The organism is Achromobacter ruhlandii, assembly GCF_002082135.1.
Lineage (GTDB): Bacteria > Pseudomonadota > Gammaproteobacteria > Burkholderiales > Burkholderiaceae_B > Achromobacter > Achromobacter ruhlandii.
This window is the reverse complement of sequence record NZ_CP017433.1, coordinates 289132-340616: the sequence shown is the minus strand read 5'-3', so window position 1 is coordinate 340616 and position 51485 is coordinate 289132. Positions and strand designations below refer to the sequence as shown.

General features: G+C 66.9%; 52 protein-coding genes and 1 riboswitch. Of the genes, 21 read left to right on the top strand and 31 right to left on the bottom strand.

Annotated elements, in window-relative coordinates; genetic code table 11:
- The 4 genes from AruCF_RS01530 to serA form a co-directional block, all read left to right on the top strand.
- Positions 1 to 1722 (top strand): copper resistance system multicopper oxidase (locus tag AruCF_RS01530; protein WP_254431164.1); only part of this gene is annotated, 1722 nt, incomplete at its 5' end.
- Between the two features lie 18 nt (positions 1723 to 1740).
- On the top strand, positions 1741 to 2823 hold the full coding sequence (locus tag AruCF_RS01525; RefSeq protein WP_144419070.1) for a copper resistance protein B: 1083 nt from the start codon (positions 1741 to 1743) through the stop codon (positions 2821 to 2823).
- A gap of 18 nt (positions 2824 to 2841) precedes the next feature.
- A complete protein-coding gene (locus AruCF_RS01520; RefSeq protein ID WP_049070932.1) occupies positions 2842 to 3312 on the top strand; it encodes a DUF411 domain-containing protein in 471 nt (156 codons plus the stop codon).
- 134 nt (positions 3313 to 3446) lie between these two features.
- Positions 3447 to 4646 (top strand): phosphoglycerate dehydrogenase, encoded by a 1200-nt coding sequence (gene serA, locus AruCF_RS01515; RefSeq protein ID WP_049070930.1) that lies wholly within the window; start codon positions 3447 to 3449, stop codon positions 4644 to 4646.
- Positions 4647 to 4810: 164 nt separating this feature from the next.
- Here serA and AruCF_RS01510 read toward each other — a convergent pair whose 3' ends face one another.
- The gene (locus AruCF_RS01510; RefSeq protein ID WP_049077409.1) at positions 4811 to 5686 is read right to left on the bottom strand and encodes a LysR family transcriptional regulator; all 876 of its coding nucleotides are present in this window, start codon (positions 5684 to 5686) and stop codon (positions 4811 to 4813) included.
- A gap of 141 nt (positions 5687 to 5827) precedes the next feature.
- Between AruCF_RS01510 and AruCF_RS01505 the strand changes: the two genes are divergently transcribed.
- The 4 genes from AruCF_RS01505 to AruCF_RS01490 are packed head-to-tail and all read left to right on the top strand — an operon-like array spanning position 5828 to position 8843.
- Positions 5828 to 6259, top strand: a complete 432-nt coding sequence (locus AruCF_RS01505; RefSeq protein ID WP_049070928.1) for a VOC family protein — start codon at positions 5828 to 5830, stop codon at positions 6257 to 6259.
- A gap of 24 nt (positions 6260 to 6283) precedes the next feature.
- On the top strand, positions 6284 to 7018 hold the full coding sequence (pxpB, locus tag AruCF_RS01500) for a 5-oxoprolinase subunit PxpB (RefSeq protein WP_049070926.1): 735 nt from the start codon (positions 6284 to 6286) through the stop codon (positions 7016 to 7018).
- The gene (locus AruCF_RS01495; protein WP_049070925.1) at positions 7015 to 8016 is read left to right on the top strand and encodes a 5-oxoprolinase subunit C family protein; all 1002 of its coding nucleotides are present in this window, start codon (positions 7015 to 7017) and stop codon (positions 8014 to 8016) included. Before pxpB ends, AruCF_RS01495 begins: the two co-directional genes overlap by 4 nt.
- 56 nt (positions 8017 to 8072) lie before the next feature.
- Positions 8073 to 8843: a LamB/YcsF family protein gene (locus AruCF_RS01490; protein WP_049070923.1), complete on the top strand. Its 771-nt coding sequence runs from the start codon at positions 8073 to 8075 to the stop codon at positions 8841 to 8843.
- Positions 8844 to 8949: 106 nt separating this feature from the next.
- Here AruCF_RS01490 and AruCF_RS01485 read toward each other — a convergent pair whose 3' ends face one another.
- Together AruCF_RS01485 and AruCF_RS01480 are read right to left on the bottom strand one after the other, a co-directional pair.
- Positions 8950 to 9675 (bottom strand): GntR family transcriptional regulator, encoded by a 726-nt coding sequence (locus AruCF_RS01485; protein ID WP_049077407.1) that lies wholly within the window; start codon positions 9673 to 9675, stop codon positions 8950 to 8952.
- Between the two features lie 85 nt (positions 9676 to 9760).
- Positions 9761 to 10399, bottom strand: coding sequence for a trimeric intracellular cation channel family protein (locus AruCF_RS01480; protein ID WP_049070921.1), 639 nt, complete (start codon positions 10397 to 10399; stop codon positions 9761 to 9763).
- Positions 10400 to 10631: 232 nt separating this feature from the next.
- Between AruCF_RS01480 and AruCF_RS01475 the strand changes: the two genes are divergently transcribed.
- Positions 10632 to 11501, top strand: a complete 870-nt coding sequence (locus tag AruCF_RS01475) for a universal stress protein (protein ID WP_049070920.1) — start codon at positions 10632 to 10634, stop codon at positions 11499 to 11501.
- A gap of 37 nt (positions 11502 to 11538) precedes the next feature.
- On the opposite strand, the gene AruCF_RS01470 is transcribed toward AruCF_RS01475, so the two are convergent.
- From AruCF_RS01470 to AruCF_RS01455, 4 genes are all read right to left on the bottom strand, one after another.
- The gene (locus AruCF_RS01470) at positions 11539 to 12786 is read right to left on the bottom strand and encodes a muropeptide transporter (RefSeq protein WP_063569501.1); all 1248 of its coding nucleotides are present in this window, start codon (positions 12784 to 12786) and stop codon (positions 11539 to 11541) included.
- Positions 12787 to 12888: 102 nt separating this feature from the next.
- Positions 12889 to 13503 (bottom strand): methionine biosynthesis protein MetW, encoded by a 615-nt coding sequence (gene metW / locus AruCF_RS01465; protein WP_049070919.1) that lies wholly within the window; start codon positions 13501 to 13503, stop codon positions 12889 to 12891.
- Positions 13500 to 14771, bottom strand: coding sequence for a homoserine O-succinyltransferase MetX (gene metX / locus AruCF_RS01460; protein WP_049070916.1), 1272 nt, complete (start codon positions 14769 to 14771; stop codon positions 13500 to 13502). Before metX ends, metW begins: the two co-directional genes overlap by 4 nt.
- Positions 14761 to 14842, bottom strand: a riboswitch (SAM riboswitch). Its footprint overlaps the gene before it by 11 nt.
- Before the next feature lie 157 nt (positions 14843 to 14999).
- Complete coding sequence (locus AruCF_RS01455) at positions 15000 to 15755, bottom strand: GntR family transcriptional regulator (RefSeq protein ID WP_049070914.1); 756 nt, start codon at positions 15753 to 15755, stop codon at positions 15000 to 15002.
- 182 nt (positions 15756 to 15937) lie between these two features.
- On the opposite strand from AruCF_RS01455, the gene AruCF_RS01450 reads away from it, so the two are divergent.
- The 6 genes from AruCF_RS01450 to AruCF_RS01425 all read left to right on the top strand — a co-directional run bounded on the left by AruCF_RS01450 (position 15938) and on the right by AruCF_RS01425 (position 21392).
- Positions 15938 to 16219 (top strand): UxaA family hydrolase, encoded by a 282-nt coding sequence (locus tag AruCF_RS01450; protein WP_049070913.1) that lies wholly within the window; start codon positions 15938 to 15940, stop codon positions 16217 to 16219.
- Between the two features lie 30 nt (positions 16220 to 16249).
- A complete protein-coding gene (locus AruCF_RS01445) occupies positions 16250 to 17425 on the top strand; it encodes a UxaA family hydrolase (RefSeq protein ID WP_006386837.1) in 1176 nt (391 codons plus the stop codon).
- A gap of 298 nt (positions 17426 to 17723) precedes the next feature.
- Complete coding sequence (locus AruCF_RS01440; RefSeq protein ID WP_049070912.1) at positions 17724 to 18737, top strand: Bug family tripartite tricarboxylate transporter substrate binding protein; 1014 nt, start codon at positions 17724 to 17726, stop codon at positions 18735 to 18737.
- A gap of 13 nt (positions 18738 to 18750) precedes the next feature.
- Positions 18751 to 19686 (top strand): hydroxyacid dehydrogenase, encoded by a 936-nt coding sequence (locus AruCF_RS01435; protein ID WP_049070910.1) that lies wholly within the window; start codon positions 18751 to 18753, stop codon positions 19684 to 19686.
- A gap of 30 nt (positions 19687 to 19716) precedes the next feature.
- Positions 19717 to 20724 (top strand): Ldh family oxidoreductase, encoded by a 1008-nt coding sequence (locus AruCF_RS01430; RefSeq protein ID WP_049070908.1) that lies wholly within the window; start codon positions 19717 to 19719, stop codon positions 20722 to 20724.
- 59 nt (positions 20725 to 20783) lie between these two features.
- On the top strand, positions 20784 to 21392 hold the full coding sequence (locus AruCF_RS01425) for an SUKH-4 family immunity protein (protein ID WP_049070907.1): 609 nt from the start codon (positions 20784 to 20786) through the stop codon (positions 21390 to 21392).
- Positions 21393 to 21448: 56 nt separating this feature from the next.
- Here the strand turns inward: AruCF_RS01425 and AruCF_RS01420 are convergent, their stop codons facing one another.
- Positions 21449 to 22348 carry an AEC family transporter gene (locus AruCF_RS01420; RefSeq protein ID WP_049070905.1) on the bottom strand — a complete coding sequence of 300 codons (900 nt, stop codon included), beginning with the start codon at positions 22346 to 22348 and terminating at the stop codon, positions 21449 to 21451.
- A gap of 118 nt (positions 22349 to 22466) precedes the next feature.
- Here AruCF_RS01420 and AruCF_RS01415 point away from each other — a divergent pair, with 118 nt between their 5' ends.
- Positions 22467 to 22718, top strand: coding sequence for a helix-turn-helix domain-containing protein (locus tag AruCF_RS01415; RefSeq protein WP_049070904.1), 252 nt, complete (start codon positions 22467 to 22469; stop codon positions 22716 to 22718).
- Here the strand turns inward: AruCF_RS01415 and AruCF_RS01410 are convergent.
- On the bottom strand, positions 22708 to 23247 hold the full coding sequence (locus tag AruCF_RS01410; RefSeq protein ID WP_049070903.1) for a hypothetical protein: 540 nt from the start codon (positions 23245 to 23247) through the stop codon (positions 22708 to 22710). The two genes, AruCF_RS01415 and AruCF_RS01410, sit on opposite strands and share 11 nt — an antisense overlap.
- Before the next feature lie 46 nt (positions 23248 to 23293).
- Between AruCF_RS01410 and AruCF_RS01405 the strand changes: the two genes are divergently transcribed.
- Genes AruCF_RS01405 through AruCF_RS01395 form a run of 3 tightly spaced genes read left to right on the top strand, consistent with a single transcriptional unit; the run spans position 23294 to position 26366 of the window.
- Entirely contained in the window at positions 23294 to 24202 is a 909-nt protein-coding gene (locus AruCF_RS01405) for an alpha/beta hydrolase (RefSeq protein ID WP_049070901.1), read from the top strand.
- 32 nt (positions 24203 to 24234) lie between these two features.
- Entirely contained in the window at positions 24235 to 25806 is a 1572-nt protein-coding gene (gene gshA / locus AruCF_RS01400) for a glutamate--cysteine ligase (protein ID WP_049070899.1), read from the top strand.
- Between the two features lie 38 nt (positions 25807 to 25844).
- Complete coding sequence (locus tag AruCF_RS01395) at positions 25845 to 26366, top strand: lipocalin family protein (protein ID WP_049070897.1); 522 nt, start codon at positions 25845 to 25847, stop codon at positions 26364 to 26366.
- Positions 26367 to 26468: 102 nt separating this feature from the next.
- Here AruCF_RS01395 and AruCF_RS01390 read toward each other — a convergent pair whose 3' ends face one another.
- The 13 genes from AruCF_RS01390 to AruCF_RS01330 all read right to left on the bottom strand — a co-directional run bounded on the left by AruCF_RS01390 (position 26469) and on the right by AruCF_RS01330 (position 39150).
- A complete protein-coding gene (locus AruCF_RS01390) occupies positions 26469 to 27410 on the bottom strand; it encodes a M14 family metallopeptidase (protein WP_049070895.1) in 942 nt (313 codons plus the stop codon).
- A gap of 89 nt (positions 27411 to 27499) precedes the next feature.
- On the bottom strand, positions 27500 to 28489 hold the full coding sequence (locus tag AruCF_RS01385) for a Bug family tripartite tricarboxylate transporter substrate binding protein (RefSeq protein WP_049070893.1): 990 nt from the start codon (positions 28487 to 28489) through the stop codon (positions 27500 to 27502).
- A gap of 161 nt (positions 28490 to 28650) precedes the next feature.
- Entirely contained in the window at positions 28651 to 29565 is a 915-nt protein-coding gene (locus tag AruCF_RS01380) for a LysR family transcriptional regulator (RefSeq protein ID WP_049070892.1), read from the bottom strand.
- A gap of 25 nt (positions 29566 to 29590) precedes the next feature.
- Positions 29591 to 30475 (bottom strand): alpha/beta hydrolase, encoded by an 885-nt coding sequence (locus tag AruCF_RS01375; protein ID WP_049070889.1) that lies wholly within the window; start codon positions 30473 to 30475, stop codon positions 29591 to 29593.
- Entirely contained in the window at positions 30468 to 31229 is a 762-nt protein-coding gene (locus tag AruCF_RS01370; protein WP_049070888.1) for a GntR family transcriptional regulator, read from the bottom strand. Before AruCF_RS01370 ends, AruCF_RS01375 begins: the two co-directional genes overlap by 8 nt.
- An 82-nt stretch (positions 31230 to 31311) precedes the next feature.
- Positions 31312 to 32337 carry a carbon-nitrogen hydrolase family protein gene (locus AruCF_RS01365; protein ID WP_049070887.1) on the bottom strand — a complete coding sequence of 342 codons (1026 nt, stop codon included), beginning with the start codon at positions 32335 to 32337 and terminating at the stop codon, positions 31312 to 31314.
- A gap of 19 nt (positions 32338 to 32356) precedes the next feature.
- Entirely contained in the window at positions 32357 to 33049 is a 693-nt protein-coding gene (locus tag AruCF_RS01360) for an ABC transporter ATP-binding protein (RefSeq protein WP_049077403.1), read from the bottom strand.
- Entirely contained in the window at positions 33036 to 33791 is a 756-nt protein-coding gene (locus tag AruCF_RS01355; protein ID WP_049070886.1) for an ABC transporter ATP-binding protein, read from the bottom strand. Before AruCF_RS01355 ends, AruCF_RS01360 begins: the two co-directional genes overlap by 14 nt.
- 109 nt (positions 33792 to 33900) lie before the next feature.
- Positions 33901 to 34887: a branched-chain amino acid ABC transporter permease gene (locus AruCF_RS01350; RefSeq protein WP_049070885.1), complete on the bottom strand. Its 987-nt coding sequence runs from the start codon at positions 34885 to 34887 to the stop codon at positions 33901 to 33903.
- On the bottom strand, positions 34884 to 35798 hold the full coding sequence (locus AruCF_RS01345; protein ID WP_006392582.1) for a branched-chain amino acid ABC transporter permease: 915 nt from the start codon (positions 35796 to 35798) through the stop codon (positions 34884 to 34886). The genes AruCF_RS01350 and AruCF_RS01345 overlap by 4 nt, the downstream gene beginning before the upstream one ends.
- Positions 35795 to 36964: an ABC transporter substrate-binding protein gene (locus tag AruCF_RS01340; protein ID WP_083036500.1), complete on the bottom strand. Its 1170-nt coding sequence runs from the start codon at positions 36962 to 36964 to the stop codon at positions 35795 to 35797. The genes AruCF_RS01345 and AruCF_RS01340 overlap by 4 nt, the downstream gene beginning before the upstream one ends.
- 58 nt (positions 36965 to 37022) lie before the next feature.
- Complete coding sequence (locus AruCF_RS01335) at positions 37023 to 37934, bottom strand: fumarylacetoacetate hydrolase family protein (RefSeq protein WP_020925409.1); 912 nt, start codon at positions 37932 to 37934, stop codon at positions 37023 to 37025.
- 91 nt (positions 37935 to 38025) lie between these two features.
- Positions 38026 to 39150 (bottom strand): cupin domain-containing protein, encoded by a 1125-nt coding sequence (locus AruCF_RS01330; RefSeq protein WP_049070881.1) that lies wholly within the window; start codon positions 39148 to 39150, stop codon positions 38026 to 38028.
- Between the two features lie 207 nt (positions 39151 to 39357).
- Between AruCF_RS01330 and AruCF_RS01325 the strand changes: the two genes are divergently transcribed.
- Entirely contained in the window at positions 39358 to 39618 is a 261-nt protein-coding gene (locus AruCF_RS01325) for a hypothetical protein (RefSeq protein WP_049070880.1), read from the top strand.
- A 242-nt stretch (positions 39619 to 39860) separates the two neighbouring features.
- On the opposite strand, the gene AruCF_RS01320 is transcribed toward AruCF_RS01325, so the two are convergent.
- From AruCF_RS01320 to AruCF_RS01285, 9 genes are all read right to left on the bottom strand, one after another.
- Positions 39861 to 40973: a porin gene (locus AruCF_RS01320; RefSeq protein ID WP_049070879.1), complete on the bottom strand. Its 1113-nt coding sequence runs from the start codon at positions 40971 to 40973 to the stop codon at positions 39861 to 39863.
- 502 nt (positions 40974 to 41475) lie between these two features.
- On the bottom strand, positions 41476 to 42591 hold the full coding sequence (locus tag AruCF_RS01315) for a porin (RefSeq protein ID WP_083036499.1): 1116 nt from the start codon (positions 42589 to 42591) through the stop codon (positions 41476 to 41478).
- A gap of 234 nt (positions 42592 to 42825) precedes the next feature.
- Positions 42826 to 43983: a hypothetical protein gene (locus tag AruCF_RS01310; RefSeq protein ID WP_049070876.1), complete on the bottom strand. Its 1158-nt coding sequence runs from the start codon at positions 43981 to 43983 to the stop codon at positions 42826 to 42828.
- Between the two features lie 95 nt (positions 43984 to 44078).
- On the bottom strand, positions 44079 to 44522 hold the full coding sequence (locus AruCF_RS01305) for a helix-turn-helix transcriptional regulator (protein WP_174655152.1): 444 nt from the start codon (positions 44520 to 44522) through the stop codon (positions 44079 to 44081).
- Positions 44491 to 44787 carry a hypothetical protein gene (locus tag AruCF_RS29675; RefSeq protein ID WP_157130026.1) on the bottom strand — a complete coding sequence of 99 codons (297 nt, stop codon included), beginning with the start codon at positions 44785 to 44787 and terminating at the stop codon, positions 44491 to 44493. Before AruCF_RS29675 ends, AruCF_RS01305 begins: the two co-directional genes overlap by 32 nt.
- Before the next feature lie 640 nt (positions 44788 to 45427).
- Complete coding sequence (locus tag AruCF_RS01295; RefSeq protein WP_070760804.1) at positions 45428 to 48280, bottom strand: AAA family ATPase; 2853 nt, start codon at positions 48278 to 48280, stop codon at positions 45428 to 45430.
- A 373-nt stretch (positions 48281 to 48653) separates the two neighbouring features.
- The gene (locus AruCF_RS01290) at positions 48654 to 49499 is read right to left on the bottom strand and encodes a hypothetical protein (RefSeq protein ID WP_054438611.1); all 846 of its coding nucleotides are present in this window, start codon (positions 49497 to 49499) and stop codon (positions 48654 to 48656) included.
- Positions 49500 to 49645: 146 nt separating this feature from the next.
- Positions 49646 to 49819: a hypothetical protein gene (locus AruCF_RS28985; RefSeq protein ID WP_156517876.1), complete on the bottom strand. Its 174-nt coding sequence runs from the start codon at positions 49817 to 49819 to the stop codon at positions 49646 to 49648.
- A 412-nt stretch (positions 49820 to 50231) separates the two neighbouring features.
- Positions 50232 to 51014, bottom strand: a complete 783-nt coding sequence (locus tag AruCF_RS01285) for a DeoR/GlpR family DNA-binding transcription regulator (protein ID WP_026382209.1) — start codon at positions 51012 to 51014, stop codon at positions 50232 to 50234.
- 140 nt (positions 51015 to 51154) lie between these two features.
- On the opposite strand from AruCF_RS01285, the gene AruCF_RS28980 reads away from it, so the two are divergent.
- A partial coding sequence (locus AruCF_RS28980; protein WP_157130066.1) for an HAD family hydrolase occupies positions 51155 to 51485 on the top strand: 331 nt, incomplete at its 3' end.

Below are 51485 nucleotides of genomic sequence, written 5' to 3'. Positions count from 1 at the left end.
GAATTCCACCTGGAGATCGGCGAGACCCCGGTGAACTTCACCGGCGCGGCCCGCATCGCCACCACCGTCAATGGCCAGGTGCCGGCCCCGCTGCTGCGCTGGCGCGAGGGCGACACGGTCACGCTGCACGTCACCAACCGCCTGCGCGAACAGACCTCGATCCACTGGCACGGCATCCTGCTGCCCACGGAAATGGACGGCGTGCCGGGCTTGAGCTTCCCGGGCATCGATCCCGGCCAGACCTTCACCTACCGCTTCGACGTGCGCCAGAGCGGCACCTACTGGTATCACAGCCATTCGGGTTTCCAGGAGCAGACCGGCCTGTATGGCGCCATCGTCATCGACCCGAAGCGGCGCGACCCCATCGCCGCGGACCGCGACTACACCGTGCTGCTGTCGGACTGGACGGACGAAGATCCGATGCGGGTGTTCGACAAGCTCAAGGCCATGCCCGACTACTACAACCGCAACCAGCCCAGCGTCCAGGGCCTGATGCGCGAGGCGGATGAGAAGGGCTGGCGCGCGGCGCTGTCCGAGCGCCTGATGTGGGAACGGATGCGCATGAACCCGTCCGACCTGGCGGACGTATCGGGCGCCACCTACACCTTCCTGACCAACGGCGCGACGCCCGCCGGCAACTGGACCGGCCTGTTCAAACCGGGCGAGCGCGTGCGCCTGCGCTTCATCAACGGCTCGGCCATGACCTACTTCGACGTGCGCATCCCCGGCCTGAAGATGACGGTGGTGGCGGCCGACGGCCAGGACGTGCGGCCGGTCGACGTGGAGGAATTCCGCATCGCCGTGGCCGAGACCTACGACGTGATCGTCGAGCCCGCCGAGGACCGCGCCTACACCATCTTCTCGCAGGCCATGGACCGTTCCGGCTACGCCCGCGCCACCCTGGCGCCGCGTCCCGGCATGCAGGCCGAGGTGCCGGCCGTCGATCGCGTGCAACTGCTCGGCATGATGGACATGGGCATGAAGCACGACATGGGCGCAGGCGGCCACGACATGGCGGGCATGAGCGGCAGGGATCATGGCGGCGCGGCGGCGGCGGCTCCCGGCGACGCAATGACTGGCATGGACCACGGCGCCGCGGCCGCCGCCCCCGCCGCGATGGCCGGCATGAACCACGGCGCCATGCCCGGCATGGACCATGGCAGCTCCCACGACAGCGGCGCCGGCCAGGGCGGCATCGTCGAGGTCAGGCACCCCTATCCCGAGGAGCGCGGCCCCGGCAACTCGATGCTGCCCGACGTGGTGTCCACCCGCCTGGACGACCCCGGCATCGGCCTGCGCGACAACGGCCGCCGCGTGCTGACCTACGCCGACCTGCGCTCGATCCGCGAACCCGACGACAACCGCGCGCCGACCCGCGAGATCGAACTGCACCTGACCGGCAACATGGAGCGCTACATGTGGTCGTTCAACGGCGTGACGTTCTCCGACGCCAAGCCCATCGTGCTGCGCCATGGAGAGCGCGTGCGCTTCGTGCTGGTCAACGACACCATGATGACCCACCCCATCCACCTGCACGGCCTGTGGAGCGACCTGGAATCGCCCGACGGCGCCTTCCAGGTGCGCAAGCACACCCTGTCGCTCAACCCCGCGCAGCGCCTGAGCTACCGCGTCAGCGCCGATGCGCGCGGCAACTGGGCCTACCACTGCCACCTGCTGTACCACATGGAGGCCGGCATGTTCAGGGCGGTCGTGGTGGAGTAGGCGATGAGAAACCGGACTATGCGCATCCCTTTTCCCCCGGTCCGCCACGCCGCGCTGGCCAGCGCCCTGCTGGCGGCCCTGGCCGGCCAGCCGGCCCTCGGCCAGGCCGCGGGCGACCACGCCGGCATGGATCATGGCTCGATGCCGGACATGAACCCCGGCGGCGCCCCGCCCCAGCCCGCGATGCCACCCGGCATGGACCATTCCGCCATGCCCGGCACGAATCCCGGCGGCGCCAAGCCACAGCCGGCAATGCCGCCCGCCATGGACCATTCCGCCGTGCCAGGCATGAATCACGACGGCGCCAAGCCACAGCCCGCGATGCCGCCCGCCATGGATCATTCCGCCATGCCCGGCATGGACCACGGCGCGCCCGCCGCCGCCCCGCCGGTCGGCAGCCTGCCGTCCAGCGACGGCGCGGGCCCGCGCGGCTACGACAGCTACGGCATCCACCCGCACATGATGGACAAGGATGCTTCATCGCGGCTGCTGTTCGACAAGTTCGGCTGGTCGCGCAACCGCGACGGCCAGAACGCGCTGGAATGGGACGGCCGCTTCTGGTGGGGCACCGCCACCGACCGGCTGGTGCTCAAGAGCGAAGGCGAGCGCGAAAGCGGCGGCGGCTCCGAAGCCAAGATCGAGGCCTTCTGGAGCCACGCCATCTCGCCGTTCTGGGACCTGCAACTGGGCGCGCGCCGCGACGTCGGCACCGGCCCCAAGCGCAACTGGGCCGCGCTCGGCATCGAGGGCGTGCTGCCCTACAACATCGAGTTCGAGACCACCGCCTACGCCGGGCCGTCCGGCCGCACCGCGCTGGCCATGAAGGCCGAGTATGACCTGCTGCTTACCCAACGTCTGATTTTCACGCCCGAAATCGAGGCCAGCGCCTACGGCCGCAACGACCCCGCGCGCGGCATCGGCGCGGGCCTGTCCAGCGGTTCGCTGTCGCTGCGGCTGCGCTACGAGGTCACGCGCCAGTTCGCGCCCTACGTCGGGGTATCCTTCGAACGTAAGTTCGGCCGCACCGCGGACTATGCCTCCGCCGCCGGCCAAGGTCGCTCGCAGGCCGCCGTGCTGGCGGGCGTGCGCTTCTGGTTCTGATCCTTCTCGCGGAGACCCATGAAAAAAAACCTCACCCCTGCCCGCCTGCTGCTGGCGGCCGCCCTGTCCCTGCCCCTGTATGCCCCGCTCCTCGCGCAGGCCCAGTCCGCGCCCAAGGTGCAGGTCTGGAAGACCCCCACCTGCGGCTGCTGTGAAGACTGGGTCAAGCACATGCGCGACAACGGCTTCGAGGTCACCACCCACGACGTGCAGGACACCGGCGCGGTGCGCCGCAATGCCGGCATGGCCGACTACGGCTCCTGCCACACGGCCGTGGTGGACGGCTATGCCATCGAGGGCCACGTGCCGGCCAGCGACGTGCGCCGCCTGCTGCTCGAAAAGCCCGATGCCGCCGGCCTGGCCGCCCCCGGCATGCCGCTGGGTTCGCCCGGCATGGACGGCCCCGAATACGGCGGCCGCAAGACCCCGCACGATGTCCTGCTGGTGGACAAGCGCGGCGGCGCCAAGGTGTTCCAGGCGTATCGTTGAAGGCCGTGGCCGGGCAAGCCCCGACCACCCGCCTGAAACAATTCACCCCCACCCGGGCAATGGGTACCTCTTGCACCGCAGCAAAAATGCGCCACAATAAATAAAACGCATTCTTCACCCGACCCCTGGCAGTCATGGCACACATCGTCCTGTTCGAGAACATCCACCCGAGCGCCCGCGCCGTCTTCGAAGCCGCCGGCTACACCGACATCGTCACGCATGCCGCGGCCCTGCCGCCGGCGCAGCTGCAGGACGCCCTGCGCGGCGCCCACGTCGCGGGCATCCGTTCTCGTACCCACCTGGATGCCGCCCTGCTGTCCGGCAGCCCCGACCTGCGCGTGGTCGGCTGCTTCTGCATCGGCACCAACCAGGTCGACCTCGACACCGCCATGCAACGCGGCATCCCGGTGTTCAACGCACCGTTCTCCAACACCCGCTCGGTCGCCGAGCTGGTGCTGGGCGAAGCCATCCTGCTGTTGCGCCGCATTCCCGAGAAGAACGCCCGCGTCCATCTCGGCCACTGGGACAAGAGCGCCGCCGGCGCCTTCGAGACCCGCGGCAAGACGCTCGGCATCGTCGGCTACGGCAACATCGGCTCGCAGATCAGCACGCTGGCCGAAGGCCTCGGCATGCGCGTCATCTACCACGACGTCGAAGCCAAGCTGCCGCTGGGCAACGCCCGCCCGGCCGGCTCGCTCAACGACCTGCTGGAACAGGCCGACGTGGTCACCCTGCACGTGCCCGGCGGCAAGTCCACCGAGAACATCATGAATGCGGAGACCATCGCGCGCATGCGCCGCGGCGCCATCCTCATCAACGCCTCGCGCGGCACCGTGGTCGACATCGACGCCCTGCACGCCGCGCTCAAGTCCGGCCACCTGGCGGGCGCCGCGCTCGACGTGTTCCCCACCGAGCCCAAGGGCGCCGACGAACCCCTGGCCAGTCCGTTGATCGGCCTGCCCAACGTCATCCTGACCCCGCACATCGGCGGCAGCACGCAGGAATCGCAAGAGAACATCGGCCGCGAAGTGGCCGAGAAGCTGGTGCGCTTCCTGCAGGCCGGCACCACCAAGGGCGCGGTCAACTTCCCCGAGCTGCCCTACCTGGAGCCGGCCGGCGCCACCCGCATCCTGCACGTGCACCGCAACGCCCCCGGCGCGCTCGGCACGCTGGACAATCTGATGGCGCAGCACGGCCTGAACATCGTCAGCCAGACGCTGCAGACCAAGGGCCAGATCGGCTACGTGATCACCGACGTCGAAGGCCAGGTCGATGACCTGGTCATGACGACGCTGCGCGATCACCCGATCACGGTGCGTTGCGACCGGCTGTAAGCGGATTCAAGCCAGCAAAAGGCCCGCTTGCGCGGGCCTTTCTTTTTCATGCATGGCGTTAACGACGCCAAGGCGGCGCGGTCGCGGACAACGCGGCCGGAAGGCATGGCCATGCCCCGGCCGCCGCAGGACCTTGCCGCGCGGTGCTCGGCCACCCGGCTGGCTCAGGGCGCCACCGTGGCCCCCGCCGCCCGCGCCAGGCACTCGGCCATCTTGCCGCGGACGCTGCCCGCATCGAACGGCAACCGCCCGATGAGGCCGATCTCGCGGTGAAACGCCGCCTCGCCCAGCGAAACCAGCCGCAGGCCGTCCAGATCGAGCCCGCGCAATCGCGGCAACAGCGCCACGCCCAGACCGTGCCGCACCAGGTTGGCGATGGCCTCGATCTCATCGAGCTCCACCGCCTCGTGCACCGTGATGCGCTGCTTCTTGAGGAACAGGTCCACCACGCGCCCGCCGAAGGAGGCGCGGTCGTAGCGGATGAAGGGTTGCGCGGCCAGCGCCTCGCGCCACGGCGCGGGCGGCATCGCGGCCGGCATCGCCAGCACCACTTCCTCGCGCAGCAGTGGCTGCCAGCCCAGCTCCGGCGGCAGCGCGAACGGCGGTCGGATCAGCAGCGCCATGTCGACCTCGCCGGCGTCGACCTGTCCCAGCAGCGACAGCGACACCCCCGGCACGATGCGCACCCGCACGTCGGGATAGCCGGCGCGGAACTCGCCCAGCGCCCGCACCAGCAGGTCCTGCTGCACCGAGGCGATGGCGCCGATGCGCAGCGAGCCGCTGACATGGCCGGCCCCGGCCGAGGATGCCATGCGCTCGGCCATGGCCACCAGTTCCTCGGCCTGCGGCAGCATCTCGCGGCCATGGTCGTTCAGCACGGCGGCGCGCGCGCTGCGGTCGAACAGCGCCACGCCCAGGTAGTCCTCCAGGCGCTTGATCTGGGCGCTAACGGCGGACTGGGTCAGGCCCAGCTGCGCGCCGGCGCCGGTGAAAGTGCCGTCGCGCGCCACGGCGATGAAGGTCTTGAATTCTTTGATCACGATCAATATTTTCGATGCTAAGACACAAAAAATATCGTTTTTCAATCAAAAAAACAATTCATAAACTATCGACTCCGGACACGCCCCGATGGTGACGGTCCGCATTCTGAATTACCTTTTCCGCCTTATCCGGAGCTTTTCATGACCGCTCAAACCAACCTGCCGCCGTTCCACCTGGCCTTCCCGGTCCGCGACCTGGCCGAAGCCCGCGCCTTCTATGGCGAAAAGCTGGGCTGTCCGGAGGGCCGCAGCTCGTCCGAATGGATCGACTTCAACTTCTACGGCCACCAGATCGTCGCCCACCTGGCGCCCAGCGAGTGCGGCCACAAGGCCACCAGCGCGGTCGATTCGCACAATGTGCCCGTGCGCCATTTCGGCGCGGTGCTTTCCATGGAACAATGGGAAGCCATGGCCAAGCGCCTGACCGATGCCGGCACCGAATTCGTCATCGAGCCCTACATCCGCTTCAAGGGCGAAGTCGGCGAACAGGCCACCATGTTCTTCCTGGATCCGTCGGGCAACGCGCTGGAATTCAAGGCGTTCAAGAACCTGGATTCGTTGTTCGCCAAGTAATCCGTCTCTACAGGTTTCGTGCCGTTGAACGCTACATCAGACACTTCTTCTCCGGCCGAAACCGCCTGGCGCATCCAGCCCCAGGGCGACCGCTGCCTGATCGTCTCTTTCGGTGACCAGATCGACGCCGCCATCGGCCGCACCTGCCTGGCGGCGGCGCGCAAGCTGCGCGACGCCGGCCTGCCGGGCGTGACTGACGTGGTGCCGTCGTTCGTGGCGGTGGCGGTGCATTACCGGCCCGACGGCTTGGGCAACGGCCCCACCTACGCCGACCTGGCCGAACGCATCGAGGCGCTGCTGGCCGACGGCATCCAGGCCGACGCCGCCGCTGGCCGCGAGGTCGACGTGCCGGTCTGCTACGGCGGCGAGCACGGGCCCGACCTCGACGACGTCGCCCGCGCCGCCGGCCTGACTCCCGACGACGTCATCGCGCTGCACAGCGGGCCGCGCAGCATGGTGTTCATGCTGGGCTTCGCCCCCGGCCACGCCTACCTGGGCGTGCACGACGAAAAACTGAACCTGCCGCGGCGCGCCTCGCCGCGCACCGCCGTGCCACCCGGCGCGGTGGCCATCGCCAACCGCCAGACCGTGATCTACCCCAACCGCCTGCCCGGCGGCTGGCACATCATCGGCACCACCCCGCTGACCATGTTCGACCCCGCGCGCGACCCCGCCGCGTATCTGCAACCGGGCGACTCGGTGCGCTTCGTGCCCATCACCCCCGACGAATTCCAACGCCTGCGGGAGGCGCGGCCGTGAGCGTTGCCGTCATCAAGCCGGGCATGCTGTCCAGCTTCCAGAACCGCGGCCGCGAGGGCTACCAGCACCAGGGCATCCCGGCCGCCGGCGCCATGGACGAACGCGCCCACCGCCTGGCCAACGCGCTCGCCGGCAACACCGGCGATCCCGCCACCCTGGAAATGACCCTGACCGGCCCGACGCTGCGCTTCGACGCGCCGGCCTGCTTCGCGCTGGCGGGCGCCGACCTGGGCGCCACGCTCAACGGCCAGGATATCCCCCGGCACCGGCCGCTGGTCGCCCGCGCCGGCGACACGCTAGCCTTTGGCGCTAGGCCGGCCAACGGCGTGCGCGCCTATCTGGCGGTGCACGGCGGCTTTGCGCTGGCGCCGGTGATGGGCAGCGAAACCACCTATCTGCGCAGCGGCTTCGGCGGCTTCGAAGGCCGCGCGCTGGCCAAGGGCGACCAGGTAGGCCTGCGCCACACGCTTGCCGGCCGCGACCTCGATGCGTTGCAAAAGGCCCTGTGGGACCTGCGCATCTACCTGCCCGGCGCGCTCGGCAACAAGCAACGCGACACCATCCGCTTCCTGCCCGGCATGCAGTGGCAGGAATTCTCCGAAGCCTCCCGCCATGCCTTCGGCGGCGCGGAATTCCGCATCAGCCCGCAGTCCGACCGCATGGGCTACCGCCTGCAGGGCCCGGCGCTGTCCATGAGCCAGCCGCGCCAGATGCTGTCGGAGGCCGCCTGCTTCGGCACCGTGCAGGTGCCCTCGGGCGGCGAGGCCATCATTCTCATGGCCGACCGTCAGACCACCGGCGGCTATCCCAAGATCGCGCAGATCGCCACCGTCGACCTGCCCTTGCTGGCGCAATACGCGCCGGGGCGCACGCTGCGGTTCGCCATGATCGAACTCGACGAGGCGCAACGCCTGGACGGCGAGCGCGAACGCGCCTTCGCCCAGTTGCTGGACGCGCTGGCGCCGCTGCGCGCGCTGCTGGGGCCTGGCCACCCGTGAGGCCAGCTCGCACGCGCCCCCCGAATAACAGCCCGAACCTCCACAGGAACCCCATCATGAGCACAAGCATCGACCTGAACTGCGACATGGGCGAAAGCTATGGCGCCTGGAGCATGGGCAACGACGCCGCGGTGCTGGCCTTCGTCAGCTCGGCCAACATTGCCTGCGGCTTCCATGGCGGCGACCCCGCCACCATGCGCAAGACCGTGGCCGCCGCGCTCAGGCAGGGCGTGGCGCTGGGCGCGCATCCCAGCCTGCAGGACCTGGTCGGCTTCGGCCGCCGCGCGATTCCGATCACGCCGGACGAAGCCTACGACATCACCGTCTACCAGGTCGGCGCGCTGGCCGGCGTGGCCGCCTCGCAAGGCGCGCGGCTGCACCACGTCAAGGCGCATGGCGCGCTCTACAACATGGCCGCCAAGGACGAGGGCCTGGCGCGCGCCATCTGCCAGGCGGTCAAGGACGTGGATGCCTCGCTGCTGCTGTACGGGCTGGCCGGCAGCAAGCTGATCGACGCCGCGCGCGCCATCGGGCTGGCGGCGGCCAACGAAGTCTTCGCCGACCGTTCCTACCAGGACGACGGCTCGCTCACGCCGCGCACCCGCGCCGGCGCCATGATCGAGGACGTCGACCAGGCGGTGGCGCAAGTGGTGCGCATGGTTCGGGAAGGCAAGGTGCGCTCGGTCGACGGCAAGGACGTGCCCGTGCAGGCCGACACGCTCTGTATCCACGGCGACCAGCCCAATGCCCTGGTGTTCGCCCGCGCCATCCGCGAAGCGCTGGAACGGGCCGGCATCGCCGTGCGCACGCCGGCCGCGCACGCCTGAAACCCCTCGGCGCCGCCATCCGCGGACGCGGGTGGCGGACCGTCGTGCTTCACTGTGCAGGGTCGGGGCCGCGCCGGCACCTCAAGCGCCGGGCGCGGCCACGGGCTTAGGCGCGCCCGTAGCGCGGCGCGGCCTCTTCGGCATCCTGCAGCGACGCCTCATGGTAGGCCCGCAGGATGCCCGGCAGCACATCGATCACGTAATTGCGCGTCAGCTCGGCGGCGCGGTCGAAATCGCGGCTGGCCAGGGCCTGCGTGATGCCCTGCGTATAGGTCTGCAGGTTGTTCGATGCCATGGTCTGCCGCGCCAAAAGGTAGCGAAGCGGCTCGACCTGCTCGTAAAGCTTGGTCAGCACGTCCGCCAGCGGCGCGTTGCCGGTGAAGCGCGCGCCGGCCAGGTAGAACTCGCGCAGCGCCGCGATATAGGCGCGCACGTCGCGCTTGGCCATGGCGGCGGCGATCGCCTCGTCATAGGTGCGCAGCTCGGCCACCAGGGGCGAGATGTCGTCGATCTCGGCGACCTGGCGGATGCAATAAGCCTCCAGCTCCGCGCGCAGCTTGTACAGGTGGCGGATCTGGGTTTCGGAATACAGGGTGACCCGGAAGCCTTTGCGTTGGACGTGGGTCACCAGGCCGCTCAGTTCCAGCAGACGCAGCGCTTCCCGGATGGGGCTGCGGCTGGTGCCGAAACGCTGCTCCAGTTCCTGTTCCCGCAATGGCTGCCCGGGCCTGATAGTGCCATCCACTATCAACTCACGAATCTGTTCCTGTAGGAAATACGGAATCGTGGCGGGCGCTTTGACGTCCAATCGGCTCCCCTTGTACTGCGTGATGCAAGTATTGCGACAGCGACAAGATACTAGAAATCTATTGAAACACAAATAGGAAAATTGTTGCAGGAGCGCGTGCCGGGAAATCTCAGTGCCAGTCGTCGCGGTATACGAACTTCGGCATCTGCCAATTGAAGCGCAGGGCCAGCAGGCGCAGCGCCAGCCCGACCGCCAGCGCGATGGGCACGGCCGCGTTGGCCGGCAGTCCCAGGGACTGCGCGCCCAGGTAGAGCGCTCCGGTCACCACCGACACGCTGGCATACAGCTCCTTGCGGAACAGCAGCGGCACCTCGTTGCAGAGCACGTCGCGCAAGACCCCGCCGGCGCAGCCGGTGATCATGCCGCTGATCAGCACGACCGTGATCGGCAGCTGCATCAGCTGCGCCACCTGGCAGCCGATGACCGTGAATGCCACCAGGCCCAGCGCGTCCGCCAGCAGGAACACGCTGCGCAGGCGCCGCATCACCGGCGCGATCAGGGCGGTCAGCAAGGCCGCGCCCGCCGTCATCCACAGGTATTCGGGATGCACCACCCAGGTCAGCGGATAGTGACCCAGCAGCACATCGCGCAACGAGCCTCCGCCCAGCGCGGTGACGCAGGCGATGATGCAGACGCCCATCCAGTCCATGTCGCGCCGGCCGGCCGACAGCGCCGCCGTCATGGCTTCGGCCACGATGGCGACCAGGTACAAGGTGTGCAACAGGGCAGGAGAAAGGTCGTAGAACATGAAACAGGTGGGCGATGGACGAAGCCGCGGCGCGGCAGGCCCCATTGTATTGACAGCCCACGGGCCGGGCGATTGCTCCCCGCCCGATCCTCCCTTACCCTGGAAGCGCGTTGATATCGGTCAAGCCCCTGTCCATGCCCCGGCGGGACAATGGGGATGTGCCCGCAAGGGCGATTTCGGCCACCGGCGGGCTAGCGGGAGCCACCGGCAGGCCCCATATCGGGAGAAACGTATGTCGCAACAACCTGGCCCCATCCTACTGGCCACGGACCTCAGCGCGCGGGGCGATCGCGCCCTCGATCGCGCGCTGCAACTGGCCAAGGAACTCGATACCAAGCTGGTCGTGCTGCACGTGATGGAAAGTCACGGCGTGTCGCCGCGCCTGACCACGCCGGTCTGGCGCCGCCTGGCCGCCGACCACAAGGCGGTGGCCGAACGCGAGCTGGCCGAGGACCTCGCCAACGCCGGCGTCGCCACCGAAGTCGTGGTGGTCTCGGGCGATCCGCTGGTGCGCATCATGGAAACCGCCGACAGCTTCGGCTGCTCGCTGATCATCGCCGGCCTCGCCCGCGACGAAACCCTGGGCCGCCTGCTGCTGGGCACCACCGTCGAAAAACTGGTTCGCCAGGCGCGCCAGCCGGTGCTGGTGGTCAAGAACCGGCCGCGCAAGCCGTACCGCGACGTGCTGGTGGCCACCGACTTCTCGGCCGGCTCGCGCCGGGCGCTGCGCGCCGCGCTGCAACTGGTGCCCAACGCCGACCTGACGCTGTTCCATGCCTACGATGTGCCGTTCCAGGGCAAGAACGTGCCGGACGATGCGGTGACCCGCAGCTTCTACCACGCCGCCGAGCAGAGCTCGCGCGAATTCATCGCCGAAACGCCGGAACTGGCCAACGTGGCGCCGCCCAAGGTGGTGCTGGAATGCGGCCAGCCGGAAACGGTGCTGTCGGAATACTCGTTCAACCACCGTTCCGACCTGGTCGTCACGGGCACCCATGGCCGCACCGGCCTGCTGCGCACGGCCATCGGCAGCGTTGCCGAGCGCCTGCTGGAAGCCCTGCCGAGCGACGTGCTGATCGTGCGCCTGACCGACGAGGCGTAGCCCACCGCCCTGGCGCCGGGTCCTGGCGGGCCTGGCGTCAGGCGTCGCCGTCCTGCATCATGGCCTCGATGCGGCCGCGCAGCAGATACAGCAGCAACAGGCCCGGCAGCGCGATGACGACCGTCACCAGGAAGAATCCGGGCCAGCCCAGGTGCTCCACCAATGGCGGCGTCAAAGGCCCGGCCAGATAGGTCCGGCCCACCGCCGACAAGGCCGACAGGAGCGCGAACTGCGTGGCCGAAAAGCGCTGGCGGCACAGGGCCATCAAGAGCCCGACGAAGGCCGCCGTGCCCAGGCCGCCGCACAGGTTTTCCAGCCCCACCGCCGCGCCCATCAGCCAGATGCTCTTGGGGGTGACGGCGATCAGCCAGTAGCCCAGGTTGGACACCGCTTGCAGCAGGCCGAACACCATCAGCGACCGGTACAGGGTCCAGCGCGACATGACGAGGCCACCGGCCAGCGCCCCCACCACGGTCGCGGCCATGCCCATGACCTTGTTGACCGCGCCGACCTCGGTGGGCGTGTAGCCCGCGCCTCGGATCAGGAAGGTGGTCGAGAGCGCGCCGGCAAAGGCGTCGCCCAGCTTGTACAGCACGATCAGCAGCAGCACCGCCAGCGCGCCGCGCCGGGTGAAGAATTCCTGCAGGGGCGCCGACACGGCCTCGCCCAGGCTGCGCGGCGGCTTGGCCACGTGCTCCGGCTCGGGCGCCCACAGCGTCGCCAGCGCGCACAGCAGCATCAGGCCGCCCATCACCACGTAGGTATTGCCCCAGCCGATCCACTGGTCGGCCAGGATCAGCGCCAGCCCGCCCGAGACGATCATCGCCACCCGGTAGCCCATGACCTTGATGGCCGCGCCCGCGCCGCGCTCTTCCTTGCGCAGCACGTCGGTGCAATAGGCGTCGAAGGCGATGTCCTGGGTGGCCGAGAGGAACGCCACCAGCACGGCCAGCAGGGCCAGCGTCTGCAGCGCCGAGGACGGCGACAGCGTGCCCATGACCATGATCGCCAGCCCCAGCAACACCTGCGTCAGCAGCATCCAGCCGCGGCGCCGGCCCAGCAGCGGCGGCGCATAGCGGTCCACCAGCGGCGCCCACAGGAACTTGAGCGTGTAGGCCGTGCCCACCAGGGTCAGGAAACCGATCTGCTGCAAGGGCACGCCGGCCACCGTGGCCCAGGCCTGCAGGGTGCCGCTGGTCAGCGCCAGCGGCAATCCGCTGGCGAACCCCAGGACCAGCAGGGGCGCGACGCGGGGACTGGTGTAGACGTTGGATACAGCGGTAATGACGGTCTCCTGAAACGGCCCGGCCGGGCGCACGGACGGGCGCGGCGGGCTTGCGGCATTTTAGGCGCTGGCGCCCGGGCCGTCAGCCTGCGTTTCAGAATGTCAGGGCGAAGCGAAGCGGTACACCGCCAGCGTGCTGCGCCAGCTCGGAAAGGCCTTGATCTCGCGCCCTTCGTTGAAGGTGGCGCGCTCCAGGATGCGCAGGCCGAGTTCGCCAGCCAGCTGCTCGAAATCGCGCAGCGTGCACAGGTGGATGTTGGGCGTGTTGTACCACTGATACGGCATCTGGCCCGTCACCGGCATGCGGCCGCGCAGGATGGCCCAACCGTGCGGCCAGTAGCCGAAGTTGGGAAACGACACCACGCCATGGCGCGCCACCCGCGCCATTTCGCGCAGGATGTGCTCGGTGCGATGCATCGACTGCAGCGTCTGCGACAGCACCACGGTATCGAATTGCTTGTCGTCGAACAGCGCCAGGCCGTCTTCCAGGTTCTGCTGGATCACCTCGACGCCGCGCCGCACGCAGGCGATGACGCAGGTGTCGTCCAGTTCGACGCCAGCGCCGCGCACCTGGCGATGGTCGCGCAGGTGCGCCAGCAGCGCGCCGTCGCCGCAGCCCAGGTCCAGCACCCGGCTGCCGGGTTCGATCCAGCTGGCAATGCGCGCCAGGTCAGGACGCAGCGTATTGACGGCGGGACGGGGAGTCACGGGATTCATGCGGAGCGTCCTTCGGTCTGAGCGGCGCCGGTCAGCCCCAATTCGCGGGCGATGCGCTCGTAATAGCCGCGAACCACGGCATGGTAGCGCGCGTCGTCCAGCAGGAAGGCATCGTGACCATGCGGCGCGTCGATCTCGGCATAGGTGACGGGGCTGGAATTCTTGAGCAGGGCGCGCACGATCTCGCGCGACCGCTCCGGCGGGAAGCGCCAGTCGGTGGTGAACGACACCAGCAGGAAGTCGGCCTTGGCCGGCGCCAGCGCGCGCGCCAGGTCGCCGCCGGTCTTGCGCGCCGGATCGAAATAATCCAGCGCGCGGGTGATCAGCAGGTAGGTATTGGCGTCGAAATAGCGGGTGAACTTCTCGCCCTGGTAGCGCAGATACGACTCGACCTCGAACTCAACGTCGTAGCCGTAGCGGTAGGCGCCATTGGCGGCGGGTTCGCGCTGGGCGCGGCCGAATTTCTCGGCCATGTCGTCGTCGGACAGGTAGGTGATGTGGCCGATCATGCGCGCCACCGACAGGCCGCGGCGCGGCACGGTTTCCTGCGCGTAATAGTCGCCGCCATGGAAATCCGGATCGGTGATGATGGCGCGCCGCGCCACTTCGTTAAAGCCGATGTTCTGCGCCGACAGGCGCGGTGTGCTGGCGATGACCACGCAATGGGCCACGCGCTCGGGCAGCGTGATGGCCCAGCTCAGGGCCTGCATGCCGCCCAGCGACCCGCCCATCACGGCGGCGAAGCGCTCGATGCCGAAGTGGTCCGCGACCCGCGCCTGCGCCTGCACCCAGTCCTCCACCGTCAGCACCGGAAAGGCGGCGCCCCAGGGCTTGCCGGTCTCGGGATTGATGCTGGCCGGGCCGGTCGAGCCGAAGCACGAGCCCAGGTTGTTGACGCCGATGACGAAGAACACGTTGGTGTCGACCGGCTTGCCGGGGCCCACCATGTTGTCCCACCAACCGACGTCGCTGGGGCTGTCCGCGGCCTGGCCGGCCACGTGGTGTGAGGCGTTCAGGGCATGGCAGATCAGCACCGCATTGCTGCGCGTGGCATTGAGCGTGCCATAGGTCTCGACCGCCAGCTCGTAGCTGGCCAGCGACTGGCCGCTGAGCAACGGCAGCGGTTCGTCGAAACGCAGGAAGATGGGAGCGACGAGTCCGACGGAACCGGGATCAGCGGCGTCGGACTGCGTGATGGCGGCGGCGGGCAGGGTCGCGAGCGCGGCGCTGGCCGAATCACCGGCCAAATGTTGGGCAGGAGTGGTCATACGGACCTCTTTAGCTGGATTTATTGGAAGGCGCCCGCAAGCGGATCAGGCAAATCGGCGCCGAAAATTGGGTAGTGCGGCAGGAATTCTAGCACTGCTGGCGGCAGGGACGGCAAGCGGCCGGGAACGGCCGTGGCCGTCAGCGCCGTGATCGCGGGAAGGCCCGCATCGGAATGCCAGCCCCCTTCCCCGCCGGCCGCATGCTCCCGCTCCGAGGCGGCAGGGGCCTCAGGCCCCCGCCTCCCAGGGCTCGTGGCCCAGGTACTCGTAGCGTTCGGTATTGACGCGCGAGATGCGCCATTCGACCGGCTGGCGGTTGTACGAATAAGCCACGCGGCGGATCTCCAGCAGCGCCGTGCCCTCGGCCACGCCCAGCCAGCGGGCATGGGCGCGGTCCGCCAGGCAGGTGCGCAGGCGTTCGTCGGTGGCGATGACATTGACGCCGAAGACGTCCTGGTACAGCGCATACAGCGTGCTGGCGCGCTCGCGCAGGTGCGCCTCGGTCATGCCGGGAAAGCGCGATTCCGGCAGGCAGATGTCATCGACCATGACCACGTCGCCGTTCAGCGACAGCATGTTGAGGAACTCGAACACGTAGGCGCCGGCCGGCAGCCCCAGCTTGTCGCGCGCCTCGGCCGAGGCCTTGACGCGACGAAAGCGCAGCAGCTCGGTGGTCGGGTACGACTTGTGGCCGTCCTGGCGCAGGATGCGGAAGAACTTGAAGAAGTGGTGGTTGCGGGTGTGCACCGCCACATAGGTGCCGCGGCCCTGGTGCCGCACCAGGATGTTCTCGGCGGCCAGTTCGTCGATCGCCTTGCGCAGCGTGCCGATCGACACGCCGAAACGCTCTGCGAGGTTCTTTTCCGGCGGAATCGCCTCGCCCTGCTTCCATTCGCCTTGGGCCAGCGCGGCAAGCACGGCCTGCTTGACCTGCTCGTACAAGGGACTGCCCAAAGGCACAGTCGATGACAGGCTGGTGTTCATGGGTGCATCGCAATAAATCCGGGCCTCCAGTGTAGCGGCGCGAACGGGCTCGGCTCAAGTCATACAATTCATATATATGATTTAGTTGACATGCAAAAAAGCCCGCCCTAAGATTTGCCGGACGTTGTGATCCGAAGCGCCCGCGGCACTCCGCCGCGGCGCTCACCCAGGAGAGGAAGACGATGATTCACGCCGTATTGCACGATGCCAAGGACACGGTGGCGGTCGCCGTGGTGGAAGGCCTGACCGCCGGAACGGAGCTCAATGCCTGGATCATGGACGAGGACAAGATCGTCCATGTGCGGGCCTCGCAGGACATCCCCATCGGCCACAAGGTCGCGATGAAGGACATGGCCGTGGGCGACACGGTCTACAAGTACGGCGTGGACATCGGCCGCGTGGTCGCGCCGATCCAGGCCGGCCAGCACGCCCACGTGCACAACATCAAGACCAAGCGCTGGTAAGCCGATCCTTCGCCCACACAGGAAACCATCATGTCCGTCATCAATGCTCAGACCACCTTCCAGGGCTACCGCCGCGACAACGGCCGGGTCGGCGTGCGCAACCACGTCATCGTGCTGCCCGTGGACGACATCTCCAACGCCGCGGCCGAGGCCGTCGCCAACAACATCAAGGGCACGCTGGCCCTGCCCCACCCCTACGGCCGCCTGCAATTCGGCGAAGACCTGGAACTGCACTTCCGCACCCTCATCGGCACCGGCTGCAACCCCAACGTCGCGGCGGTGGTGGTGATCGGCATCGAGGAAGGCTGGACCAAGCGCGTGGTCGACGGCATCGCCGCCACCGGCAAGCCGGTCATGGGCTTCAGCATCGAATTGCACGGCGACCACGACACCATCATGCGCGCCTCGCGCTGCGCCAAGGAATTCGTGCACTACGCCACCGCGCTCACCCGCAGCACGTGTCCCATCTCCGACCTGTGGGTCTCGACCAAGTGCGGCGAGTCGGACACCACCTCGGGCTGTGGCGCCAACCCCACCGTCGGCAACGCCTTCGACAAACTCTACGCGCTGGGCTCGACGCTGGTGTTCGGCGAGACCTCGGAACTGACCGGCGGCGAGCACATCGTGGCCGAGCGCTGCGCCAACGACGCCGTGCGGGAACGCTTCATGTTCATGTTCGACCGCTACCAGGCCATGATCGACCGCTGGAAGACCAGCGACCTGTCCGAATCGCAGCCCACCAAGGGCAACATCGCCGGCGGCCTGACCACCATCGAGGAAAAGGCGCTGGGCAACATCCAGAAGATCGGCAAGCAGTGCCGCGTCGACGGCGTGATCGACAAGGCCGAGATCCCCGACGGCCCGGGCCTGTGGTTCATGGACTCGTCCTCGGCCGCCGCCGAGATGGTGACGCTGTGCGCGGCCTCGGGCTACGCGGTGCATTTCTTCCCCACCGGCCAGGGCAACGTCATCGGCAACCCGATCCTGCCGGTCATCAAGATCTGCGCCAACCCGCGCACGGTGCGCACCATGTCGGAACACATCGATGTCGACACCAGCGGCCTGCTGCAGCGCGAGATCGACCTGAACCAGGCCGGCGACAAGCTGCTTGAATGCATGCTGGCCACCGCCAACGGCCGCTGGACCGCGGCCGAGGCCCTGGGGCACCGCGAGTTCGTCCTGACCCGCATCTTCGAAAGCGCCTGACGGGGTCCCGGCCCGGCGCGCGGCGGCCGTCCGCGCCGCCGCGCGCCGGACCGTCGCGGCGGCGGCCCTGCCGCAATCGCAGTCCTTGCAACACCGCGCTCTCGCGCAGCACCCGCAGTCCCTGCAACACCCCGCTCTCGCGCAGCACCCGCAGTCCTTGCAGCACCCCGCTCTCGCGCAGCACCCGCAGTCCCTCGCAGCACACGCAAAAAATGCATGCAGACCCGGGCGCAAGCCGCCACGGCAGCACAGGCGCAAGCATTCCTACCCGGGCGCCCATCCCCAAGGAGGAAGACCGATGAACCGCGAGCAACACCCCCCTATCGACGACGCGCAACGCCGGCGCGTACTCGGCGCGCTGGGCGCCGCCGGCCTCTGTGCGCTGGCGCCGTGGCAACAGGCGCTGGCGCAGAAGGGCAACTGGCCCGATCGCCCCATCAACTACGTCGTGCCCTTCCCGCCCGGCGGCCTGACCGACGTGGCCGCCCGCCAGGTGGGCAAGGCGCTTGGCGACGCCGAACGCTGGAACGTGGTGGTGGAGAACAAGCCCGGCGGCAGCGCCAACATCGGCGCCGCTCACGTCTCGCACGCCGCGCCTGACGGCTATACCTGGCTGGCCATCACCCTGTCGCACGCCGCCAATGCCACCCTGTTCGCCGGCAAGGCCGGGTACGACCTGACCCGCGACCTGACGCCGGTGGCTGGCCTGGCGTCCTCGCCCATCATGGTGGTGGTCAACGCCAAGAGCCCGATCAAGACCATGGACGACCTGGCCCGCGCGGCCGCCGCCAAGCCGCTGGCGGCCGGCTCCAGCGGCAACGGCACGCCGCCGCACCTGACGCTGGCGCTGTACCAGAAGCTGACCGGCGCGCCGCTGATGCACGTGCCCTACAAGGGCGGCGCGCCGTCGCTGACCGACCTCATCGGCGGCCACCTGGACGTGGTGTTCTCGAACTATCCCGAATCCCTGTCGCACGTGAAGAACGGATCGTTGCGGGCGCTGGCCATCACGACCCGGGAACGCAGCCGGGATCTGCCCGACGTGCCCACCGTGGCGCAGGCCGGCCTGCCGGACCTGATCGTGGAGAATTTCACCGGCGTCATGGCGCCCGCCAGCACGCCGCCGGCGCTGGTGCAGCGCATCGGCGATGCCATCGTCAAACAGATTTCGCAGCCCGCCATGCAGCAGGCCCTGCAACAACTGGGCTTCGTGCCGCAGCCGCGCGGACCGGCGGAATTCGGCAGTTATCTGCGATCCGAGGTCGACCGCTGGGCCAGGATCATCCGCGACGCCAACATCCAGATCGCCTGACGCCGGAGCCGCCATGCACGTGCTTATCTCGGAATTCATGGACGCGCCCGCGGTCGACGCGCTGCGCCAGCGCTTCGACGTGCGCTACGCCCCCGACCTGGTGGAGCGGCGCGACGCCCTGCTGCGCGCTGCCGGCCAGGCCGACGCCCTCATCGTGCGCAACCGCAGCCAGGTGGACGCGGCGCTGCTGGCGGCCGCGCCGCGCCTGCGGGCAGTCGGCCGGCTGGGCGTGGGGCTGGATAACATCGACCTGCCCGGCTGCGCCGCGCGTGGCATCCAGGTGGTGCCGGCCACCGGCGCCAACGCGCGCGCGGTGTCGGAATACGTCATCGGCACGCTGCTTGCGCTGCTGCGGGGCGCCTATGCCGCCAGTGCCGAGGTGGCGGGCGGAAAGTGGCCGCGCGCGGCCTTGTCGCAAGGCCTGGAGGCGCACGGCCGCACCCTGGGCGTGGTGGGGTTCGGCGGCATCGGCCAGTTGACCGCGCGGCTTGCGGCCGGGCTGGGCATGCGCATCGTCGCCTGTGACGCCGCCTTGCCGGCAGATCATCCCGCCTGGGCCGAAACCGGCGCCACGCGGCTGGAACTGGACGACCTGCTGGCCCAGGCCGACGCCGTCACCCTGCACGTGCCCCTGACCGCCGGCACCCGCCACCTGCTGGACGCCGCCCGCATCGCCCGCATGCGGCCGGGCGCGGTGCTGATCAACACGTCGCGCGGGGGCATCGTCGACGAGACCGCGCTGGCGGCGGCCTTGCGTGGCGGGCACCTGGGCGGCGCGGCGCTGGACGTGTTCGAACAGGAACCGTTGCCCGCCGGCGGCCCGCTGGCCGGCGCGCCCAACCTGATCCTGACCCCGCACATCGCCGGCCTGACGCGGGAAGCCAACACCCGCGTTTCCGACATGGTGGCCGCCGGTGTGACAATAGCGCTTACCGGCGGTGCCCGATGAAGCGCGGCGCGCCTCCCTGACAGGAAGGATATGGCTCACATCTATCTGGACGAACTCCAACACCTGGCCGCGGCCAGCCTGGCCGCCGCAGGCGCCAACCCGGCCATGGCCGACAGCACCGCCCGCGCGCTGGTCTTCGCCGAAAGCCAGGGGCTCAGTTCCCACGGCCTGTCGCGCGTGCCGTTCTACGCCGGCCACCTGCGCACCGGACGCGCCATCGGCAACGCCGTGCCGCGCATCGTGCACGAGCGCGGCGGCGCGGCGCTGATCGATGCCGGCTCGGGCCTGGCGTTCCCGGCGTGCGCGCTGGCGGTGGCCGAAGCCGGCCGCCGCGCACGCGAACACGGCGTGGCCTTCATCGGCGTGGCCAACAGCCACCATTTCGGCGAGGCCGGCTATCACCTGGAAGCCCTGGCCGATGCCGGCCTGGTGGCGCTGGCGCTGAGCAACTCGCCCGCCGCCATGCCGGCCTGGGGCGGCAAGCGTCCACTGTTTGGCACCAACCCCATCGCCGCCGTCTTTCCGCGTCGCGGCGGCGGCCGCATCGTCATCGACCTGTCCTTGTCGCAGGTGGCGCGCGGCAAGCTGATGATCGCGGCGCGCGACAACCAGCCGATCCCGCTGGGCTGGGCGCTGGACGCCGACGGCCAGCCCACCACCGATCCCAAGGCCGGCCTGGCCGGCAGCATGCTGCCAGCCGGCGGCGTCAAGGGCGCGATGCTGGCGCTGATCATCGAACTGCTGGCCTGCGCCCTGACCGGCTCGCACTTCGGTTTCGAGACCGAGTCGTTCTTCGTCGACGAGGGTGGCCCGGCGCGGCTGGGGCAGGCCTTCATGGCCATCGACCCGGGCGCGCTGGCCGGCAACGAGGCCTATCTGGAAAGAGTCGAAACGCTGGTGGAGGCCATGCTGGAAGACGACGGCGTGCGCCTGCCCGGCGATCGCCGCCGCAAGCTGCGCGACGAGGCGCTCAAGCATGGGGTGGAGATTCCCGAGGCGCTGATGGCGCAGTTGCGCGCCATGGCGGGCGCGGCCTGATTCCCGGCCAACCACGAAGCGCGCGTCCGGCCCCGGCGGCTGGCGCGCCCCCATCCGCAATGGACCACGACGAACTGGCCGGACTCTATGCCGGCGGGACCCTTCGACTGGCCGCCGACATGCTGGCAGGCGCCGGCCTGGACACCCCGGCTTGCGCCTGGCTGCTCGACCCCGGCCTTCCGGTGCGGCCCGCCCCCGCCCTGGCTTTGGTCGAGTTCGTGCCCCCGACGATACTTCCCTCAGCGACTGGCGCCGTGCTGGCCATCGCGCGCGAACCCTGGGCCGATGCGCTATGGCTCGCGGTCGCGTCCGATGGCCGGGTGGTGACGGCCGGCGAAGGCGCCACGCAGGTGTTCGTCAACACGCGGGTCGAGCACTTCCTGTATTTCCTCGCGACCCTGCAACGGTTCCAAGCGGAGGCCGGCCGCCATGATCCCGGCCCGCGTGTCTACACCCAGTCTGAAATGCGGGCCCGGCTCGACGCCCTCCGGCGCGGCGCGTTCCCGCCACGGTCCGGGCCCACGGCAACGCCCGCGTCGCCGCGGTTCGATCGTCCCGCTGCCCTGCGCCTGCTGGAACAGGCCTGGCGGCGCCGCGACGACGCCGCGTGGCGGCGCGGCGGCTGGTGGCGGCTGATCCACGAACAATTGCGCGACGGGCTGCTGTAGTTGCTGGACAGGCGCCGGCCAGCCGGACCGGCGGGTTTGGCGCCGCCGTCCGGCGGCTACGCCCGCCCGTGGCTGAACCAGAGCATGAGGGGCGCCAGCAACAGGAACACCACGGTCGACACCAGCACCGCGCCGGCGGCCGTATCGCCCATTGCGGTGTAGCGCTTGGCGTACATGTAGCTGACCACCGCGCAAGGCATGGCCATCTGCAGCGTCAGCGCACCGGCCAGCACCGGCTCCAGATCGAGGATCCACACGATCGCCAGGCCCGCGGCCAGTCCGGTCACCAGCCGCATCGCCGCCACCTTGGCGCCATCGCGCAGGCCATTGGCCGGAATCAGCGCCAGCGCATGCCCCAGGCTTAGCAGCATCAGCGGCACGGTCACGGCGCCCAGCATGCGGGCGGTCTCGATCAACCAGGCCGGCACGGGAATGTGCAGCAGGCGCATGGCCACGGCCACCACCGAGGCCAACAGAATCGGACTTTTCCAACTGCCCTTGGTATTGACCCCGGGCAGCAGCCGCACCGCGATGGTGTGCATCACGAAGGAATTGACGGCGAAGAACGCCACCGCCACCGACAGGCCGGCATCGCCGAACGCCAGTTGCGAGATCGGCAGGCCCAGGTTGCCGGCATTGGGCAGGAAGGCAGTCGGCAACAGGGTGCGCACCGGCAGGCGGCCCAGCTTGAGGAGCGCGGCGCAGGCCAGCGCGCACAGCAGCATCGCCAGCAGCGTGGCGGCCGCCACGTCGGCCAGCGCGCGGTCGTCCAGGTGGGTGGTGACGAAGGTATGGAACACCAGCGCCGGCGTGGTCACGGACGTGACCAGCGTGGTGATGAAGGCGCCGCCGAACGGCAGGTCGCGCTTGCCCCAGAACACGCCGATGCCGACGCACGACAACAGGGGCAGCATCAGCACGATGGCCGACAAATAGAACTGCGCGATGGCCAGCATCCGTTTATTCCATCAGAGATTCAAAGTGAGATACGTAGCGGCATCGGCGCTTGTCCGTCGGCCATCCCGGGCCGGAGCATGGGTTGTCTTTTGTCAGTCGCACCACGCCGTATCCGCCATGTCCGCCAAACCCGCTTTCGCCCCGCCGCGGGCGCCCGCCACCATCCGCCTGTCGCCGCGAGAATCGGCCTCGCTGCACTGGAGCGCCATCGGCAAGACCAGCTGGGAAACCGCCCGCATCCTCGACATCAGTGAAAGCACTGTCAATTTCCATCTGCGCAACGCCTGCCGCAAGCTGCAGGTGCGGGGCCGGCGCGCCGCGGTGGCGACGGCCATCCGGCGCGGGCTGCTGCATCCGGTCACGGCTTGACCACGACCGACCTCAGGAACTCACGCGCCCGTTCCTCGGGCAGGCTGGCTTCGGTGCCCGCCGCCACCGCCTCGATCAGCATGGTGTCGGTCACCCACACCCGCGCCCGCAGCCAGCCAGGCTTGCCCATGGCCTTGCCCTGCACGTCGATGTCCTGCCCGTAGGGCGGCCATTCGGTGGGCGGCGGCGCCTGCATGTTGACGTACAGCGAGCGCATCAGGGCCATGCCCAGCGCCTGCCGCGCCACGGGGTCGGCCGCGATCTCCGGCGGCAGCGGCGCCGATCCGATCGCGAACACCGCCTCGCCCACGGTGGCGGTGGCCAGCGTGAACGACAGCGTATGGGTGTCCAGCCGCAGCTGGCGGGTCTCGGTCTGCACCCGGTCCGGGAACGCCGCCCGCACCCGGCCGTCCGCCACGTCCACTTCGCGCCAGTTGTAACGGGGCGAGCAGGCGCTGGCCAGCAGGGCCACCACAAGAATCAGGCCGGCTTTCTTGAACATGAAACGAAACAGCGATGAAATCGTCATTACCGTAAAGACCCCACGGTCTTTTCATTTCGAGGACAGCCCCAAATTGTCGCCGATTTCGACCACCCCAGCGCCCGACGGCACACCCCTGGCCAATTATGTCTGGCCCGCCGCCCCGAATGTGCCCCCGCCGATCATCGGCCCCGGCACGCCCGGCATCTACCTGCTGCATGGCCTGAGCGAGCATGCCGGGCGCTATGACCGGCTGGCGCGCTGGCTGACCGCGCGCGGCTGGACGGTGGGCGCCCACGACCACCGCGGCCATGGCCGCTCCGGCGGCCGGCCCGCCACCCTGGCGCGCCAGGAGGACCTGGTAACCGACGCCGTGGCGCGCCTGGCCGACTGGACCGCCGCCCACGGCCGCCCGCCGATCCTGCTGGGCCACAGCCTGGGCGCCCTGGTGGCGGTGCGGATCGCCCTGCAGCGGCTGGCCCCGATCGACGCCCTGGTGCTGAGTTCGCCGCCCTTCGTGGTCAACGTGCCCCTGTGGGTGCGACGTACCCTGACCTGGATGTCGCTGCACGCGCCGGACCTGCGGGTTCCGCACGGCCTGGCGCCGGCCCGCATCTCGCACGACCGGGCGGTGGTCAAGGCCTACCGGTCCGACCCCCTGGTGCGGCGCAGCATGACCGGCCGGCTGGCCCGCTTCGTCGATGACGGCGGCCGCGATTCCCTGCGGGAAGCCCACCTGCTGTCCTGCCGCACCTTGCTGATGGTGGCCGGCGACGATTCCATCGTGGCGGCCGAGGGCAGCCGCCAGTTCGCCCAGCGCGCGCCCGCCGAATTGCTGACATTGCGCTGGTACGACACCGCCTGGCACGAGATTTTCAACGAAACCGCCCCCATCGCCGACCCGGTCTACGCCGACCTGGACGAGTGGCTGGCGCGCACCGCCGCGCAATTGTCCCTGTCCCCAGTACAGGCTCCCTCGGCAGAGGAGGCCAGCACCCCGTAAAATCCGGCGACAGACCCCATCGAGAAGATTCCGTGACTGATACCGCCGCCCAACGCCTCTCCCGCCTGGAGGCCAACCGCTCGCTCCTGACCCAGACCCTGCGGGGCATCGAGAAAGAAGGCCTGCGCGTCGACGAGCAAGGCATCCTGGCCCGCACGCCGCACCCGGCCGGGCTCGGTTCCGCGCTGACCAACGAACACGTCACCACCGACTATTCGGAATCGCTGCTCGAACTGATCACCGGCACCCACGACAACGTCGACGCCCTGCTGGCCGAACTGACCGCCACCCACCGCCACGTCTACAGCGTGCTGGACCACGAGCTGATCTGGAATCAGTCGATGCCGGCCACGCTGCCGGCCGAGGCCGACATTCCCATCGCCTGGTACGGCACGTCCAACACCGGCATGCTCAAGCACGTCTACCGCCGCGGCCTGGCCGAGCGCTACGGCAAGACCATGCAATGCATCGCCGGCGTCCACTACAACTTCTCGCTGCCCGAAGCGCTGTGGTCGGTGCTCGACACCCAGCCCGGCACCGACCAGGACCGCCGCTCGCGCGGCTACATCGGCCTGATCCGCAATTTCACGCGCTACTCCTGGCTGCTGATGTACCTGTTCGGCGCCGCGCCGGCGCTGGCCCGCGATTTCCTGCGCGATGGCGAACACGGCCTGCAACGCCTGGGCGATCACACCCTGTACCTGCCCCACGCCACCAGCCTGCGCATGAGCGACCTGGGCTACCAGAACAAGGCCCAGTCGCAGCTCAAGCTCTGCTACAACGATCTCGATACCTTCCTGGGCCGCCTGTACGACGCGGTCACCCAGCCCTGGCCCGACTACCAGAAGCTCGGCACGCATCGCAATGGCGAATGGATCCAGCTCAACACCAACGTGCTGCAGATCGAAAACGAGTACTACTCCAGCATCCGCCCCAAGCGCGCCACCGGCCGCTGCGAGCGCCCCATCACCGCGCTGGCCGAACGCGGCGTGCAGTACGTGGAAGTGCGCTGCCTGGACATCAACCCCGAATCGCCGGTGGGCATCGACGCCGACACCAGCCGCTTCGTGGATGCCTTCCTGCTGTTCTGCGCCGCCTCCGACAGCCCCTTCTTCCCGGCCAACGGCTACTGTCAGCGCAGCGCCGACAACTTCGCCACCGTGGTCAAGGAAGGCCGCAAGCCCGGCCTGCAGCTGGACCGCGACGGCAAAGCCATCGGCCTGGCGCAATGGGGCCAGGAACTGCTGGACCAGATCGCGCCCTACGCGGCCCTGTACGATTCGGCCCTGGGCGGCAGCGCCTATGCCGACAGCCTGGCCGCGCAGCGCGCCAAGCTGGGCCGGCCCGACGCCACGCCGTCGGCGCGCCTGCTGGCCGCGCTGGTCGACAGCGGCGAATCGTTCCACGACTATTCGCTGCGCCAGAGCCGCGAGCATGCGCGGTCACTGCGGGCCCAGCCGCTGCCAGCGGACGTGGCGGCCGAATACCGCCAGGCCGCGCTGGACTCCAGCGCCGAACAGCGGCGCATCGAGCAATCCGATGACGTCGATTTCGATACCTACGTCGCCCGCTACCATGCCGCGCTGAAGGCGCCGCGCAAATAAGGCGTATCGTTAGGGTTTTGGATCAGGAGGCTTTCCCCATGCGCCGCATTGCAACATTACTGTTGGCCGTCGCCGCCAGCGCGGCCGGAATCTCCCACGCCGCGCCGCCGCCCATGCAGACCGTGGAGTCGGTCGACCTGAAGCGCTATGCCGGCATGTGGTACGAGATCGCCAACTTCCCGATGTTCTTCCAGCGCAATTGCGTGGGCGACACCACCGCGGAATACACGCTGCATCCGGACGGCACCGTGGGAGTCAACAACCGCTGCCGCACCAAGGACGGCGACATCGACTCGGCCTCGGGCACCGCCACAGTGGTCGAAGGCAGCAACAACGCCAAGCTCGAAGTCTCGTTCTTCAAGCCGTTCAAGGGCGACTACTGGGTCATCGGACTGGACCCGGACTACCGCTGGGCCGTGGTCGGCACGCCCGACCGCAAGTACCTGTGGATCCTGTCGCGCTCGCCGCAACTGCCCAAGGAAGACCTGGACCGCGCCCTGGCCGCCGCCACGGCGCAGGGCTATCAGCTCGATGAATTGCGTTATACGCCGCAGAAGTAACGACACGGCCGGCCCGGCGTCGCAATGCCCGGAGGGCATGCGACGCGACGCCCGGCCGGGCGGATCGGCGCGGCGATCAGGCCGCGCCAACCGTCCGCGCCATCAGCCCGCGTAGTCGCGCGCCAATCGCACCACCGTCACGCCCGGCTTGAGCTGGCGCAGCGACGGCATCACCAGCGTGCAACGGTCATAGGGCGAAACGATCGCCCGGCCGTCGGCCCAGCCGATCACCGATCCCGCCTTCTCCAGCGTTTCCAGGCCCTGCCAGGGCTGCGCGAAGCTCACGTCCATCGACGGCGCCACCACGGCGTCGGTCACTTCCAGCACCCGCTGCGCGGCGTCGGGACGCAGCCAGCCGGCCGGGATGTCGGTGGCATCCGCCACATCCGCCGCGACCAGCATGCGCGCCACCATGTCGCGCGCCACGTCGCGCGCCGCCGGATCGCCGTGAAAGCCGCATTCGATCAGCAGCGCGCAGGCGTCCTCGCGCGCCGGATCGCCGAACTGCGCGAAATCGCGCATGCGCACGCCGTCCTTGTGGCCGGCGTCCACGATGACGTGCCGCGGCGCCTTCAGGCGCCGCGCCAGGGCGATATTGCGCGGCAGAAGGCCCGTCAACAGAAGCGGCGCGCCCGGCTCGTGCATGGAATGCAGGTCCAGCAGCCAATCGGCGCGCTCGACCCATGGCCGCAATTGCGCCGCGCGCTGGCGGTCGCGGGTCGTGGGATTGTCCAGGCGCTCGCCGCTCCAGACCCGGTTCATGTCCTCGTCGACGAAACGCGAAGCGTCATGGCGCGCCAGGTCGAAACGGTCGAACGCCGGCAGGTTGCAGAACGCGAGCGTCAGGCGGCCGCGGCGCGGCCGCAGGCCCGCGGCCAGCAGGTCCTTCAGCGCCCAGGCGCCGCACAGCTCGTTGCCGTGCACCAGCGCGGAGAGCATGAGGGTGCGGCCGGGCAGGCCCGAGTCGAAATGCCAGACGCCCGGCGTATCGGTGTTGCCCAGGCGCTCGGCGGCGAGGTCGGGAACGGAAAGCGTGAAATCCATGGAACGGCCTGCGTTGATAGGGTGTGGAATGGACCCGGATGCGCCGGCGGCCGGCCTGGGGCGGCCGCCGGCGCGGGAAGGCATCGCGCTTATTGCGCTTCGATCTTGGCCGCCTTGACCAGCTCGCCATACTTGCGCGTCTCGGCCGCCTGCGAGGCCACCGGATCCACGCCCGGCTGCGCCAGCACGCCGCCGGCTTCCAGCATCTTGGCGCGGAATTGTTCCGACCTGAGCGTATCGGCCAGGGCCTCGCGCAGCTTGGCGGCCACCGGCTCCGGCAGGCCGGCCGGCCCGTACAGCGAGAACGTGATGCTGAGATCGACGGCCTCGAAGCCCGGCGTCTCGGCCAAAGCGGGAATGTCCGGCGCCACCGGAGAACGCTTGGGCTGCGTCACGCCCAGCGCCACGATCTTGTCGGCGCGCACTTGCGGCAGGCCCGAGGACAGCACCAGCATGCCGAAGTCCAGCTGGCCGCTCATCAGGTCGGTCACCAGCGGCGAGACCCCGCGATACGGCACATGCTCGGCGCGCGTCCTGGTCTCCTGATTGATCATCTCGCCGGCCAGGTGCAGCGTGGTGCCAACGCCCGACGAGCCGTAGTTGAAGCTGCCCGGCGCGGCCGCGCGCAGCTTCTGCAGGTATTCGGCGGCGCTCTTCACGCCGGAATTCTTGCTGGCCGCCAGCACCATGGGTTGCGAGGCAATCACGCCCAGCGCGGTGAAGTCCTTGGCGCCGTCGTACTTGACGGCGCTGTTGATCATGCGGGCGACGACCATTTCATTGGTCGAGCCCAGCAACAGCGTGTAGCCGTCGGGCGTGGCGCGGGCCACGCGCTGCGCGCCGATGGTGCCGCCGGCGCCGCCGGCGTTCTCGACCACCACGCTCTGGCCGATACGCTTGGCCAGCTCCTCGCCGAACAGGCGGGCGGTCAGGTCAACGCTGCCGCCGGCCGGGTAGCCGACGATCAACGAGACCGGGTGGTCGGGGTAACCGGCGGCGATGGCCGGCGAGGCGATCAACGAAACGGCGGCACAGAGCGCGACCGACGCGCCGCGCAAGGCGTGCGGAACGAATTTCATGAATTTCTCCCTGGGGTGCTGAGGTGGACGGCGGCGCCGTCTCGTTCGAGTTTCGGGAGACATTCTGCGCGTGGGCCGACGGCATGATGTGCCAAGTCGGCACATTTCCGTGCTAATTCAGATCGCCGCTGGCCCGCCCCTGCGAGCAATGACGCGCCGCTTCAGGCCTTGCGATTGGCGGTGGCTTCCCAAGCCGCCTCGGCGAGGTCGGCCAGGCGCGCCCGCGAGCGGTACAGCCGCACCTCGAAGGCGATCTCGTCGCTGCGGCCGCCCAGCGACACCAGGACGCCGCGGCGACAGTCGGCCGCCACCATCGACCAGGGCAGCCAGGCCACACCCAATCCCTTGAGCGCGGCGCCATGCGCGGCATCGAGCGAATCGATGCGCACGAACGGCGTCAGCGCATAGGGCGTGGATTCGAGCCGGTCGCCCAGGATGCGCTCCATCGACAGGCCGCCGGCGTAGGTAATCAGCGGCGCCGGCTGGCCGCCCTCGCTCAGCACATAGCGGGCGCGGCCGCGGCCATCGGCCTGGCTGACCGCCACCAGCTTGTCGGTGCCCAGCGTCATGTAGCGGTAGCGCACCGGGTTGAGCTGCATGGACAGAGCCGGATGCTCGTAACAGCACAGCAGGTCGACCTTGCCCTGCTCCAGCCGCATCGCCATGTCTTCCATCTTGCCAGTGGAGATCTCCAGTTGCGTGCCTTCGACCAGCACCTTCGGCGCGCGATGGCGCAGCCGCGCGATCCAGTCGCCCACCACGGTGCGCGACAGGCTGCGGCCGGTGGCGATGCGTAGTACCGCCTCGCCGCCCGCGCCGGAACTGCGGATGCGATGGCGCACCAGGCCCATCTGTTCGACCACCTGGGTGGCGGTCTTGAGCAGGGCCTCGCCCTCGGCGGTCAGCGTCACCGGCACGCGCTGGCGTTCCACCAGCGGCGCGCCGGCCCAGGCCTCCAGCGCGCGGATGCGGCGCCCGAAGGCTGGATGCGTGACGTGCCGCGCCTCGGCGGCGCGCACGAAGCTGCCGCTCTGCGCCAGCGCGATCAGGTCTTCGAGCAGTTTCAGGTCGGCCATGGCGCGCCCGTGTCCGTGAACGCGCTCAGGCTTGCGCCAGGCCCATCATCGCCAGGGTGGCGCGGGTCAGGTCGCTGGCCGGGTCCTCCAGCTCGTTCACCAGGTCGAAGTGGTTGCAATGCGGCGTCGGGATGCGCGTGGCCTGCAGGCCGGCGCCGGTCCAGGCGCGTTCGAAGGCTTCGGTCTGGTTCTTGAAACCCTGCGTCTCCAGGCCGCCGACGGCCAGCAACATGGGGCCGGCGCGCTCGGGCAGGTTGAAGATCGGGCTGTGGCGCGCCGCCTGCTCCGGCGTCAGTTGCAGCCAGGTATTGGGCAGGACGTCGCACAGCGGCCGCAGGTCGAACAGGCCGCTCAGCGCCAGCGTGCCCTTGATCACGTCGTCCGGCACGCCGTAGCGCGCCGGCCAGGCCGGCGCGGCCAGCATCGCCGCCAGATGACCGCCCGCCGAACTGCCGCCCACGTAGATACGCTCGGGATCGACGCCGTACGTCGCCGCGTTGTGGTACAGCCAGGCCAGCGCCGAGCGCATCTCGCGCACGATTTCCGGCAGCGTCGCTTCGGGCGCCAGCGTGTATTCCGGCACCGCCACCGCCGCGCCGGCGGCGTTGAAAGCCTCGGCCATCACCGGCGCGTCTTCCTTGCGCTGGCCGCGCCAGTAGCCGCCATGGATGAACACGAACAGCGGCGCCGGGCCGCGATTCGCCGCCGGCAGGAACAGGTCCAGCCGCTCGTCCTGGCCCATGCCGTAACGCAGGTTCAGCAGGCCGGGACGGCGCGACTTCACCGCGGCGGCCGACTCGGCGTAGCGGCGCACGCAGGCGTCGAAGTCCGCCACCGACTCGCGGGCGTTGTATTGCACCTCGCGCTCGGCGATGGTGGGGAAAAAGAGATCGATGTCCGCGTCACGCATGAATGGCCTGCCTGTCGTCCTGGGAAATGATGTGTTCGATGAATTGCGCCGTCTTGCGGTAATGCGCCGCCAGCATCGCCACCGAGCCTTCGACGTCGCGCGACAGCGCCGCGTCCAGCAACTGGCGGTGCTCGTCGTCAACATTGCGCTCCGGGCCGTAGGCGGTGGCGCCGGCGCGCGCCGGGCGCCGGTAGCGTTCAGTCTGCGCATACAGCTGCGTGGACAGGTCCAGCAGCCAGTGCGAGCGGCAGGCGCCGATCAGCGCGTGGTGGAAGTCCAGGTGGCGCGCCTCGAGCGATTCCTCCAGCTCCTGGCTGGGCGGCACGGCCTCGCCGGCGCGCTGCGCCGCCAGCGTCAGCGCGTGGTAGGCGCCGACCAGCCGCGCCTCCCAGGCGTCATCGGCGTTGGCCAGCGAGCGCCGCAGGGCGTCGCAATCGATCAGGATGCGGGTCTCGCAGGCGTCCCACATTTCCTCGACCGACAGCGGCGCGATGCGAAAACCGCGCGAGGTGGTGGTGATCACCATGCGTTCGCTGCGCAGCCGGTTCAGGGCTTCGCGGATCGGGGAAAAGCTGCTGCCGTAGCGTTGCTTGAGCAATTCCAGGCGCAGCGACTGGCCCGGCGCGAACGCCCCGCTCATGATGTCGCGCCGGAGCAGGCGGTAGACCTGCTCGGACAGCGTGATTTCCTCTACCTCGGCGTTCCCGTCGGCGCCGGGCTCGTCCTGGCGGGAAGCTTTGATTCTTGGCTTCAACGTGCTCTCCAGATGTCAGCGGCCTTGAGGCCGGGGCCGGCGGGCGCTCAGGCGGCCCATTCTACCCGCGGCCCGGTCGCCCCTAGCCGCGCGCCTCGGGCAACGGCTCGAAGTCTCCGTCCAGCTCGGCGGCGCCCGATTCGGCCAGGTCGTCGTAGCGCGCCGCCTGCAGCGGCCGCCGGTTCACGCGCAGGTCGAACACGTCGAAGCGGTTGTAGTGGCCGACGATGTCGTGCATCTGGCGCGGCTGGATGCAGCGCGACAGGTCGATGTCGGCGTAGACGATGCCTTCGTCGTCGATCAGCGGCTCGCCGATCACGCGCCCGTCCGGCCCCAATATTCCCGAAAATGCGCTGTTGCGGCGCGCCAGCATCTCGCGCGCTTCCGGATGGCTGGCGCTGATGGCGTCCTGGATCTCGGTGGAAATGGTCGAGCACGACACCACCGTGAACACCTTGCCCTCGAACGAGTGGGCCGCCGCCCGCAGGCGGATGGCCTCGGCCATGTCGTAGTCGGGCGGCGCCACCGGCAGCGAGATATAGCTGGCGACGTGCACCATCTCGCCCTGCGCCAGCAGCGAGAAGCGCGCCAGCGTGTTGGTGTTCTCGCCGCAGGCCAGGCCGCCGAGCTTGCCGACGGACGTGTCATACACGCGCAGCGACTCGCCGTCGCCGTGGGCCCAGGTCAGCTTCTCGGCCCAGGTCGGCACCAGCTTGCGGTGGCGGCCCAGGACGCGGCCCTCTTCGTTGATGAAGACCATGGTGTTGTAGATCGTGCCGACGCCATGCCGGCTGCGCTCGTTCACCCCCACCACCACGTTGACGCGGTGCTGGCGCGCCGCCTGGGCGATGCGGCGGATCTCCGGCCCCGGAAGCTCGATGGCGCTCTTGCAGAGCTTTTCGAACCACGGGCTGCCCTGCACCGGGTTCATCACCCAGCTCCAGTAGGGATAGGCCGAGACGAACACCTCGGGAAAGGCCACCAGGCTGGCGCCGTTGCCGGCGGCCTCGGCGATCAGCGCGCAGGTCTTGTCGACGGTGGCGTCGGTGTCCAGGAACACCGGCGCGGCCTGGACGGCGGCGGCCTTGAAAACGGGCAGGTTCAACATGCGTGTGCTCCTATTGCGGTCAGATGCCGAGATAACGTTGCGCCAGGTCGGGCTGCGCGGACAGTTCCGCGGGCGCGCCCGACCAGGCCACGCGGCCCTTGTCGACGATGTAGTGACGGTCCACCAGCGTCGCCATCTCGGGCAGGTTCTTGTCGATCACCAGGATGGTCTGGCCCTCGGCCTTCAGCGCCCGCAGGCAACGCCAGATTTCCTGGCGGATCAGCGGGGCCAGCCCTTCGGTGGCCTCGTCCAGGATCAACAGTTTGGGATTGGTCATGAGCGCGCGGCCGACCACCAGCATCTGCTGCTCGCCGCCCGACAGCGTGCGCGACGACTGCGCGCGGCGCTCCTTCAGGCGCGGGAACAGCGCGTAGACCCGCGCCAGGTCCCAGCCGCCAGGCGCGGCGCGCGAGGTCGCCACCAGGTTCTCTTCCACCGACAGCGAGCCGAACACGCGCCGCCCTTCCGGCACCAGTCCCACGCCGAGCCGCGCCACCACGCTCGGCGCGGGCCGCGCCAGCGTCTGGCCGCGGAACTGGACCTGTCCGCCGGTGGCCGGCAGCATGCCCATCAGCGTCTTGATGGTGGTGGTCTTGCCCATGCCGTTGCGGCCGATCAGCGAGATCACTTCGCCCTCGGCGGCCTCGAAGGCCATGCCGAACAGCACCTTGCTCGATCCGTAGCCGCCCGTCAGGCCCTCAACCTTCAACATGTTCTTCTCCCAGGTAGGCGGCGCGCACTTCCGGATGGCGCCGCACCTCGTCGGGCGCGCCGCTGAACACCACCTTGCCGTAGACCAGCACGCTGATGCGGTCGGCCAGCGCGAACACCGCGTCCATGTCGTGCTCCACCAGCAGGATGCCGTAGTCGCCCTTCATGCCCAGCAGCAGGCGCGTCATGCGCGCCGATTCCTCCGGCCCCATGCCGGCCATGGGCTCGTCCAGCAGCAACAGGCGCGGCGAGCGCGCCAGGGCCACCGCCAGTTCCAGCTGGCGCTTCTCGCCGTGCGCCAGATCGGCGGTGCGCACGTGGCGCCGGTCCGCCAGGCCGACATGGGTCAGCCATTGCATCGCCTGCGCCTTCAGGCCGGCGTCGCGGCGCGGATCGGACCAGGCGCCAAAGGCGCGGCCGCCCTTGAGCATGCTGGACAGGATGACGTTTTCCAGCGCGGTGTATTCCTGGCACAGCTCGGTGATCTGGAACGAACGGCCCAGCCCCAGCCGGGCGCGCTCGAAGGCGCGCAGCGCCGTCACGTCGCGTCCGTCCAGTTCGATGGTGCCCGAGTCGGGCCGGATCTCGCCGCAGATCTGCGCGATCAGCGTCGACTTGCCGGCGCCATTCGGGCCGATGATGGCGTGGATCTCGCCGGCGCGCACGTCCAGGTCCACGCCGTTGGTGGCGACGACCGCGTCGAAGGCCTTGCGCAGCCCGGATAGACGCAGCAGCGTCTGCATATCAGTCGTCCCCACTGTCGATGCCTCATCGGAATGCCGCGGATCCGGCTCCGCCGGTCCGCCGGCATGCCCCCTTGAGGGGGAAGCGCGCAGCGCTCCCGGGGTGGTCTCAATCCGCATGGCGCGTCTCCAGGAGGCGGCCGAACAGGCCCTTCTGTCCCCACAGCACCACCAGCACCAGCACCGGCCCCATGTACAGCAGCCAGTGCTCGGTCAGCGACGACAACATCTGCTCCAGCCCCAGGAACACCGCCGCGCCCGCGATCGGGCCCAGCAGCGTGCCCACGCCGCCAAGGATGACGATGGCCATCAGCTCGCCCGACTTGGTCCAGGCCGCCATGTCCGGCGTCACCAGCCCGGCATAGTTGGCCCACAGCACGCCGGCCAGCCCGGTGCCCACCGCCGACAGCACGAAAGCGCTCAGGCGGTACGGCGTGGGCGCCACGCCCAGGTTGATGGCGCGCCGCTCGCTCTGGCGCAGCGCCTGCAACACCATGCCGAAGCGCGAGTTGGTGACGCGGATGCACAGCAGCGTCCAGAGGGTCAGCAGCGCCAGGCAGACGTAGTAGAACGTCAGCGGGTTCTCCAGGTTCAGGCCCGGCAGCACGTTGCGCTGCGAGATCATCAGCCCATCGTCGCCGCCATAGAACTGCAGCGACACCAGGATGAAGTACACCATCTGCCCGAACGCCAGTGTGATCATGATGAACTGCACACCGCGCGTGCGCAGCGCCAGGTAGCCGAACAGCCAGCCCGCCAGCGCGCACACCGCCAGCGCGATCGGCCACACCACCAACGCGGCGTTGCTGCCGGCCCAGCCGAACAGCGGCCCGGCTTCGGTGGTGTGGAAGGCGATGATGCCCACCGCATAGCCGCCCAGCCCGAAGAACATCGCGTGGCCGAAGCTGACCATGGCGCCGTAGCCGATCACCAGGTCCAGGCTGACCGCGGCCAGGCCGTAGATCAGGAAGCGCGTCACCACGCCGATCAGGAACGGCGTGTCGGTGGCCGCCGCCGCGCCCGGCAGCGCCAGCAGCAGGATCAGCCCGGCCAGCCCCCAGCGCGCGCGATTCGAAAGTGTCTTTGCCATCATCATCCTCGCGCCGGGAACAGCCCGCCCGGCTTGGCGATCAGCACGATCGCCATCAACACATAGATACTGGCCGAAGCCAGGCCCGCCGCCAGCGGATCCGCCGTGGCCGGCGAGAACACCGCGCCCAGCAGCTGCGGCAGGAAGGCCCGCCCCATGCTGTCGACCATGCCGACCAGCAATGCCCCCGCCAGCGCGCCGCGCACCGAGCCCACACCGCCGATCACGATGACCACGAAGGTGGTGATCAGGATGCGCTCGCCCATGCCGATCTCGACGGCCAGCAGCGGCGCCGCCATCACGCCCGCCAGTCCGCACAGCAGCGCGCCCAGGCCGAACACCAGGGTGTAGAGCTTCTTGATATCCACGCCGAGCGCATCGACCATTTCACGGTCGTCGGCGCCGGCGCGGATCAGCATGCCGATGCGGGTGCGGTTCACCAGCCACCACAGCCCCACCGCCACCAGCGCGCCGACCGCGATGAACGACAGCCGGATCAGCGGATACTGGAACCCCGGCGCCAGCGTCACCGCGCCTTCCAGAAACGACGGGATGCCCACCAGCGGCGGCCGCCGGCCGAAGATCAGGCTGACCGCCTCGTTCGAGAACAGCAGCAGGCCGAAGGTGGCCAGCACCTGGTACAGGTGGTCGCGCTTGTACAGCTTGCGGATCACCAGCACCTCCACCGACAGGCCGTACAGCCCCGCCCCCAGCAGCGCCGCCAGCACGCCCGCCAGGAACGAGCCGGTGGTGCCGATGGCATAGGCCGCGCAATATGCGCCCACCATGTAGAACGAGCCGTGGGTCAGGTTCACCACGCCCATGATCCCGAAGATCAGGGTCAGCCCGGCGGCGAGCAGGAACAGCATCGCGCCGAACTGCAGCCCGTTGAGCAACTGTTCGAAGAGCAATGTCATGACGGCATCTTGCAGAGTTGGGCGTAGGCGTCCTTGTCATCGGACACCAGCTTGCGCACCAGGCGCGGCGACAGGCCGCCGTCGGCGTCCTTCTCGATGCGCATCAGGTACAGGTCCTGCACCGGATGCTGGTTGGTGTTCATGCTGAACTTGCCGCGCAGCGAGGCGAACTCGGGCTTGCGCAGCGAGGCGCGGAACTCGGCCTGGCGCGACAGGTCGCCGCCGGTGGCCTTCAGGCCGACGCCGATCAGCTGCGCCGTGTCATAGGCCTGCATCGCGTAATCGGTGGGCACGCGGCCATAGGCTTCCTTGAACGCCTGCACGAAGGCTTTGGACTGCGGATTGTCGAAGTCCTGCGACCAGATGCCGGTGATGTAGGCGCCCTGCGCCGCGTCGCCGGTGGCCTTGATCATGCGCGCATCCATCGAGAAGCTCGGCATCAGCATCGGCACGGTCTTGTTCAGGCCGGCCGCGGCATATTGCTTGACGAAGTTGATGCCGGTGCCGCCCGGATGGAACTGGTAGACCGCATCGGGCGCCAGCGACCGCACCCGCGCCAGCTCGACCGAGAAGTCCGACTGGTCCAGCTTGGTGTAGATTTCGGCCACCACCTCGCCCTTGTAGGTGCGCTTGAAACCCTCGATGGCGTCGCGCCCGGCCTGGTAGTTCGGGGCCAGCAGCGCCACGCGCTTGTAGCCCAGCTCATTGGCGGCCACGCCGCCCGCCGTGTGGAAGGCATCGTTCTGGTACGAGGCCACGAAATAGTTCGGGTCGCACTTCTCGCCGGCAAAGCTCGACGGGCCGGGGTTCAGGCTGACGTAGAACGCGCCCGACTTGACCACGCCCGGCGCCACCGCCGCCAGCACATTCGAAAAGTTCACGCCGGTGAACAGCTTGACGCCCGACTGCAGCATGCGGTCGGCCGCCTGCTTGGCGTTGGCGGGCTTGAGGCCGTCGTCCTCGATCACCAGCTGCACCGGCACCCCGCCCAGCTTGCCGCCGCCCTGCTTGATCGCCAGATTGAAGGCGTCGCGCTCGTCCTCGCCGATGTAGCCGGCCGGCGTCGACAGCGTGGCGATGAAGCCGATCTTGACTGGCTCCGCGGCGTGCGCGATGCCCCCCAGCGTCCAGGCCAGGCCCGCCGCCAACATGGTTTGCTTGATCATTGTTTTCCCCTTGGAGACCGCCGCGCCCGCCGTCTCGTGACGGGCGCTGGAATTTCGCCTAGACCGCCACCACCGGATGCCGCAGCGTGCCGATGCCTTCCACGCACGCCACCACCACGTCGCCCGGCCACAGCCACTCCTGCGGCTTGCGGCCCGCGCCCACGCCCTCGGGCGTGCCGGTGGCGATGATGTCGCCCGGCTCCAGCGTGATGCCGGCGCTGATGTCCGAGATCAGGAACGGCACCTTGAACAGCATGTGGCGCGTGTTCGAGCCCTGCTTCTTCTCGCCGTTGACCGTCAGCCACAGGTCCAGCACCTGCGGATCGGGAATCTCGTCGGCCGTGACGATGCAGGGGCCGAACGGCGCGTAGGTATCCTGGCCCTTGGAATAGATCCACTGGCCGGCGCGGCGGCAGTCGCGCGCGCTCATGTCCAGCATCACGCTGTAGCCGAACACGTACGACAGCGCGTCGGCCTCGGCCACGCGCGTGGCGCGGCGGCCCATGATCACCGCCAGCTCGACTTCCCAGTCCAGCTGTTGGGTGATCTTGGCGTTGTGCTCGATGGCGTCGCCCGGGCCGATCACGGTGGTGGGCGGCTTGGAGAAGATCACCGGCTGCTTGGGCAGGTCGGCCGAGGTATCGAGCGTGCGGCTCGACTCGGCCACGTGCTCGACGTAGTTCAGGCCGATGCCGAAGATGTTCTTGCGCGGACGCGGAATCGGCGCCAGCAGCTTGACGTTCTCCTGCGGCAGCGCGGTGCCCACGGGCCAGGCGCCGCGGTACGACTCCATCAGCTTCGAGGCCTGCGCCACGGCCACCGGGCCCAGGTCGATGAAGGCCAGCATGTCGTCCGGCAGCGCCACGCCGCCGGCCTGCCCCAGCAGGGCCAGGTCGATCACATAGCCTTCGGCCAGCGCGCCCAGGCGGGCGGCGGCGGTGGGATGGGCGCGAAAAGTTACCAAGCGCATAGGAACTCCAGGAAATTCAAGACGAGTTGAGACAGGCGCCCGGCCTGCGCCGGGCGGCGGATGAAAATTCAGTGGGGGTTGGCGCCAGCCGCTAGATCAGTTGCTGGTGGCCGTCGTTGTCCTTGACCGCTTCCTCGCGGTAGAGCGCCAGCGATCGCATCACCGGCAGGTCGTTGAAGCAGAACAGGCACGCGTCGTCGCTGGACGACAGGTTGGCGTGCTCGTGCACGGCCCACGACGGCACACAGAAGATGTCGCGCTCGGTCCAGTCGTAGCGCTTGCCGTCGATGACCGAAAAGCCGCTGCCCTTGGCCACCTGGTAGAGAAAGCTGCCGGTGTGGCGGTGGGCCTTGGTGTGCTCGCCCGGGCGCAGCAACTGCATGCTGGCGCCGATGGTCGGCATGACCGGGCCGCCGGTGGCCGGGTTGACGTACTCCATCAGGATGCCGTCATAGGGGCTGCCCGCCGACACCCGCGCGTGGCGGCGCAGCGCCTCGTAGGTGGGCTCCCATTCGTACTTGAACAGGGGCGAATACGGCTTGGTCCAGCCCGTCGTCTGCGGCCGCAGCGCCGCGCTGCCCCACAGCGCGCTGGTGTCGTCCACCGGGTGCGTCACGGTCTGGTTCAGGTCGGGATGCACGGCGTAGAAGCCGGCCTCGAACGCGTTGACCAGCGGAATGTCCAGGCCGTCCTGCCAGATGCAGGTGGTGCCGTCCTCGGCCACGCCGTGCTCGTGCCAGGTGCCGTTGGGCGTGAGCACGAAGTCGTTCGCGCCCAGCGTCATCTTGTGGCCGTCCACCACCGTGAACGCGCCCTTGCCTTCCATGATGAAGCGCAGCGCCGAATGCGAATGCTTGTGCGCCGACGCCAGCTCGCCTGGCCGCATCACCTGCAGGCCCGAATACAGCCAGCCGACCGCGGCGGCGACGTCGCGCCGGCCCGGGTTGTTCAGGTAGATCACGCGGCGGCCCGCTTCCTCGGGCGACACCAGCTCGGCCGAACGCAACACGTGGCCGCGCAGTTCCTGGTAGCGCCAGACCACCGGTACCGAGGCCGAGCGCGGCGCCCACGGCTCGATCTTGTTGGCCACCGTCCAGAGCGCGCCAGTCTCGAGCCGGGCCAGATCCTGGTAATAGGCGATGCGCTCCGGCGAATCCGCCACATTGGCGCGGCCAGCGGTGTCTTCCCGATAGGCGTCGTACCTGTTCGCTTCCATCCCTTGCCTCTTTTTATAAAAATCAAAAGATTTTCGAAAATATTAGAGGTGGCGGCCGAATCGGGCAATGATTGCGCGCTAGGGGTTTTCCTGGGGCCCGTCATCCGCCTGGAAAAAAACCAGCGACGAATCCGAAAATACTGTACAAAAACACAGTGTGACGTGCTACATTGCGCTCGCCCGAAAAACGTCTTCCAGGAGACTCCTGTGTCCGAAGCCGCTCAAATCGCCCAGACCCACGTCGTCCAATACATCGTCGTTCCCTACCGCGCCGCCGCCAATGGCGTGGCCCCCGGCGAAATCCGGCCCGCCAGCAGCGAGTTCGGCGCCATCCGCATCGCCAACTCCATGGCCGGCAAGTTCGCCGGCGTCGCTGCCTACGAAGTCATGATCGACAAGGAAACCGGCGACATGGAATCGCCGCGCATCCTCGCGCAGATCGGCACAGTGCCGTCGCTCGACGACTGACCGCGCCACGGCGGCCGCGCCAACGCAAACGCCGCCGGCGCCGCGATGCGACGCCGGCGGCGCATGGACCGCCGAGCGTGTGCCCATCCCGCCGAAGTTGGGGTGAGCGGACTGAGAGTGGAGCTAGGGAGGTGGCCGCTTTTTTCGCGTCTGTGGCCGGGTAAGACGCCCGGTCCGCTCACTGCAACCGCGGCGTCCGGCGACGCGCAACCCGCGCGCGCCGCCGGATCGCTGGCCGCCGCTTAGAAGCGGTGACGCACGCCCACCATGCCGACGGTGCTCTTCAGGCCGTCGACGAACGCGAAGTTCGTGGCGTACGAACCCAGCGCGTACAGGTTGGTGCGCTTGGACAGGTTGTAGGTGTAGCCCAGGCTGTAGATGTTCATGGTCGCGTCGTCGCCAGTCAACGAAGTGTTGTTGGCGTCGGCGCGCTGCCACGAGGCCAGTATGCTGCCAGCGCCACCCATCGGAGCCGACAGGCCGACCAGGTACGAATTCGACTTGAAGTCCTTGGCGACGGCGTTGCTGCGGAAACTCCTGGCTGCCGGGCTGCCGCCGCCGAAGGCGTTGAGCGACCGCCCGGTTAACCAGCCGTCGCGCGTCTGTCCATAGGCCAGCGCCAGCTTGATCACTTCAAAGTTGTACGACCCGCCGATGATCCACTGCTTCGGCTTCTCGTCGGTGCCGAGCTGGTTGGCCATGTTCAGCTGGTCGTACGTCAGCGCCAGGTTCATCGGACCGTTGACGTAGCGCAGGCCGGTGGTGATGGCGCGGGTGTTGTTGGCGGTCTTGAAGCCGGTTTGCGCGGCGGTCGTGTCGGCCACGTTGAACGAGTAGCCCAGGCCGAACTGGAAGCCGCTGAACGACGGGGTCTGGTACATGACCATGTTGTCGTGGCGAACCGTGTTGGCGGCACTGAAGGCGGTGCCGACGCTGGCCTGGCCGTAGCTGGTGCCGAACGGATTGATCGCGACAAAGTACTTCGAGGCGATGTTGGTCTGGCGGCCGAATTCCAGCAGGCCCCACGAATCCCCCTTCAGGCCGACGGTGGCCTGGCGACCGAACAGGCGGCCGCTCTGGCCCGACTGGCCGTTGGCCGAGTTGAAGCCGCTTTCCAGCGTGAACACGGCGCTCAGCCCGTCGCCCAGGTCTTCGGCGCCACGCAGGCCCCAGCGCGAACCGCTGGACACGCCGTTGGCCATGCCAACCTTTGATTCCTTGTAGCCGTCGTTGCCCTCGATGCGCTGGAAACCCACGCCGGTGTCGATCAGGCCGTACAGCGTCACCGAGGTTCCCGCCTGCGCCACGCCGGACAGCGCGGCGCAGAGAGCGGTGAGTAGCAGAGCTTTTTTCATTGCAGATTCCCGTTGGTTGACAAGGCATGCGTGTGCGGATCGACACGCCACGCAGGCGGCAATTTCCGCGCATGACTGGAACGGATTCTAGGAACGCTGCAACTCAGCCATTTTGAGCGCTATCAGCATTGACTCGGTACTTGACCGAAATCAGACGTATCCGTGACGGGGAGCCGAAAACCGCCTGGGAATCTCCCTCGCGCCACGGCTAGCCATCGCAATATGCCCAGAACGACGACGCCGTTGATGGCCGCCCGACCGACAAAGAAAATGGCCGCCGCGCAACAAACAAAACGCCGCCGGCATCTGCATGCCGGCGGCGCGCATGCCGCTTCGGGGAGCTCATCCCACACAGGGTTGGGGTGAGCGGACTGAGAGTGGAGCTAGGGAGGTGGCCGCTTTTTTCGCGTCTGTGGCCGGGTAAGACGCCCAGTCCGCTCAATGCAACCGCGGCGTCCGGCGACGCGCAGCCCGCGCACGCCGCCGGATCGCTGGCCGCCGCTTAGAAGCGGTGACGCACGCCGACCATGCCGACGGTGCTCTTCAGGCCGTCGACGAACGCGAAGTTCGTGGCGTACGAACCCAGCGCGTACAGGTTGGTGCGCTTGGACAGGTTGTAGGTGTAGCCCAGGCTGTAGATGTTCATGGTCGCGTCGTCGCCGGTCAACGAAGTGTTGTTGGCGTCGGCACGCTGCCACGAGGCCATGATGCTGCCCGCGCCACCGACCGGAGCCGACAGGCCGACCAGGTACGAATTCGACTTGAAGTCCTTGGCCACGACGTTGGAGCTGAAGCTCTTGCCCGACGGGTTGGCGGCGCTGCTGAAGTTGTTGAGCGACTGGCCGGTGAACCAGCCGTCACGCGTCTGGCCGTAGGCCAGCGCCAGCTTGACCACTTCGAAGTCGTACGAACCGCCAATGATCCACTGCTTCGGCTTCTCGTCGGTGCCGAGCTGGTTGGCCATGTTCAGCTGGTCATACGTCAGCGCCAGGTTCAGCGGACCGTTGACGTAGCGCAGGCCGGTGGTGATGGCGCGGGTGTTGTTGGCGGTCTTGAAGCCGGTTTGCGCGGCGGTCGTGTCGGCCACGTTGAACGAGTAGCCCAGGCCGAACTGGAAGCCGCTGAACGACGGGGTCTGGTACATGACCATGTTGTCGTGGCGGACCGTGTTGGCGGCGCCGAAGGCCGCGCCCACTTTGGCCTGGCCGTAGCTGGCGCCGAACGGATCGATCGCGGCGATGTACTTCGAGGCGATGTTGGTCTGGCGGCCGAATTCCAGCAGGCCCCACGAATCACCCTTCAGGCCAACGGTGGCCTGGCGGCCGAACAGGCGGCTGCTCTGGCCCGACTGGCCGTTGGCCGAGTTGAAGCCGCTTTCCAGCGTGAACACGGCGCTCAGGCCATCGCCCAGGTCTTCGGCGCCACGCAGGCCCCAGCGCGAACCGCTGGACAGGCCGTTGGACATGCCAACCTTCGATTCCTTGTAGCCGTCGTTGCCCTTGATGCGCTGGAAACCGATGCCGGTATCGATCAGGCCGTACAGCGTCACCGAGGTTTCAGCATGTGCAACACCGGACAGCGCGGCGAACAGAGCGGTGACGAACAGAGTCTTTTTCATTACAGATTCCCGTTGATTGAACAGACATGCGGAGCGGGTCGGCAAGCAGTGCGAGCCACGACACCGCGCATGACGGGACGAAGTCTAAAAACGCTGTATGTCAGTTTTTGGGACGCAGCCACAACTCGAACACAAGCGGTGCCAAATCCGCATCGATCTGTCGCGCAACCACGACATACGACGTTATCCACGGCATGTGTCCACGCGTGTCACACAAGTGCGGTAACAAGGCAATTACCTGCCGCGGGATGCGAAGCGCCAGCAGGCGGTCTGCGCCTTGCTGCCCGCGGTGATCTGGCTCGAATCGAACGATTCGATCAACGGCTGCCCATCGATGCAGGCCACGATGAACGTGGACTGCGTCGCGTAGCGGTACGCCAGCCGGTGCGTGGCGCCCGGCTCAAGGCCCAGGCCTTGCGTGACGTATGTGCGCTTCGTGCGCGAGAACTCGCTGCCGCGCGATTGGCAGACCGTGCCATCGCGCTGCCCATTGGCGGCATAGACGTTGCAATAGCCGACCGCCACGGGCACCTTGCAGATATTGGTGTAGGTGATGTAACCATCGGATGTCTGCCCGCGCTTCAGGCAATCACTGCGATTGGGACCGTATGCGAGCGCCTGGGTGCCTTGACCTGACTTGGCCGCGCTTGCGTCCGCGCCCTGCGTTGGGGTCCTGCGGTCGGCCTGGCGCGCCGACGACCTGCTCAACTGCGCCACCTTCTGCGCCCAGGCCGTTTTCAAACAGCCCACCATGGGCTGCTCCGCCCCCTGCCGGCCAGCCTGCAGCGCCTCGTACTTGCGCAGCGCCTCCTGCGCCTCGGCCAGCGTCGCGCCATTCAATTGCTTGTTGTGCCGATTTATCGCGCTCGCAGCGCCCGCGGCATTATTCGGTCCATAGATTTGCCGTATCTCCGCCTCGCAGACGGGTTTTGCAGGGGAGGCCGGCGGCGGATTGCCGGACGCTGCCCGCAGCGACTTCGGCGCCCACTGGACGATCTGCGGCGGAAAACCGTTTTTCCTCAGAACGCCAATGCGATACTCATATTCCGAGCGCAATGCATTGTCGTCCTTGTCCTCGCCCAGGCCCGCGATGGCGCATTGATAGAAATGGGGGCTGCCGTAGCGTTCGCCGTTATCCTCGCGGTACTTGCCGATCCCCTTGAGATAATCGATCCATTGGACCCTGAGCGCTTTCCATGTTGCCTCATCGGCCCTTTCAACCTGGAATATCTCCGTTCGATAGAACTGGTCGGCGCCGATGCCCTCGCCAACGCGTGACAACAGAATCCCCGCCTCGCAATAAGCGGACGCGGCCACGGCGCCGTGCGCGGCCAGCATTCCGAACAGGAAGAAAAGCGGACGAACCACAATACGGAAGGAAAGCGCGCGCATAAAGCCCTCCAAGCGCAGTAAGCGGATTGGGACGATATTCCCAATCCGGCCGCCCCCGCATCTCCAGGATTGGGGATACGGCGGGGCTGCCATCCCTACGCCTGCAACACCAACGCGCTCAACTGCGCGGCCCGCCTGATTCCCGTTTTGGCATAGATGGCTTTCAGTTGGAATCGCACGGTTCCCAGCGATACGCCGCGCACCTCGGCACATTCCCGCGGCGACAAGCCATCGCAGCAAAGCAGCATCGCCAGTTCGGCCTCGGCCCGGGTCAATCCATGGAACAAGCGCAGGCGCTCCGTCTTGGCCTTTGGCGCGGCCAAGGCCACGCCGCTCATCAGCGTCAGGCGGCCTTGCGCCGCCCCGGCAAGGCGCGACCGCTCGGGAACCGGCGTCAACGCCAACGGCAACGGCGCACCGGAACGCTTGCGCAGCTGGATGCCGCCGGCCGCGCAGGCGGCTTGCCACTCGGCCTCGCTGGCGCCATGCGCGCTCACGAAGCGGCCGTCAACGAAACGCACCGCGGGTTCGCTCGTCATCAGCGCCTCGGCTGTCGATCACCAGCACGGCCCCCGGTGTCCATTGATGAACGTGGGTGGGCGCCAGGGTGCGGTTCAAGAGTTGCTGCATCAGGGCCTTGGCACGCGCTGTTGTGCCATGCATGCAGCCTGGGTCAAAGCGCACAAAGGGAGCTCCCTTGACTTTGATCGTTGCGTAGAACGACTGGGCTCCTGTGCGGAACAAGAAGGGCTCTGCAAGCGCTTCCTCGTAAAGGTCTGTGGGGACCAAGGTGGAGGCGTCCAAGAGCTCAGTGTCTGCAGTTCTCGCGGGACACTCGTGCATCCCCATCACTAGGTAGCGCGCGGGCTCAACGCGATGGCTCATGTCCATGTGCCACGGCTGCTGACCAGTTCCCGACATCCGGCTCAAAGAGTGTGGGTGCGCCATGTCAGCTAGCTTTGGCGTTAGCCTATCCACGAGACGTCGGGTGCGGGTTGTAATTGGAGTCCCGAGAAATTGTCCGAGGGACAGCACAGCCTGCTCAAAGACGTCTGCATCATCCGCCATGTGTTGGGTGGCAACCCAGCCGCACTCTTTCAGCATCCTGCATTCATTCGGGTTGAGTGGCTGATTTGTCGGTGCCATTGGATCGGATTAGCTGCGCTTCTGTCGAGTTAAGCTGTGTTTTACCGCACTTTGACTGACGCAGATTCGCTCTGCTTTCGCTTCATACAGCGGGTTTTTGATTTGGTAGGGGGTCTTTTGGAAACAAAACCATCGTCGGTCTTGCACACGATTGCAGAGCATTTTCATAGAGATGCAAATGATTTTGCGGCTCGATTTGATGCACTTTGGGAACATGGTCACTTATACACAAGATGGGGCGGGTGCCCGGCAGAATGCCAGCCAAGAACAGCCAGAGCTGTACCAAGCGGAATAGAGTTCAGGGCAGTTCTTTTGTTTGCTCGCGTTGAGCGACGCTAGCGAGACACTGCTCGATGAACTCAAGCTCCTGCCCAAGCTCGGCGGCGCGCTTTTCCAGCGCTTTCAACGCGGCTTGGTGCTCCTCCTGCACGTCTGCTGGCGCTTTAGCGAGCCCTGCCAACTTCCTCTGGCTTCTCTCAATTTTCTCGTTAAGTTCGGCAAGGTATTTTTGCCCGGACTCCTTCTTCCTCATCGGAAAGAGCTGGCACTCCAGAAAGCGGATGGCATCGTAGATTCTCAACACCTCACCGCTGGTTTTCGAGTGCATGAAGTTCAGGCTGCCCTCGTCGAAGGCGTGATGCTCCTGGTTCTGACCACCCCAGTTGACCAAGTCATTTTTGATGAAATTGAAGTACGACAGGTCGTAGTTAATGAAAGGCTCCACCAACGAGAAAGTATGCTCCAGGCTGACCTGCAAGTACATGCTCTTCTTAAGCTGCGACTTGTTGAAGTTGGCCGTGACTCTAACGCGGTTTTCGATGCAAAACTCAAGCACTATGGATTCGAACCAGATGCGGCAATAAAGCAACGCCTGGCGGACGTCGAAGACCGACAATGCCAGATAGACTTTCTTCTGGAAGCCACCCGCATAATCAATCACCACAATGCCCTTATTCGTGTAGCTGAGCACATGACTGGCGTGCTGATCGCACTGAGGGTGACGGTCCGCGATGTTGCAAAATCGCTCCCAGAAGAGGCGGTCATGGGTGGTTACTACCATTTGGATGCGGCGTAAGTAGGCATCGCTGAAGAAGAGATCGATGATGTTTGATCGATGATCTGTATCGATGGCGTTGACCACGTCATCGAACACGATGAGCGGGAAATTGTTTTTCTCAGCCATCGCCAGGAGGATCGACAAACCCAACGTTCTCAGATGCCCTTCACTGAGCACAGCAAACGCATCGAGCGATGATCCGTCTAGGTTGGTGATCTTGATCCGGTAGCTTTCAGCCTGACGTTCGAAGCGCAACGACGTGATTTGCTCATGGTCATCGTCGTGGTTGTTGATAGCTCGATAGTACTCGGCAGCTTTGGCTTCGATCCCGATGATTCGCGCTTTTTCCAGCTCCAGCTTGTAATCGAGCAAATTGCGATAGAGTGTTCGATACTCTGTCTCCAGATCCTCGAGCAGCTGGTTGAAGCGGCTGTTATCCACTGCATCGTTCAGCAATGCCACTTTCTGCTTTACCAGGTCTGCCATCTGATCGTTGGCGACTTTGAACTCGCGTTCCGCTATTTTTTTGCCGTCGAACTGCAGCTTCAGAGATTCATCTATTTCTTTCAACTGCGTCACCCGCGCGTCGAGTCGGGCTGCCTGGGCCGCTGCATGACCGACCTCCCGACGCTTGCGCTCGCAGGCAATTAAGTAGACCTCCATCTGATCTGCACTTCGGGCGCAAAGATCCAGAAACGAGTCGAGGACGGCGGGTGCCACTTCCGAACGATCGGTAGCGGCATGGAACTTTGCAAGCACCTCATCCAACGCGCACATATTCAACGTGCAGGGAACGTCGGCATGCTCGTTGTTCTTCACCCCGCTGATTCCCGTGGCGACTTTCGAAGCCCAGAGCACAATCCGGGCGTCGTTTCGCAGCTTAGATTGTTTGAGGGACTCCAATGCACACAGTGCTTTGATCTGCAGTCGCGCCCTCTCGAACGGTCTAACTACCACTTGATCGAGGGGAGTCAGGCATGCAGGACAGGTTTCACCGACCTGTAAATGCTCGATTGCTTCTAATGCCTCAAAGAAGGCGCGATAATCGACGTCGCTGGCCCTCTGCAAAAATGCCGCTTCGATATTGGCTCTTCGGTGAAGCAAACGCTGAGCGACGGCACAGATGCGCTTCACCTGCTTCAGCGGGATAGCGAGCGGGGCCCTGGAGGCGCGCAGGCGCTCGGCACCACGAATGTGCATTTCTATTGTGTCTCGCAGCCGCAAGACCTTTCGTCGAACATCGAAGTCCTGGTTGGGCCTCAGCCCCAGCAGCCTACAACTCTCGGATATCGATTTTTGGAGGTCTGCCCTATGCTTACGTCGCAGTTGGCTCAGGGTGACGCGGGTGCGTTCCAATAGGTCCAGTGCGCCGGCTCGATCCGCACGCACAAAGGCCTTAAGCGAGAAGCTTTCAGGCCGAACGAATCTAGAAATGACCTCCTGGAGTTCTTCCAAGCCGAACAAGGTGGCTAGGACATCCCTCTCTGCACTGCCAGTATCCTTGGAGCCCAATAGCGAAAATTCTTGAAGGCGATTGCGGTCGATGAAGCAGCCCGACCAGCTGATGCTCCGTTTAACTTGTAGCCGGTCTGTTCCCATGAGCATTAGCTTGGGCTTGGTCTCTCCTCGTGCGATGTACTGAGTGACCTTGGTCTTGCGCCTGGCCGCTTCTTTGATATCGCCGGTGGTACCAATTTCCAACGCCTCGCACAGCGATGATTTGCCGCCGCCATTGGGTGCGTAGAAGATGTTTTTGAGCTTGCTGAAGCGAATGAAGGTGCCAGTGTCGTCAGGGCCAATTTCTCCGAAGCCTCGGAAACTTTTCACGCGAAGGTAGTCCAAAGTACCGAGGCCGGACGGCGGTATACGATCCAGTTCCGGCCTACTGTCGAGCACCTTTTTGAAGCGTGCGGCCATCCGTTGGTAGTTGCGACCCAGTAACTGGTCAGCTGCCACGGTGATATGTGCTTTGATATGGTCGGAGTAGCGGCCCTTGTCCTGGTTGGCCTGGTACATACACCAGAGCAACGCAAGGTATGCGTCAGTGCGCCCTTCAAGATTCTGCCTTGCAAAACTCAAAAGGTACTGGCTCATTACAACTCCTCCGTGATGCGCATGATCGTATTCAGACTGAGAGCAGAAAACTTTTACCCCAATTCAAGTGTCGAGGCCTTCGCAATTGTTGCAATCTGCCGATCTGAATCTGGTGCGTAATCTGGTTCAGCTCGGCTTATGCACATCAAAAATCTACCGACCACGCCCCATCTCATCATAATCAAGGACACGAACACCGTAGATGCAGCCTGCAAGAGCGAAAGGGGCATACTCTGTGATTCGCGCCGGAGCGCAACGGAGGGCACCAACAGCGAAACTGTTGGCGTCAGCTTAACCAACCGGTTAGGCTGGTGACAGATGCTTGAGCGATTGCGTTACTCACGGCGTTGCGTTTGCTGTATGAATTTAAGCCTCACCGCGGGTGAATGCTTTCGACAACTTCAATGCCCAGCATATTCTTGAGTGGCTTCAGTCTTGCGGGGAGCGCGCACCCCAAAACGAGGACAGCACGAACATCGCGCTCTGCACCAGCCGCCTGGGCCTGAGCCTCCATCACGGCCCGGTACTTGACGCACTGAAACAGTCCTCGCTGAATGTCCAGCTCCGAAGAGATATGTGACTTAACTTCAGCACCCAACCAAAGCCGGCGATGCTGAAAGGAAACGTCCAATGCGTCTCCCGATAAGAGGCACTCCTCCATTGTTCCGTGCGGAGCCATTTCTGGTAAGCCAACGATTGCTGGATTAGCCGCCACATATGCTTTAAGCCGCTTGTGCTCCGGTCCTTCACCGCCACCGCCGAAATTCGGAAGCGCCTGCACTGCAATGCCAGCATGACGTCGCAAACCCACTTCTTCGAGAACTTCAGTCCAGTAGGGGTAGCCGAAGACTCCGGCCAATTCCGCCTTTACCACTGCGCGCTTTTTATCCGCAGGGAGAGACGTATAGTTGTTCTTCTTCACCAAGAACCATCCAATGCCCTCGCCGGGTAGGCCGGTGTTTCCATTCACCACTACGCACTGAATCGGAGGCACCTTCTCCTTCCACTTCCGAGAAAGACCCTCCATCGTCCGGCCCACACTGCCGAGCACGTAATTCAAGTTCCTTGGGTTCGGCATCCCAAGTTCGAAAGCAAGGTCCGAGTACGTGATGGTGTTCCTGGCCTCAGCCTGCCGAACCAGTAGAGGCAGAGCTTCACGAGCACGAACCTGATAAAGCTTGTCGCCAGCTATTGGGGCCGATACGAGCGCAGTTGCCATTCTTGTTCTCTTGTCGATGAGGACTAACGATTGAATTCAGCGGCTGCCGTAGGCTGTCCGCTGTGGTAGCAAAGGTGTCAGACTGCATTTCTCCGAGATCGCGGCCGCGACAGCAGCGAGGGCTAGGCTCTCTCTTCCGCGTTGAACTACAAATCGGCGAACGGCATGCAATCCAGCAGGGTACGTAGCTGAACCTCCCACTCTTCGGCGTCCTTGATGTCGGTAGTCGGATCCTCACCGAGATCCTGCCAAGCCTTGCTTAGCTCAAGACCACCAAAAGTCCCGCAGCCGCCATACCGGAAGAAGTCCACGTGACGCAAGAACGCTCGTCGAGGGGTTGTACGAGATGATGTTAACAGTTGTATCACGTTTTCTTAGGACTGCAGCAGGTATGCGCTGACGGTGCTCAGCTTAGAAATGGCTGGTCTATCTGACGGGAAAGCCCGTTGAATAGCTTCGCTGATTGCAGTCGCGTTTGGCCTAGTGGAATCTTGGCCGCCACTTGGCTATCAGGCCCCTCATGCCGCAGCGCTTTGTAACCTGTGGGAGGGGAATATGAAGGGAACGCCGCTTAGCAGACATTCCTAAACGGACGTGGAGTGACCGCAACGGGTCGTCATCGGCCGGTCAGCAAGGACGACTCTCGGCCAGAAGCGGTCGTATAACTTGCCCTTTTGAATGTCCGCTTTAACTCGCCATTGAGAGCTCGACCGGGTCCGCGCCCCTACCCGCCTAGGCGCTGATCACCACTTCCACGCCCTGGGCGCGGATCGCGGCCACGACCTCCAGGTCGGCCGCCGGATCGGTAATCAGGCGCTGCCCCTGCTGCCAGGCGGCCACGCGGAAACTGGCATGCGCGTTGAGCTTGGTGTGGTCGGCCATCACGGTGGTACGGCTCGCCGCCGCGATGAAGGCGCGGTTCATGGCGCCATCCTCGCTGTCGCGCATGAATATGCCGGCGGCGGACACCGCGTGCACCCCGAGAAACGCCTCCCGGATCTGGATGCCCGACAGCGTGTCGTTGTCGGCGCGCTCGATAGTGGCCTGTTTGCGCGTGTCGAGCCGGCCAGCCAGCACATACACATACGCCATTCGGCTCTGCCCGGCCGCCGCGGCCACGGAAAGCCCGTTGGTGATGACGTGTAGATCCTGGTGGCCGCGCAGAGCCTGAGCCAGCGCGTGCGCAGTGGTGCCGGCGTTGATCAGGATGCTGTCGCCATCGGAGATGTACTGCGCCGCGCACTCCGCGATCGCGGCCTTCTCGGCCGACTGCTGATTATGCCGCTCGGCATAGCTGTACATCTCATAGCGCGCATTGCCCTCGGCCAGCACCTCGTGCAAGGCCACCGCGCCGCCATGGGTCCGTGCCAGCATGCCTTTGTCGCCCAGTTCGAGCAGATCGCGGCGGATGGTGATGGGCGAGGTCGAAAAGGCCTGCGCCAGATCGCGCACGGTCACGGCGTTGGTTTCCTGCATACGCGCGAGGATGCGCTGCTGACGTTCGGCTTTGAGCATATTTGATCGTTATCGGGCCGGGGCCGCCACCCTATCACACAGAGATGTCTGGAGCCTTAAACGATGGAATGATCGATATTGATCTTTTATAAACGAATTTGTTCATATCTGCGTCACATTCGATCAATAAAGTAGCGGACATGACAACTTTCACCCCCTATCCAGCGATCGTTTTTGATCTCGACGGCACACTGCTCGATACTTGGCCCAGCCTGCTGGCGGCCGTGCGCGCCGTGGCCCCGGCCTCGGCCCCCAGTCTCGATCCGACTGCGCTGCGTCTGGCGTTGAGCCAGGGCGTCGGCCCAATGTTCAAACGCGCCGCCACGCAACTAGCCGGCCCTGAAGACGGGGTGCGTCCCGCGCTGTTCGCGGCAATGTCGCGCCACTATCTCGATCACACGCTGGTGACGGCCACGCCCTACGCCGGCACCGGCGCACTGCTGGCCGGCCTGCGGGCGGCCGGCCATACGC

Excerpts from the sequence above, each read along its gene's own strand:
- AruCF_RS01525 (WP_144419070.1), top strand. The coding sequence starts at position 1,741 with ATGCGCATCCCTTTTCCCCCGGTCCGCCACGCCGCGCTGGCCAGCGCC.
- AruCF_RS01520 (WP_049070932.1), top strand. The coding sequence starts at position 2,842 with ATGAAAAAAAACCTCACCCCTGCCCGCCTGCTGCTGGCGGCCGCCCTG.
- serA (WP_049070930.1), top strand. The coding sequence starts at position 3,447 with ATGGCACACATCGTCCTGTTCGAGAACATCCACCCGAGCGCCCGCGCC.
- AruCF_RS01505 (WP_049070928.1), top strand. The coding sequence starts at position 5,828 with ATGACCGCTCAAACCAACCTGCCGCCGTTCCACCTGGCCTTCCCGGTC.
- AruCF_RS01490 (WP_049070923.1), top strand. The coding sequence starts at position 8,073 with ATGAGCACAAGCATCGACCTGAACTGCGACATGGGCGAAAGCTATGGC.
- AruCF_RS01480 (WP_049070921.1), bottom strand. The coding sequence starts at position 10,399 with ATGTTCTACGACCTTTCTCCTGCCCTGTTGCACACCTTGTACCTGGTC.
- AruCF_RS01475 (WP_049070920.1), top strand. The coding sequence starts at position 10,632 with ATGTCGCAACAACCTGGCCCCATCCTACTGGCCACGGACCTCAGCGCG.
- metW (WP_049070919.1), bottom strand. The coding sequence starts at position 13,503 with ATGAATCCCGTGACTCCCCGTCCCGCCGTCAATACGCTGCGTCCTGAC.
- metX (WP_049070916.1), bottom strand. The coding sequence starts at position 14,771 with ATGACCACTCCTGCCCAACATTTGGCCGGTGATTCGGCCAGCGCCGCG.
- AruCF_RS01455 (WP_049070914.1), bottom strand. The coding sequence starts at position 15,755 with ATGAACACCAGCCTGTCATCGACTGTGCCTTTGGGCAGTCCCTTGTAC.
- AruCF_RS01450 (WP_049070913.1), top strand. The coding sequence starts at position 15,938 with ATGATTCACGCCGTATTGCACGATGCCAAGGACACGGTGGCGGTCGCC.
- AruCF_RS01445 (WP_006386837.1), top strand. The coding sequence starts at position 16,250 with ATGTCCGTCATCAATGCTCAGACCACCTTCCAGGGCTACCGCCGCGAC.
- AruCF_RS01440 (WP_049070912.1), top strand. The coding sequence starts at position 17,724 with ATGAACCGCGAGCAACACCCCCCTATCGACGACGCGCAACGCCGGCGC.
- AruCF_RS01435 (WP_049070910.1), top strand. The coding sequence starts at position 18,751 with ATGCACGTGCTTATCTCGGAATTCATGGACGCGCCCGCGGTCGACGCG.
- AruCF_RS01430 (WP_049070908.1), top strand. The coding sequence starts at position 19,717 with ATGGCTCACATCTATCTGGACGAACTCCAACACCTGGCCGCGGCCAGC.
- AruCF_RS01425 (WP_049070907.1), top strand. The coding sequence starts at position 20,784 with ATGGACCACGACGAACTGGCCGGACTCTATGCCGGCGGGACCCTTCGA.
- AruCF_RS01420 (WP_049070905.1), bottom strand. The coding sequence starts at position 22,348 with ATGCTGGCCATCGCGCAGTTCTATTTGTCGGCCATCGTGCTGATGCTG.
- AruCF_RS01415 (WP_049070904.1), top strand. The coding sequence starts at position 22,467 with ATGTCCGCCAAACCCGCTTTCGCCCCGCCGCGGGCGCCCGCCACCATC.
- AruCF_RS01410 (WP_049070903.1), bottom strand. The coding sequence starts at position 23,247 with ATGACGATTTCATCGCTGTTTCGTTTCATGTTCAAGAAAGCCGGCCTG.
- AruCF_RS01395 (WP_049070897.1), top strand. The coding sequence starts at position 25,845 with ATGCGCCGCATTGCAACATTACTGTTGGCCGTCGCCGCCAGCGCGGCC.
- AruCF_RS01390 (WP_049070895.1), bottom strand. The coding sequence starts at position 27,410 with ATGGATTTCACGCTTTCCGTTCCCGACCTCGCCGCCGAGCGCCTGGGC.
- AruCF_RS01385 (WP_049070893.1), bottom strand. The coding sequence starts at position 28,489 with ATGAAATTCGTTCCGCACGCCTTGCGCGGCGCGTCGGTCGCGCTCTGT.
- AruCF_RS01380 (WP_049070892.1), bottom strand. The coding sequence starts at position 29,565 with ATGGCCGACCTGAAACTGCTCGAAGACCTGATCGCGCTGGCGCAGAGC.
- AruCF_RS01375 (WP_049070889.1), bottom strand. The coding sequence starts at position 30,475 with ATGCGTGACGCGGACATCGATCTCTTTTTCCCCACCATCGCCGAGCGC.
- AruCF_RS01365 (WP_049070887.1), bottom strand. The coding sequence starts at position 32,337 with ATGTTGAACCTGCCCGTTTTCAAGGCCGCCGCCGTCCAGGCCGCGCCG.
- AruCF_RS01360 (WP_049077403.1), bottom strand. The coding sequence starts at position 33,049 with ATGTTGAAGGTTGAGGGCCTGACGGGCGGCTACGGATCGAGCAAGGTG.
- AruCF_RS01355 (WP_049070886.1), bottom strand. The coding sequence starts at position 33,791 with ATGCAGACGCTGCTGCGTCTATCCGGGCTGCGCAAGGCCTTCGACGCG.
- AruCF_RS01350 (WP_049070885.1), bottom strand. The coding sequence starts at position 34,887 with ATGATGATGGCAAAGACACTTTCGAATCGCGCGCGCTGGGGGCTGGCC.
- AruCF_RS01345 (WP_006392582.1), bottom strand. The coding sequence starts at position 35,798 with ATGACATTGCTCTTCGAACAGTTGCTCAACGGGCTGCAGTTCGGCGCG.
- AruCF_RS01340 (WP_083036500.1), bottom strand. The coding sequence starts at position 36,964 with ATGATCAAGCAAACCATGTTGGCGGCGGGCCTGGCCTGGACGCTGGGG.
- AruCF_RS01335 (WP_020925409.1), bottom strand. The coding sequence starts at position 37,934 with ATGCGCTTGGTAACTTTTCGCGCCCATCCCACCGCCGCCGCCCGCCTG.
- AruCF_RS01330 (WP_049070881.1), bottom strand. The coding sequence starts at position 39,150 with ATGGAAGCGAACAGGTACGACGCCTATCGGGAAGACACCGCTGGCCGC.
- AruCF_RS01320 (WP_049070879.1), bottom strand. The coding sequence starts at position 40,973 with ATGAAAAAAGCTCTGCTACTCACCGCTCTCTGCGCCGCGCTGTCCGGC.
- AruCF_RS01315 (WP_083036499.1), bottom strand. The coding sequence starts at position 42,591 with ATGAAAAAGACTCTGTTCGTCACCGCTCTGTTCGCCGCGCTGTCCGGT.
- AruCF_RS01310 (WP_049070876.1), bottom strand. The coding sequence starts at position 43,983 with ATGCGCGCGCTTTCCTTCCGTATTGTGGTTCGTCCGCTTTTCTTCCTG.
- AruCF_RS01305 (WP_174655152.1), bottom strand. The coding sequence starts at position 44,522 with ATGACGAGCGAACCCGCGGTGCGTTTCGTTGACGGCCGCTTCGTGAGC.
- AruCF_RS01295 (WP_070760804.1), bottom strand. The coding sequence starts at position 48,280 with ATGAGCCAGTACCTTTTGAGTTTTGCAAGGCAGAATCTTGAAGGGCGC.
- AruCF_RS01290 (WP_054438611.1), bottom strand. The coding sequence starts at position 49,499 with ATGGCAACTGCGCTCGTATCGGCCCCAATAGCTGGCGACAAGCTTTAT.
- AruCF_RS01285 (WP_026382209.1), bottom strand. The coding sequence starts at position 51,014 with ATGCTCAAAGCCGAACGTCAGCAGCGCATCCTCGCGCGTATGCAGGAA.